Genomic DNA, 56,363 nt, shown 5'->3' with positions numbered 1-56,363 from the left:
TGGCTCACCAACGAGTGGCTCGCGAAATTCAGCATCCTTCTGGTGAACCTGTGGCTCGGGTTCCCCTACATGTTCCTCATCTGCACCGGTGCGCTGCAGTCGATTCCCGACGACGTCCAGGAGGCCGCGAAGGTCGACGGCGCGAGCGCGTGGCAGATCTTCCGCCGCATCAAGCTGCCGCTGCTCTTCGTCGCGGTGGCGCCCCTGCTGATCGCATCGTTCGCGTACAACTTCAACAACTTCACGCTGATCTACATGCTGACCGGCGGCGGCCCCCGCGATGTGACCGCCGACGTGAACGTCGGAGCGACCGACATCCTCATCACGATGGTCTACAAGGTGGCCTTCGTCGGGTCGAAGGCCGACTACGGTCTCGCGAGCGCATTCTCGATCATCATCTTCTTGCTCGTCGCGACGATCTCCGTGATCGCCTTCCGACGCACCAAGGCACTCGAGGAGCTGAACTGATATGAGCCGCAACCAGCAACCCGGAACGAAGTCGACTCTCGTGGAGTTCGGCGAGAGTGTCGGCCGCGCCGAGGCGCTGATGGCAGCCCCAGGCGCCTTCGAGGGATTCGACGCGACCGAGGGCCCGGGCGTCCGCGGCGAAGGGCGCTTGCCGCGGCGCAAGTTCAAGCGCTACTTCCGCGAGACCGGATGGCGTCACCTCGTCGGGATCGTCGTCGCCGTGTTCGCGATCTTCCCGTTGCTGTACATCTTCTCGGCGTCGCTCAATCCCGGTGGCACGCTCCTGACCGCCAACGCGCTGTTCTCGAACGTGAGCCTGGAGAGCTACCTCGGCCTCTTCCAGTCCGAGACGCATCCGTACGGGGCCTGGTTCGTCAACACCCTGGTGATCGGGCTCATCACGGCCGCCGGCACCGTGATCCTGGGGGCGCTGGCGGCGTACTCGTTCTCACGGATGAGGTTCACGGGGCGACGCGTCGGGCTGACGACACTGCTGGTCGTGCAGATGTTCCCGCAGATGCTCGCGATGGTCGCCATCTTCCTGCTCATGGTGCAGATCAGCGACATCTTCCCGGCGATCGGCCTCAACACCCAGATCGGCCTCATCATGGTGTACCTCGGCGGCGCGCTCGGGGTGAACACCTACCTCATGTACGGGTTCTTCAACACGGTCCCCTCCTCGATCGACGAGGCGGCCAAGATCGACGGCGCCGGTCACGCCCGCATCTTCTTCACGATCATCCTGCGCCTGGTGGCGCCGATCCTCGCGGTCGTCGGACTGCTGTCGTTCATCGGCACCTCGAGCGAGTTCGTGCTGGCCAGCATCATCCTCGTCGACCCCGAGAAACAGACGCTGGCGGTCGGGCTGTATAAGTTCGTCTCCGACGAGTTCTCCAAGAACTGGAGCCTGTTCGCCGCCGGCGCGGTGCTGGCCGCCGTGCTGCCGGTGGCGCTGTTCCTGGCGCTCCAGCGGTACATCGTCGGCGGGCTGACCGCCGGCAGTGTGAAATAGCGGATGCCGCGGCACTGAGCACGCGGCATCGGCTCCTGTGCGGGAGCCGACAACTGAACAACAACACAGGGGCTCTGCCATGGCCACGGCCGTGCAACCACGTCGCATCGATATCGCACCCGGCGCCGCCGCGCCGCCTGTCTCTCGAAAGGCATGAGCATGACAACCCCCACCCCGCACCACGACGGCTCACCGCTGTACGTCTCGAACCTCGCCCCGTCCCTGGGTGACGTCGTCACCGTCCGCCTGCGTGTGCCGTCCGGCTATGGTCCGCTCGCCGCCGTGCGCACCCGCTCGAACCCCGACCACGAACCCGAGTGGACGGATGCCGCACACGTCGGCTCCGCCGACGGCTGGGACTGGTGGGAGGCCCCGGTCACCGTACGCAACCCCCGCCACGGCTACCGCTGGCTGCTGGTGCACGAAGCGGGACCCGACGGCTCCCAGGGCAAGGTGGAGTGGCTGAACCAGACCGGGATCCACACCCTCGAGACCCTGGATGCCGAGGACTTCGCGCTCGTCGCCCACCCGGCGCCGCCGGCCTGGCTGGCCGACGCGGTGATGTATCAGGTCTTCCCCGACCGGTTCGCCCGCTCGGCGCAGGCCGACACCCACCCCACCCCGGACTGGGCGATCCCCGCCACCTGGGACACGCCCGTGGACCCGGTGATGCCCGGGCGTTCGCAGCAGTTCTACGGCGGTGACCTCGACGGCATCGTCGAGAAGCTCGACCATCTCGTCTCACTGGGCGTCAACCTGCTCTACCTGACGCCGATCTTCCCGGCCGCGTCCAACCACCGCTACGACGCTTCGAGCTTCGACCGCGTCGATCCGCTGCTCGGCGGCGATGAGGCGTACATCCGGCTGATCGAGGCGGCGCATGCCCGCGGCATCCGCGTCATCGGCGACCTCACGAGCAACCACTCGGGTGATCGGCACGAGTGGTTCCAGGCTGCGCTCGGTCACCCCGGCGCGCCGGAGGAGGCGTTCTACTACTTCACCGACGATGCGAACATCGAGTACGTGTCGTGGCTCGGCACGCCGACACTGCCGAAGTTCAACTGGGCCTCGCGGGAGCTGCGTCGCCGGTTCATCGAAGGCCCCGACTCGGTGGTCGCCAAGTGGCTGAAGCCGCCGTACTCGATCGACGGGTGGCGCATCGACGTCGCGAACATGACCGGGCGCCTGGGCGAGGTCGACCTCAATGCCGAGGTGCGGCAGCTGCTGCGCCGCACGATGATCGAGATCAATCCCGAGACGATCCTGCTCGGCGAATCCACCAATGACGCGGCCAGCGATCTGCAGGGCGACGGCTGGCACGGGGCCATGACGTACCCCTCGTTCACGCGGCCGCTGTGGGGGTGGCTCTCCCAGCCGACCGGTACGCCGTTCATGACCGCGGAAGGCGTCGAGAAGACCGAGCCGTGGTTCTTCGGCCAGCCGATCGGCGGCATCCCGACCTACACCGCGCGGCAGTTCGTCGACGCCGTCGTTCGCTTCACCGGCGGCATCCCGTGGCGGGTGCGCCTGGGCAACATGCAGCCGCTCGACACGCACGACACGGGCCGCTTCGCGACCAACGCCGGGCCCGGCACGATCCCGCTGGCCGTGGGCCTGATGGTGACGCTCCCGGGTCTGCCGGTCGTCTTCGCGGGCGACGAGTTCGGCCTCCTCGGGGCCGAGGGCGAGGACAGCCGCACCCCCATGCCGTGGGGCACCGAGGACGAGCCGGCTGTCGCCGAGCGCCTGGCGCTGTACCGCGAGCTGATCGCGCTGCGCCGTTCGCACCCGACGCTGTCGACCGGCGGGCTCCGGTGGATCCACGTCGACGACGACACCGTGGTGTTCGCGCGCGAGTCGGCGGAAGAGACACTGCTGGTGCTCGCTTCCACGGGGGAGGTGGATGCCGCCATCCCGGCGGTCGCCGTCGCCGGTGCCGCAGCGGCCGAGCCGGTGTTCGGCAGGGCGGCGCTCACCGTCTCGGGCGACTCGGTGCGGTTCTCGGCCCGTGGACCGGTATTCGCCGTCTGGCGGCTGGCGGGTGTCGACGTTCCGGTCGGCGCCGGGGTCGCCCTGGACACGGTCGAGGGCGAGCGGGACATCGCGCGGGCCGACGATCTGACCCCCGCCGAAGTCGTGGAGTCGGTGTGACCAGCGCCGAGCGGTTCGAAGAGCTGAGCGCGGGGCTTGCCGCCGGGGTCCGCGATCGAGAGGGACTCATCGGTCTGGCGCTGCTCGGCTCTGCGTCGGAGGCGGGCCGAGCGCGCCGGGACGAGTGGTCCGATCATGACTTCTTCGCCCTCACCGCACCCGGACGCGGCCCCGAACTGCGGCCGGATCTCTCGTGGCTGCCCGAGCAGGACCGCCTGGTGCTCACCGCACGGGAGGGTGAGATCGGGTTCGCCGCGATCTACGACGACGGGCACGTGTTCGAGTTCGCGTTCTCCGACGCGGCCGAGCTCGCAGACGCGCGGGGCGGTGACGCCACGGTGCTGGTGGATGACGACGCGGGCACCACTGCCGCACTTCTCGCGCAAGCCGGCATCCGGACGGCGGAGGCGGATGAGTTCGATCCCGTCAACGACGTGCGGCTCGTGCTCGTGAAGCTGCTCATCGGCGTGGGCCGCGTGCGGCGCGGGGAGGTGCTGAACGGGAACGGATTCATCCGGCAGTGGGCGGTGCAGCTGCTGGTCCGGGCCATCCGAGGGCGGTTCGCCGCGGCATCCTCGGACCTCCGCGACGCCAACGATCCGCTGCGGCGCTTCGAGCGGGACTTCCCCGCGTGGGGCGCTGAGATCGCGGCGTCGCTGGATCTGCCCATCGAGGAGTCGGCCTACGAGCTGTATCGCCTCACCCGCCGCATCCTCGAGCCGGGCTGGGACGAGTTCCCCACTCGTGCCGCCGATGTGGTCGCCGACCGGCTCGGCTGGTGAGGCGGGCGCTCACATGACGGATGCCTCCGCCTGCCGCCGCGCGCGGGCGGAGGCATCCCGTGCGGGGTGTCCGGCGTCTGGCGGTATCGCCGCCGGTTCGTAGACTGGGCGGGCGAGGAGGTGCCATGCGCCCACTGACCGAAGAAGAGGTGCGTTCGTCGTTCCTGAACGCGTCACCCGACGAGCTGCGGCTCGTCGCTGTGCCGACCGACTTCCTGTTGACCGACTGGGATCATCTCGACTTCCTAGCCTGGCGTGATCCCCGCACCCGTGGGCGGGGCTACGTGGTCGCGGAGATCGACGGCGAGCCCGTGGGCATCGTGCTGCGGGCGGCCGACGGCTCGTCGCATGCCCGTGCGGCGATGTGCAACATCTGTCACACCATGCAGCCCGCCGATCAAGTCGTGATGTACACCGCCCGCAAGGCGGGGGAGGCCGGCGCGCACGGCGACAGCGTCGGCACCTACATCTGCGCCGACCTGTCGTGTCACGAGAACGTGCGACTGGCGGCGCCGCTGGCGCCCAACGAGGTGCGGGCGAGCGTGGATCTCAAGATCGACGGCACCCGTCGACGCATGGAGGCGTTCGTGAGCCGCGTGCTCGAGCCGGCCGGGGTGAGGCGATGACCGCGGTCGTCGTGGGCGACGCGCTCATCGACGAGCTGCGCGACGACCACGGCGTCCGGGAGTTCGTCGGCGGTGCCGCTCTCAACGTCGCGGTGGGTCTCGCCCGTCTCGGTGTGCCCGCCACGCTCATCGCCATGCTCGGCGACGACGAGCCCGCCACGCGCGTACGCCGCTACCTCGAAGACTTCGGGGTGAACCTTGTTGCGACGCCGTCGCTCCTCGGAACTGCACGCGCGGTGAGCACCCGGAGCGGCCAGGGCGAGCCGACCTACGAGTTCAACGAGGCCTCCCGAAAGCGCCGCATCCGCTTCGGCGAGGCCGAGATCGACGCGATGGCCCACGCCGACGCGATCGTCGTGAGCTGCTTCGCGTTCGACGATCCTGAGCAGACGGCCGAGCTGATCGACGCCATCGGCGAAGCGCGTCGACGCGCAGAGAGCGAGGGCCGGGAGGCGGCGGCTGTCGCCGTCGACCCGAACCCCCGCGCCGGCATGATGCGCGACAAGGATGAGTTCGTGCGCGGCTTCGAGCGGATGGCCGCCAGCGCGGCGCTGATCAAGGTGGGGGAGGACGACGCGACACTGCTCTACGGCGGTGACCTCGACGCGCTGCGCACCCGCCTCATCGCGCTCGGCGCCGATGCGGTGCTGGCCACGCAGGGTGCCTCGGGCGCGACGATCGAGGCGCGCGGCGTCGTGGTGACCCGACCGATCTCACCACTGCCCGGCCGCATCGTCGACACGATGGGCGCCGGCGACGCGGCCTTCGCGGCGACCGTCGCGGTGCTGGTCGAGGGCACGCCGACGACAGAGGACGACTGGGCGACAGCACTGCAGTCGGCGATGGATGCCGCGGCCGCGACCTGCCGTTTCGAAGGCGCTCTCCTGCGCACGCCGAGTGCCCTGCAGGGCACCGACATGGACCGCATCGGCACCTGATCTCGCGGCCCCGGTGCGGAGCCCACGCGGGCTCGACGGGTTCGCGAGCGGCGCTCCCGTCTCCACGGTCGCCCGGATTTCTGACCTCGGGGATCTACGCGTAAGATGGTGGATCGCGCCTCCGGTCGACTGTACAAGCCGGGCGGGTGCGCACTCGGCGAGTTACCCAAGCGGCCAAAGGGATCTGACTGTAAATCAGCCGGCATAGCCTTCGGGGGTTCGAATCCCTCACTCGCCACCACATCGGAATGCGCCCCACCCGCGGGGCGCATTCTCGTTTTCCGGCAGCAGCTAGCCTGTGGCCATGACCTGGAACGCCACCGGAACACTGACCGCCGAGGCCGCGACGCGGCATCCTGAGCTTGTGGCCCCGGCCGTAGGACGCGGCTTGGCGCTGCTGCCGCCCGAGGTCGCCGCCACGGTCGGCGTGAGCGCGATCGATCCGGAACTCGCCGACACGGCGGCGTTCTGTGAACGGTACGGCGTGGCGATGAACGCTTCGGCGAACTGCGTCGTGGTGAAGGGCAAACGAGGCGGCGAGGTCAGGTTCGCCGCGTGCATGGTGCTGGCGACGACGCGCGCCGACGTGAACGGCGTGGTGCGCAGGCGCCTCGACGTGCGCAGTGCCTCCTTCGCACCCATGGACGAGGCGGTCGCGCTGACGGGCATGGAGTACGGGGGCATCACGCCGATCGGGCTGCCCGCGGACTGGCCGATCCTCGTGGACGCGGCCGTCGCCGCGGCACCCGAGGTGGTGATCGGCGGGGGAGTGCGCGGCAGCAAGCTGTTCGTTCCCGGCAGCGCGCTCCTCGCCCTTCCCGGTGCCGAGCTCGTCGAGGGGCTCGGACGCGCCGTGGGCTGACGCATCCGGCCGCTCACCCACGCGCAGCGCGGCGATGGGGCGGGCGAGGCGTCGGCACGACGACGGTCCGCATGCCAGGATGGGCCTGCAGGCCCCCGCCCGCGACACGAGAGGAACGCCATGACCGCGCCCGACCCGTATGCGACGCCCGCTCCGCCGACGGAACAGCCACGGACGGATGCCTCCACCTCGCCGCTGCTGCGCGCCGCGATCTGGGTGGCGATCGGCGCGCTCATCGCCGCCGCCATCGTCTGCGTGGTGTGGGTGCTCATCGGCGACCAGAACGACATCGTCGGCCGTGCGTTCCTGACGATCCTCCTGCTCGTGGGATTCGCCGGGGTCGCGATCCTCGATGCGCACCTGGCGCCGGGACGCCCGGCATGGTTCGCGCTGGCCAGCATGGGCAGCTGGATCATCGCGCTGCTGATCGGCGCGGTCCTCATCTGGATGCCCGAGCGCTACCCCTGGCTCGGCTTCTCGCGGTTCATCCAGTTCCTGCTGATCGTCCTCATCCTGCAGCTCGTGCTGCTGCACGTGCGCCTCTACATGAAGGCACTGCACCGGTACGACACCCCGTTCACCCGCGCCGTCGCGATCGTCACGATCGTGCTGGTGGTCGGGCTCGCCGCGCTCCTCATCGTTCCGCTGACGTTCGGGGAGTGGCTCTCGCTGGATTCGCTCTACTGGCGGATCGTGGTGGCCGTCGCCATCCTCGCGGCCGTCGGCACGGCGATCGTCCCGCTAGTGAACGTGCTGTTCGCACCGAAGCGGCCGCGCACGCACGCGTCGCACCCGGGCGTGCCGGCGCCGTACCCCGCCCTGGCCGCGCCTTCCGCCCCCGCTGCGCCGGTGACCCAGGAGCTTCTGCCGTGGCCGTCATATGTGGACGGCGTCACCCCGCTGCCCATGCTGCCCGACGGGTCGCCGGACTGGAACGCGTACTACACCGGCTACCCGTCGCCGGGTGCCCACGTGTTCACCCCCGTCCCGCACGGCGCACCGCAGCCGCACGAGCAGGCTGCCGCCACGCACCCGGGGCCGGCCGCTCCACCCCAGCCCCCGACGGCACCGGGATACGAGGGCTACCCGCCCCCGCCGCCGCTGCCTCCGCGCTCCTGATACGCCGCATCCCGCCCCTCGCATCGGGCGGGATGCGTCGTTTCGGGCGCGCACTCGAGCCGGCAGCGCGCGGCTCGACCGCGTCCGAACAGCGGCCCCGGGTCAGCGGGTGAGCAGCTCGAGGGCCGCCATCGCCGCATTGTGCCTGCCCAGCCCACTCACCGCGCCGCCGCGCCGAGCACCAGAGCCGCACAGCAGCACCCGGGGGTGGTCGGTCGCCACACCCCACCGCTGCGCCGGCGTGTCCAGCGGCTCCCCGTCATCGGCCCACGGCCACGAGAGCGGGCCGTGGAAGATGTCGCCGCCCACCATGACCAGCGAGCGCTCGAGGTCGTCCGTCGTGCGCGCCTCGATGCACAGACCGCCGTCGGGCGCCTCGAAGAGGCAGTCGGCGAGCGGCTCGGCCAGCACCGCATCGAGCGAGCGCTCGGCCGCTGCAAGGAGCTCCGCGCGAGCCACGTCCGGGTCCCGCTCTGCCAGCAGCCGGTGAGGGACCTGGAGGCCGAAGAAGGTCAGCGTCTGCGCCCCGGAGGCTCGCAGCTCGGCGCCGAGGATCGAGGGATCCGTCAGCGAGTGGCAGTAGATCTCGGCGGGGAGCGGGTCGGGGATGCCGCCCGCCGACGCCGTCGCGAAAGCCCGGTCGAGCTGCGACATCGACTCGTTGACGTGGAACGTGCCGGCGAAGGCCGCTTCGGGAGCGACCTCGGGGTCGCGCAGGCGGGGCAGCCGGCGCAGCAGCATGTTGATCTTCACCTGAGCACCTTCGGGCCGAGGCGCCGTCGAAGGGGCGCCCGCGCCGCCCGCGGAGAGCAGGTCGGCGAGCAGCGACGGACCCACACCGCTCAGCACGAGCCGGGCCGGCACGACGGAGCCGTCGGCCAGGGTCACCGCGCCGTCGGGCGACACAGCGGCCACTTCGGCGTGGGTGCGCAGTTCCGCCCCGGCGGCCAGGGCCGCGCGCGTGAGTGCGGCGGTCACCTGCCCCATGCCGCCCACCGGGACGTCCCAGTCGCCGGTGCCGCCGCCGATCACGTGGTAGAGAAAGCAACGGTTCTGACGCAGTGAGGGGTCGTCCGACGAGGCGAACGTTCCGATGAGCCCGTCGGTGAGCGCGATGCCCCGGGCGATGTCGGTGTGCAGCGAGGACCGCAGCAGCTCACCGAGGGGGCGCTCGAACAGGTCGGTCCACAGCCGGTCGTCGCGCAGCTCGCGGCGCACCTCGGCTCGGCGCCGCAGCGGCGCCGTCATCGACGGGAACAGCAGGCGGGCGACAGGTCGAAGGCGGTCCGAGAACGCCGCGAAGCGGGCGGCTTCCGTCCGACCACCGGTGACCCGCGCGAACGAGGCCGCCGTGGCCGCGGCATCCCGCGTGTCGACCAGGATGCCGCGCGACGGGCGTTCGGGATCCGGCGTGTACGACGAGTACCGACGGCGAAGGAGCTGGATGTCCAGCCCCAGCTCCTTCACGACGCTGCGAGGGAGGAGGCTCACCAGGTAGGAGTACCGCGAGAGGCGGGCATCCACTTCTGGCCATGGCTTCTCCGACACCGCCGCGCCGCCGACGTGGGGAAGACGCTCGAGGACGACCACCGACCGTCCCGCGCGGCCGAGGTACGCCGCGGCCACCAGTGCGTTGTGGCCGCCGCCGACGATCGCGACGTCGTAGGTCGCCGTAGCGGCTGCCCTCACCATGTCGCCCAGTATCGACCACACCCGCCGCAAGTGCGCCGACGTGCGCGCCCACGCCGCCCCCTCCCTCCCCGGTGACTTGGCCTATATGTACAGGGGCCACGGCGTGTCGCGTACATATAGGCCAAGTCAACATGGCTGGGGGAGGTGACCCGCGGGAGGACGGGCAGGGGTGAGGGGAGCGCGGGTGGGTAGCGTGGAGGCATGAGCCTGGCGCACGACCTCGAGTCCCTCGCGATCGACATCGCCCGTGAGGCCGGTGAACTCGCGAGGAACCGCCGCGAGGCGGGTGTGGCCATCGCTGCCACCAAGTCCGCGATCGCCGACATCGTGACCGAGGCCGACCGCGAGGTCGAGGCCACCATCCGCGCACGCCTCGCCGCCGCACGGCCGGACGACGGGTTCCTCGGCGAGGAGACCGGCGCCGAGCGCGGCACGAGCGGCATCACCTGGGTGGTCGACCCGATCGACGGCACCGTGAACTATGCGTACGGCATCCCCACCTACTCGGTGAGCATCGCCGCAGTGCGTGGCGAGCCCACGCCTGGGGAGTGGGAAGCGCTCGCCGCGGCCGTCTTCCACCCGGCCGTCGACGAGATGTTCCACGCCGCAGCCGGAGAGGGAGCGTGGCTGGGCGGCCAGCGCCTGGCCGTGAGCGCCGAGATCGGGCCCGCCGGAGCGCTGCTGGCGACCGGCTTCGGCTACGACCCCGAAACGCACGCCGGTGACCTCGAGCGCGTCGGGCGCGTCATGCCGCTCGCGCGCGATCTGCGCCGGGGCGGCTCGGCGGCCCTGGACCTGTCGTACGTCGCCGCGGGTCGGCTGGACGGGTACTTCGAGCGCGGCCTGCAGCCCTGGGATCTCGCCGCCGGTTCGCTGCTGGTCAGCGAGGCGGGCGGCCGGTTCGCCCGCGGCGCGGATGACGGATCCCGCCGTTCGCCACTCGTGGTGGCGGCCGCGCCAGGCCTCTTCGACGAGCTCGCCGCCGCGGCCGGGCTGGGCTGAGGGCTCACCTCATCGGCGCGTCACGAATCGCCGCAGACCGAATTCCGAGCCGTACATGGCATTCCCAGGGCGAGCGGGGTAGTGTTTACCCGATCGTTACTTTCGCCGCCCCCGAACGGCGGGAGTGGTCATAGCCCGTAGCCCGCTCGCCGCGTCCCCAGCGCGGCACGACCCGAGAGCCCTCCGCCGCTTTGCCTTTCGACGCCCCCATGGCTGAGCCAGCGCCCACGCGCCGATCCAGCCGTACCTCCGCCGCGCCCGCTCAGGCCACGCCGGAGGTCGCGAGCACAGCGATGACGGGAGGCGGCGTCACGGCCACGGGCCGGGCGACAGCCCGGCGTCAGGCAGCAAGCACCGCTCCGGAGCGCCCCGCGGTGGTCTGGGGTCGCCCTGCGCAGCCCAAGCGTCCAGTCGAGAGTGGATCGACCGCCTCCTCCGACGCATCGACCGCGACAGCGGTTCCCGAGGTCGCGGCCCCGTCGTCGACCGCCGATACCGGGATGCCTGCGGCGCCTGCCGCCGCAGAGCCTCCCGTCGTCGCGCCCGCGGCCGCCGAGCCGTCGTCCCTGCCTGTGGAGCCGCCGTCGCTCCCCGTCGTCGAGCCCGCCGCACCGCGGCTACGCGCTCGCTCGGCAGCGTCCCTGTCGGCACCCGCCTCATCCGAGGCGCCGGTCAGCCGTCGTGCGCGCCGCGCCATGAGCTCCGCGCAGCCGGTCGCTGCCGAACCGGCCATCGCGGCGGCGGCACCCGTCGAGCCCGAGCCCGTCCCGTCCTTGGCCGACGAGCCGGTGACGTCGACGATCGCCGAGCCTGGAGTGGCCGAGACCGCGACCGCGCGCGAGACCGCGGCCACTTGGAGCAGCGAGTCACTCGCGAAGATCCTCGCGGCGGAGGCCCTCGCCGCTGCAGCGACGACCGCACCGCTCGTGGAGACGACTCCGTCGCAGGCCACGCCGACGCGGGCACCGCACGATTCGCCCCTCGAGTCGGCGCCGGACGTCGAGGAGGAGTCCGGCTCACGCGAGATCGTCGGTGAAGACGCACGTCCCGTCGCCGCGGCGGCACCTGCCGCGCAGCCCGAGCGTCCCCGCACCGAGCGGATCGAGCCGCTGACCGGACCGATCCCCACGCCCGCGGCATCCGACGTCGACGAGTTCGAGGTGGCGTCGCGCCTGTTCTCGTTCACCGCCGAGACCCCGGTGCAGGAGGCGGCCGCAGAACCCGAGCCGGCCGTTCACGAGACCGCCGCAGAACCTTCTTCCCACGCCCGCCCGCACAAGGCCCCCCGCCGGCCCGGCGCGCGGCGCGGCGCCGCGTTCAAGCGGGTCGCCACCGCGTCGTTCTCGGTGGGTGTGTTCGGCATCGTCGGGCTGATGGCCGTCGGCATGACCACACCCGCTGAAGCCGTCGCCGCGGCTTCGGGCACGGACGCGACGCTGTCGGTCATGGCGCCCGCCGAGTCGTCGGTGCCCGTCATCGACGAGGCGGAGATCCAGGCGTACGTGGCCCCCGGTGACGTGCAGAGCGATTCACTCGACCGCACCGAGAACTACTCCACCATCACGACGGCGCAGCTGGCGTCCGAGGCGGGGATCAAGAACTTCTCGAACCTCTTCCACAACAACCCCAACTCGAACATCCAGTGGCCCTTCGCGGTCGGCGTGACGATGTCGTACGGGTTCGGAATGCGCTCGGGTCGCATGCACGAGGGCATCGACTTCACGCCCGGCGCCGGCGCTCCCGTGCAGGCGATCGCCGACGGCACGGTGCGTGTCGCGTCGGAGGCCGGCGGCGCCTACGGGGTGCATGTGATCATCGACCACATCATCGACGGTCAGCTGGTCTCGAGCCACTACGCGCACATGCAGTACGGCTCCCTGGAGGTCACTCCTGGCCAGCACGTCACCGTGGGCACCGTGATCGGCCACACCGGCAACACCGGACGCTCCTACGGCGCGCACACCCACTTCGAGATCCTCAAGAACGGGACGACCGCGATCGACCCGTGGCCGTGGCTCGAGGAGTACACCGACGGCACCCACACCGTCGGCTGACCGGTTCGGAAGGACCGCGAGGACCTGATATCCTCGTCTAGTTGCCTGCGCGCAGGCAGCACGCCCCGATAGCTCAGTGGCAGAGCACTTCCATGGTAAGGAAGGGGTCGTCAGTTCAATCCTGACTCGGGGCTCGCAGCATCCGTCTCTGTGACCGCGGATGCGACGCGGCAGGGTAGCTCAGTTGGTGAGAGCGCACGACTCATAATCGTGAGGTCGCGGGTTCGAGCCCCGCTCCTGCTACGGATGGCCCCGGAATCTCGCCGATTCTCCGGGGCTTTCTCCGTTCGCGGGTACGTCGTCCCGCACAACGGTCGCGGGCCGGATCGCGTCGAGCGTGTGGAACGGGCATCAGCGCGGCGGGTCACAGCCTTAGTCGCGTGGCGTGACGGTGTTCCAGAGCTCGTCGAAGGCGATGCTGTCGAAGAACGCGATCGCGTCGACGACGAGTCCGTCGGCGAGGCGCATCACCCACGCGTAGGTGTTCTCGTAGACCGTGCCGTCGACGGTCGTGCCACGACCCTCCCACAGCACGATGACGGTGTCGGTGTCGTCGTCGACGTACACCCCGCGAATCGCGACCGGACGGAACGGGTCGTCCGTGCCGAAGCGGCGACCGAACGGCGTGAGCACCTCGTCGACGAACTGTCGCGCGCTCGCGTAGCGGCCGGCTGCCGCCGATCGGCCGACGATCTCCCAGGTCATGTCGGGAGCGAAGATGCGGCTCACGTGTCCGCGTCCGGCTGCCCAGTCGTCGAACGCGGTCGTCACGATGTCACGGTTGCTCATGCTGTCTCCTTCTGAGCGTGGGTGATGGTGCCCGGCATCATTCTGGCCTGCGTCGCAGACCGTCGAGGAAGAACCCGAGGGCGCGCCGCCACCAGTCGCCGCCGAGGGCGACCGCCTGGGCGTTGAGCCAGATGAGTCGGTCCAGATCCCCCGCTTCGGCGTCCTCGCGGAGAGTCCCGTCGGCCTGAGCAGCCCGCATCAGCCACTCGCCGTGCGACACTGCGCGGTCGTTGACTGCCCTCAGCGCTGGGGCATTGGGGATCCGACGCGCCACCACCTCGTTGAACGTAGGGTCGGCGGCCTGCGCCTCACCCAGCGCCATCACGTAGGACGTGAACCGCTGCCAGGGCGTGTCACCAGCGATGGCGGCGATCGCGCCGTTGAGTTTCTCGGCGGCGATATCGGCCACCACGGCGTCGATGAGTCCCTCGCGGCTTCCGAACCGGTGGTAGATCGTTCCCGCGCTCACCCCGGCGCGCCGGGCGATGTCGTCGAGGGGAGCGCCCAGGCCGTGCTCAGCGAACGCGGCAGCAGCGGCAGTGCGGATGCGTTCGATGTTGCGCAGAGCGTCGGCTCGCATATTCAGTCCTCCGGGCGGAATATCTTGACGGTCCTTCAAGTTATAGGTGGTCGACAAGTTGACGCTATCTCAAAATACGGAGGAAACGCATGACCGACTACGGTCACGAACCGGTCTTCGGCGTGAGCATCGACCCGACGGTGCACGGCATCGATCAGGCCTTCGCGGTCGCCCGACGCGCCGACGACCTCGGCCTGGACCTGCTGGCCGTGCAGGACCACGCCTACCAGCCGTCTCACCTCGACACCTGGACGTTGCTCACCTATCTGTCCGCGGCGACAGGGCGGATCACGGTCATGCCCGACGTCGCCGACCTGCAGCTGCGACCGCCCGCGATGCTCGCCAAGGCGGCATCCACTCTCTCGATCATGAACGGCGGGCGCGTGCAACTAGGCGTCGGAGGGGGCCCGTTCCCAGACGCGATCGCCGGAATGGGGATGCCGCGGCGCGAACCCGCGGCGATGGTCGCGTACAGTGACGCCGCTGTGGGCATCCTGCGCGCGGCGCTGCGCGGAGGTCACATCGATGCTGGCAACGACGAGCATCGTGTCTCGTATGCCGCGGGCCCTGTCGCCGCGGACCCGCCGCAGGTATGGCTGGGCGCCCAGAAGCCGCGCATGCTGCGGCTGGTCGGACGCAAGGCAGACGGGTGGATCTCGCCGCTGAACATCTACGTGCCGCCCGCAGAGGTGCCCGAGAAGCAGCGAACCATCGACGAGGCCGCACGTTCCGCAGGGCGGGATCCGGCCGAGATCCGACGCATCTACAACGTCATCGGCACCATTACGGGTGCCGGTACGTCGACGCGCCACGATGCGCGGCAGGGTCTGGTCGGCGATGTCACAGCGTGGACCGCTTTCGTGACCGACGCGGTCGTCGCCCTCGGCTTCGACACGTTCGTGTTCTGGCCGACGGGCGATGCCCAGCAACAGACCGAGGTCTTCGCGACCCAAGTGGTGCCCGCGGTACGAGCGAGCGTCACTCGGGCGAGGAGCACGCGATGAAGACGCTGCCCGACTCGCTCAAGACAGTCACCCCGGCCGACGACGGTTACCGGCTCCTGCGGTCCACCTACACGACACATCATTCCCCCGCGCAGATCCTGTTGCCGGGCTCCCCGACCGAGGTGCAGCACGCGATGGCGTACGCGGCCGGCACAGAGCTTCCGGTCTCCATCCGCAGCGGTGGGCACGGACTGGCGGGCACATCGTCGAACGACGGCGGCATCGTCGTCGACCTCAGTCGAATGGACACCGTCACCGTCCTCGATCGTCCGTCCGGGCTTGTCCGGGTCGATGCCGGCGCGCGCTGGGCGCAGGTGGCTTCGGCACTCGCACCTCACGGGCTTGCCGTCAGTTCCGGCGATCATGGCGGTGTCGGGGTCGGAGGACTCGCCACCGCGGGAGGCATCGGCTGGCTGGTACGACAGTACGGTCTGACGATCGACCACGTGCGCGCAGCCACCGTCGTACTGCCGTCAGGCGAGCTGGTCCGCGCCGACGAGGCGAACCCCGACCTGCTGTGGGCGGTCCGGGGCGCCGGCTCCTACGTCGGAGTGGTCACCGACCTCGACATCGAAGCGATGGAGCTCCCGGGCATCCAGGTCGGCCAGGTCGTGATCGAGGTCGACCGCGAAGGCCGCGCGCTCGTGGAGTGGTCACGGTTCCTGCAGGCTGCGCCGCGCGAACTCACCATGAGCGGCGTGCTGGCGACATCCGGCGGCGGGCTGGTGCTCGTCCTGACTGCCGTCTTCGCCGGCACCGATGCACGTCGTGCCCAGGCTGCGCTGGTCCCGCTCCTCGCCCGGCCCAGGGTGCACGCCGGAGGCATGCAGGCCGCTCGGTACACGGATCTCGTACCGGCTGGGCACCTGCACGCCAACCTCGGGCAGCAGCCGTCCGCCACCACGAACGCCCTGCTGGCAGCGTTCACCGCTGACTCTGCGCAAGCACTCATCGAGCTCGTGCGTCACCCGTCGGGCCCGTTCGTGCAGGTCCGGGGCATCGGCGGCGCCGCCGCCGACATCGCGCCGGACGCCACGGCCTTCCCGCACCGCGACGCGGAGGTGCTCGTGACGGCGACCCTCTTCCCGCCCCGCGGCGCCCGCGAACTCGCGGCGGTCACACGGCCGCTGTGGCCCCACGCGGTCGGCGCGTACCGCAACTTCGAGAGTCACCCGTCCGAGGCGACCTTCGCCCGCGCATTCCCTGGCGCGACCGGCGAACGCGTCCACGAGTTGGCACACCGCTACGATCCCGGCGGAGTGCTGCAACGCGTCGCCCTCCGAGGAGCGCGCTAGCATGCGGGACAAGAGGGGGTTGGATCATGGTCGACGCGCAGACCCGGCGCTGGGGCACGGTCGTTCTGACGGGAGCAACCAGCGGCATCGGCCTCGCGACCGCCCGCCACCTGGCCGACACCGCTGAGCACCTCATCCTGCAGGGTCCGGAACCCCGATCAAGAGTGGATGCCGCGCTGGGCGCCATCCGGGACTCGGGGGATGCTGAAGTCACGTATGTCGAGTGCGACTTCACGAGCCTGTCCGCCGTCGCTCGCGCGGCCGATGCGATCATGCAGCTGCGCCTGGTGGACGACCTCGTGAACAACGCCGGCGTACCGGGTGCACCGTCACGACGAACCACGCCGGACGGCCACGAGCGGACGCTGCAGGTGAACTACCTCGCGATGGTGTTGCTGACCGAACGTCTGCGCTCCGGGCTCCGTCGTGGAGCACGGGTCGTCAATGTCGCATCTGCGACCCACGCGATGGCACGGCTGGACCTCGCCGACATCGAGCTGGTCGACGGGTACTCGGCTGTCCGGGCCTACGCCCGCTCGAAACTCGCGATCGTGATGTACACGCGTTGGATGGCTCGTCGAGACGGTTCAGGAGCTACAGCGGTGAGCATTCAGCCCGGTGTGATCGACACCGAGCTGCTCGGCGCGATGTTCGGCTCCATCGGTGGCTCCGTGGAGATCGGCGCCCGGAGCGTCCTGACAGCGCTCAGCGCACCGGCAAGGGGCGGGGAGTACTTCGACGAAGGGCGGTTGATGGCGCCCTCAGCGGAAGCGCGCGACGACGGCCTGGGAGACGAGCTGATGCAGTGGACGTTCTCCGCGCTGCAAGACTTCATCTGACACGTGCCTCATTCAGCGGCATCGTCGTGGCGATAGAGATCCACGCTCACGAACGCCGCGCACGTCTGGAGCCGCCTGGGCGCCGCGGCCAGTGAGAACCGCGCGATCTTGACCTTCACGCAGCGTCAACGCCCACGCTGGGGTGCATGACCGATTCAGCTGAACTGCAGACGGGGATCACCCGCGACATCTACGGCATGCCGGCCTTCGTCTCGCTCGAAGTCGCCGATGTGCGCGCCGCCGCGGCGTGGTTCACGGGGGCGCTGGACTTCATCGAGCTGTTCGCCATGCCGCCGGGCGACGACCCGGTGCTCATCCACCTGCGACGGTGGCGGTACCAGGACATCCTGCTGCGACGCGGCGATGCGACCGCCGAGGTCGGGCGCGGCATCCAGCTCTCGCTGGCAGCGGCCTTCGAAGAGCTCGACGGCCTCGCTGAGCGCGCCCGTGCGTTCGACGGTGCGGTTCAAGGGCCCTTAGACACCCCCTGGAACACTCGCGACCTCGCGCTCACGAGCCCCCAGGGCCTGAGCATCGTGCTGACGGCGCGGCGACCGCAGCCGCTTCGCGACGCGGCGTTCACGGCGGATATGAACCGGTGGTCGCGCGAGCAGTCCGGCCAGGGCGGCTAGAACAGATGCAGAGGATGCCACGACGCGCGGTCGCGGCATCCTCTCTGCGTCAGCGATCGTCGACGTCAGGTGATCCGCAACGAGGCGATGCGATCGCCTGTGACGGTGAACGTCATGGTGCCGGTGCCGTTGAACCGGCCGCTGGACACCGACACCCTCGCCTCGTAGACGCCTGCGGGCTCGAGGGCCCGGCACGAGACGAGATCGATGTGCGCCTGCACCCCGATGTTGTCGGTGCGGTTCCAATCGCGGATGCCGTCCCGCCCGTGGAACGTCCGTCCCCAGTCGTCGAGCACGGCGTCGTTGGTGAAGACGGCGAGGAACGCATCGGTGTCGGCTCGATTCGTCGAGTCGAGGAAATCGCGGATGGCCGCGGGCACGTCGTCTGACATCGAAGTCCTCCTGTTCGTGGACACACTCTCACGGCGGCGCGACGCCGCCAAGAAGCTCACCGGGCTCGTGGCACCGACATCCGATTCTCGCCGGACAAGCGCGTCAGTGATGGGAGTTCACCATCGCGATCGTCTGGTCGTACGCGCCGTTGACCTCGGAGAACCGCAGCGGCTTGACCCGCTCCACGAGGATCTCGGTCGCGTCCGGGTTGGCGGCGAGCAGGTTCATGGCCTCGTCGATGTACTCGTCCAGCGGCAGGAACGCCTCGACCTGCGACTGTCCGGGCATGAGTTCCGTGCGCAGCCCCGGCGGAACGAGCTCGATGATCTGCACCGACGTGCCGGCGAACTGGAGGCGGATGCTTTCGCTGAACATGTGCATGAACGACTTGGATGCGTTGTAAGTGGGTGTGATGCGCAGCGGGGTGTGCGCGAGGCCCGACGTCACCGTCATGATGGTCGCTGCCGGCTGGGCCTGCAGGTGCTCGGTGAACGCCGCGATGAGGCGGAGCGGACCGAGGATGTTCGTCTCGACGGTGCGCCGCGCGGTGTCGAAGAACTCCGGCGTGCGGACGTCTTCTGCGACCATGATCCCCGCCATCGCGATGAGGACGTTGAGATCGGGGTGCGCCGCCAGAACGGCGTCACGGGCCCCCCGTACCGACTCGTCGTCGGTGATGTCGACGGTGACGGTGTCGAAGCCGTGCTCGGCGGCCAACTGCGCCAGGACCTCGGGGCGACGGCCGCCGATCACCACGGTGTTGCCGGCCTCCTGGAAGCGCAGGGCCATCGCCAAGCCGATCCCGGACGTACCGCCCGGGAGGAAGATCGTGTTCCCGGTCATCTTCATGCGGGACTCCTTTCGTGTCGAAGTGTGGAACCACGATGCGGCGGATTTCGTCCCGCGCACGAGAGGACCCGTTGTCGTAGGACCGGCGATCCCTCCCTCCGAGCACTCCCGCCATCGCATGATGGTGGGGTGGACCGTCATCAGCTCTCCGACTTCCTGCGCCAGCGCCGGGAAGCGCTGCGTCCCGAGGACGTCGGCCTCGCGCCGGGGCCGCGACGTCGGGTCGCGGGGCTCCGCCGGGAAGAGGTCGCCGACCTCACCGGCATGTCAGCCGACTACTACACGCGCCTGGAACAGGGGCGCGGTCCCCAGCCGTCCGAGCAGATGCTGGCGGCGATCGCCCGTGCACTCCGGCTGACCGCCGACGAACGCGACCATCTCTACCGCCTCGCCGGGCACAACGCCCCCCGTCGCGCCACCGTGGACGGCTACGTGCCTCCTGCCCTGCAGCGGGTCTTCGACCGGCTGGACGACACCCCGGCCATGGTGATCTCGAGCCTGGACGAGGCGCTGCTGCAGAACCGGCTCGCCGCGGCGCTGCTCGGCGATCGATCGCGTTTCACGGGGCTCGCACGTTCGGCGATCTACCGCTGGTTCACCGACCCGGACGAGCGCCGCATCTATCCCGAGGCCGATCAGCCACGGCAGGGGAGGGCCCACGTGGCGAGCCTGCGACTGGCCTACGGCATCGACGGGCCGACCTCACGCGCGGGCCAGCTCGTCCGGGCACTGCTGAAGGAGAGCCCGGAGTTCGCCGAGCTGTGGGCGCATCACGAGGTGGCCGCGCGGTTCGAAGACCACAAGGTCCTCCTGCATCCGCAGGTCGGTCCCATCGAATTGGATTGCCAGGTGCTCCTGACCGAGGACCAGTCGCAGGCGCTCCTCGTGCTCACGGCCGCACCGCGCTCCGAATCCGCCGAGAAGCTCGCCCTGCTGAACGTCCTCGGGCACGAGCAGTTCGCCGGCTGACCCCGGCGGTTGCGCCGGAGGTGGCTGCCTCCCGCCCGAGCCCGGCCCGGCATCCGTCCGTCGCGCCGCTGTGCCGCGCGGGTCCCGGCATCCGTCGTCCGTCGCGCTGCTGTGCCGCGCGGGTCCCGGCATCCGTCGTCCGTCACGTGGTTGTGCCGCGAGACTTCAGTGGGGCGCCGAGACTTCGGTTCTGGCGTGCAGTCTGGGCGCTCCGTTGAAGTCTCGCGGTCAAGGGCGTGGCGGTGGGGTCGGGGGTCACGGGAGCGGGCGCGGCGCGCCAGGGAGCTGTCCGGATTCGAGGCATTCCTGTCCGGGTCCGAGGGGCGGTGACCCTTGGACGGGGCGGATCGTGGAATGTGCCGGGTCGTCCCGGCCCCACGCCCGACCCGCCACGGAGGAGACGCCATGAGTGAGACGATCGCAGGGATCGCCATCCCCGACACCCGACTGGTCCGCGAGGCGACGGAGCTCGTCCGCCGTTCCGCCGACGACACGCTGTTCCACCATTCCCGCAGGGTGTTCCTGTGGGGGATGCTGAAGTCCGCCGCACGCGGTCTTCAGGTCGACCCCGAGCTCGCCTACGTCGGCGGCATGTTCCACGACCTCGGACTCACGCAGGGCTACCGGGGGTCCGAGCAGCGCTTCGAGATCGACGGCGCCGACGCGGCCTACGGGTTCCTGCGCGATCACGGTCGCAGCGACGAAGAGGCGCGGAACGTCTGGCTCGCCATCGCGCTGCACACCACGCCGGAGGTGCCGCTGCACCTGGCGCCCGAGGTGGCGGTGGTCACGCTCGGCGTCGAGACAGACGTCCTCGGCTTCGAACTCGAGCAGATCACGCCTCAGCAGCGGGCCGACGTGGTCGCCGCGCATCCTCGGCCGGACTTCAAGAACCGCATCCTGCGCGCCTTCAACGACGGCATGGCACATCGACCGCAGACGACCTTCGGCACCATGAACGACGACGTCCTCGCTCACTTCGACCCGACCTTCCAGCGGCAGGACTTCGTGACGATCATCCGCGAGAACGCCTGGCCGGAATAGACAGCGGATGCGGCATCCCGAGGGCGGCGCCGGATGCCGCTGCCGGATGCGGCTGTCCGCGTGCCGCTTCGCCGCGATGTCGGCGCTGCTCGCTACGGTGGGGGACCGGAGGGTGCATGAAGACCAAGCGTTTCGCGCGAACCTCGTCACGGCTGCCGCGACGAGGCAATGTGCTGGTGACCATCACGGTGGTCGACGAGAACGGGTTCACGTCACAGTACGAGACGGTCGAGACCCCCGTGGGCGCGCTCCGCGATGGCGTGGCGGCCATCCACCTCGCTGCCGTCCCGCCCGCCGCGGGCGCGCAGGCCGAGCGTTCCGCCTGATCCTCGGCAACACATTGCGCGAAGCCGCAGCGCGTTCTAGCATCGAACATAGATTCGATGAAGGCGAGGCGCTATGCGACTGTCACTCCGGCAAGATGTTCAGGTCTGGTGTGAGCACGGCCGTCCCGCTCGCCTCGTCGTCGAGGGTGAGCGCTGGCGGGTCATCGACACGCCGACCCGCTCCGACGGGGGCCGGCTCTTCCAGAGTTGGCGGTTCACCGCCCGCAGCGACGTGGATCACCGCACGCGTGTGATGGACGTCGAGGAGGTCGATGACCACTGGATGCTGGTGGCCGCCTGGGATTGAGCCGGCGTCACCGTGCGTGGCCGGCCGGCGCCCGTCGCAGCACGAGCACGGTGGTGATCGCGAGGATGACGATGCCGATGGACTCGACGATCACCGTCTCGGGCACCAGGGTGAAGTCCCACGTCTCGGTGATCCCGAAGAGGCCGACGGTCAGGGCGAGGATCAGGGCGAGCAGAGTCGCGATGAGGAACAGCAGGCTGAGCACGGTCGCCACCTGCAGAAGCCTGCCGTGCAGCACGAGCATCCCCACCGCGAGGACCAGTGCGGCGATCGCGTTGAGCACGAACAGCACGCCGAGGATGCCGCCCACCCCGTTGAACACGAGGAAGAGGTGGATGCCGCCTGCCGCCACCAGCGCCAGAGCGCTGAGGATGCGCATCACCCAGAGCGTGCGCGTGCTGGTGCCGGTGGTGGAGTCGTGCGATGTCCCGGTCATGGTGCTACCTGCTCTCTTCCTGAGGTGAGGACGACGCCTTCTTCAGGGAAACGAGCCGGGCGTCGGCGCGGTTCATCCGGGCGAGCCAGATGACGTCCCGGCCGAACGACTCGACCAGCAGGAGAAGGGCCGCCCCGGCCACGAGCAGGTCCGCCGCCGCGGGCAGCACCTCGGCGGCGACGACGGTGAGCGCGATGCCGCACGCCGCCGTCACGACCTTGCGCCAGTAGCGAGGCGGCAGCGTGCGGCGCATCCATGGCAGCACGGATCCGGCGACGACGAACGCATAGCGCATCAGCCCGATCGACAGCACCCACCAGCCGACGAAGCGCACGTCGTAGAGGCTCAGCATCAGGAGGAGGAAGGCGTCGACCTCCATGTCGAACCGCGCTCCCAGCTCGCTCTGGCTGCCGGTGCGCCGGGCGACGGAGCCGTCCACGCCGTCGAGGATGAGCGCGCATGCCGCCAGTGCGACCAGCAGCAGCGTCGGCGCAGGGGCCCACAGCGATCCCACCACGATCGCCGTCACCAGACCGACGAGCACCGATCGCGTCGCCGTGACCGCGTTCGCGGGGCCGAACCGCGACGAACGGGTCTCGCGCAGCCCGCGCGAGAGCAAACCGGCCGAGATCACCAGATAGCCGGCGCCGGCCACCCACCCCGCCGGCGCCAAGGGCCATACGACGCCCAGCGCCGCCAGCGCCGCGCCTCCCGACGCAGCCCACCACCACGGCATCCACTGAACTTTTCCCATGCGCGCTCCGTGTATTCCTCATGGCGGACACCAGGAACACGACGCAGGTACCCGCGGGGGTTCAGCATGAGGTTCCGGATGCCGCGATCGCCTGGTGGCTGACCGGCCCCGGGCAGGGGGAGTTCCGCGCAGAGCCGCTGCCGTCGCCCGCAGAGGCGGAAGCCACCGTGCGCACGCTGTGGACCGGCGTCAGCAGGGGGACGGAGACGATCGTCGCGCGCGGCGAGGTGCCCGCATCGGAGCGGGACCGCATGCGCGCACCGTTCCAGGGTGGCGACTTCCCCTTCCCCGTGAAATACGGCTATCTCAACGTCGGTGAAGTCGAGGACGGTCCAGAAGGGCTGCGGGGTCGCACGGTCTTCGGCCTGCTGCCGCACCAGTCGCGATCAGTCGTGCCGGCGGCGCTCCTGCAGCCGCTTCCCCCGGATGTGCCCGCGCGGCGCGCGGTGCTCGCCGGCGCCGTGGAGACCGCTGTCAACGTCCTGTGGGACGCGAGGCCGATGATCGGGGACCACGTCGTCGTCATGGGCGCGGGCATGATCGGCTGCGCCATCGGCCGGCTGGCGCAGGGCATGCCCGGTGTCGCGGTCACGGTCGTGGACGTGGACCCGGCGCGGGCGCAGACCGCGGCGACGCTCGGGCTGCAGTTCGCGACGCCGGACGATCCCCTCACGGCAGACGTGGTCATCGAGGCCAGCGGCACCGCTGCCGGGCTGCAGTACGCTCTGCGGTCAGCACCCGCCGACGGCGAGGTGGTGGTCGCCAGCTGGTACGGAAGCCGCGCCGTCCCGCTCGAATTGGGCGCGGATTTCCACGCGCGGCGGCTGACCATCAGGTCAAGTCAGGTCGGTGCGGTCGCCCCGGCCCGCCGAGCGGCGCGCACCACCGCCGAGCGGCTGGCACTCGCGCTGCGCCTGCTCGCGGACCCGGCGTACGACGCGCTGCTGGGTGGCACGTCGTCGTGGCGCGACCTGCCCGAGATCGCCGCGGCCCTCGCCGAGGGTACAGCCGATGTCCTGTGCCACACGATCGACTGGAGTGACGCCGACACGACGCCGCCCGAGCCGAAGGAGACCGCATGACCTTCACGCTGACCGTGCGTGACCACCTCATGATCGCCCACAGCCTGCGCGGGGCGGTGTTCGGGCCGGCACAGAACCTGCACGGCGCGACGTTCGTCGTCGACGCCACCTTCCGGGCCGCGGACCTGGATGCCGACGGTCTCGTCGTCGACATCGGCCGCGCCGGCGACGCCCTTCGCGAGATCGTCGGCGGGCTGTCGTACCGCAACCTCGACGATGAGCCGGACCTGCAGGGGGTGAACACGACCACCGAGCGGCTGTGCCAGATCATCGGCGACCGTCTGGCCGCGCGCGTGCGAGAGGGTGCGCTCGGCGATCCGTCACTCACGGGGATCACGGTGACCCTGCACGAGTCGCACGTCGCTTGGGCGTCGTACGAGGTGACGTTGTGACGAGCGGCCGGTCGGTGCGCTTCCTGCTTCCCGCGGACGTGGACGACCCGCGTCGAGTCAGCGGGGGGAACGTGTACGACCGGCACATCCGCGACGGGCTGCCGGGCCACGGCTGGGTCGTGGTCGCGGCGGGCATCGCCGACGGCGGAGAGGCGTCATCCGTCCTGGACCGACTGCCCGATGACATGCTCGTGCTCATCGACGGACTCGTCGCGGGCTGGGCGCCGGCCGCGGTCGAAGCGGCGGCGAGCCGCATGACTGTCGTGCTGCTCGCTCACATGGTCGCCGCCGCCTTCCCGGACGTGACGGATGCCGCAGCCGAGGCCGAGCGCCGCGCCGTGCGCGCGGCGCACCGCCTCATCGTGACCGGGCGGTGGACCGCCGAGGAGCTGGTCCGGCGTCGCCTGACCGACGCGGATCGCATCACCGTCGCGGCTCCGGGCGTCCACCTCCCGCCGGAACCCGCGGCACCACGGGACCCGAGTGCGCTGCTGTGCGTCGGAGTGGTCGCTCCGCACAAGGGCCAGGACACGCTGCTCGCGGCCCTGGCTGCGCTCGGGGACCAGCCGTGGACGTGCACCATCGTCGGCTCGACCCAGGCGTACCCCGAGTACGCCGCGGCCGTCAGGCACGCGGCCGCGGCGCTGGGCGACCGGGTGAGGTTCGTGGGAGCGCTCGGCGGGGAGGCGCTCGCCGACGCGTATCGGCGCAGCGCCGTGCTCGTCGCGCCGTCGCGCGTGGAGAGCGCCGGCATGGCGATCGCCGAGGCCCGGGCGCACGGGCTCCCGGTGATCGGCGCCGACGTCGGCGGCATCCCGTACGCGCTCGCCGCCGGCGGCGGACGGGTGGTGCCCGCGGGTGATGCGACGGCGCTTGCCGGGGCCCTGCGCGACTGGCTGACGGATCCGGCGCTGCGCGCCCGCCTGCGCGATGAGGCGCTGGCCGCGCGCGAGGAGCTGCCGACGTGGGCGGATGCGGTGCTTCAGGTGGCGCGGACACTGGAGGCGGCATGAGCTCGATCTCGACGGCGACCGCGGGATGGCTGGCGTTGCGGGCACCGGCTGACGATGCGGCGCGGTCGGCCGAGCTGGCGCAGCGGCTGGGGCGGATCCTCCGGCGCTCGCCCGCGCCGATCGTGATGCATGATCTCGGGGCGGGAACAGGCTCGATGACCCGGTGGCTGGCGCCGCGGCTGCCGGGACCTCAGCGTTGGGTGCTGCGCGACGGCGATGCCGGCATCCTCCAGCACGTCGACCTCGCGCCCGCCGTCGACGCGACCGGTGCGCCGATCCTCTCCGAGGTCGTCGTGGAGGACCTCGCCGAGCTGCCCGCCGACGCGTTCCACGGCGCCTCCGCGGTCACGGCATCCGCCCTCCTCGACGTCGTCACCGGCGAGGAGGCGGAGCGCATCGTGCGCGCCTGCCTCTCGGCCGGCGCGCCCGCGCTGTTCTCGCTCTCGGTGACCGGCGAGGTGCGGCTGCGGCCATCCGACGACGAGGTCGTCGAGTCGGCGATCGCCCGCGCCTTCAACGATCATCAGCGGCGCGACGCTGACGGACGACGGATGCTGGGGCCCGATGCCGTGGGCGTCGTCGCAGATCTCTTCCGCGACGCGGGCTGGAACGTCCGCACCGCGGCGACCCCCTGGCGTCTGGGCCGGCAGCACAGCGCGCTCGTCGGGGAATGGCTGGACGGCTGGGTCGACGCGGCCGTGGAGCAGCGCCCAGAGCTCGCCCCGGCAGCCGAGGATTTCCGACGTCGCGGTCGCTCGCAGCTCACCGCCGGCCGCCTCCGGGTGGACGTCGCCCACCAGGACCTGCTGACATGGCCGCGCTGAGCGCCGTGCCTGCGGGCGTGCGCTCCGGCGCACGCGTCATCGCGGCCGTCGTGGTGGTGGGGGCCACGATCGCGGTCGTGGGCGTGGGATCGTTCCTGAACGGACTCAGCGCCGTGTCGCCCGCAGCCGTCGCCGCGGCGCTCGCGCTCACCGCTGCCGCCACGGCGGCCGCCGCCTGGCGGTGGCGGGTGGTCTCGTGCGGGTTCGGGCTGCCGCTGCGGTGGCACGAGGCGTTCGGGGCGTACTACCGCTCGCAGTTCCTCAACGTCGTGCTGCCGGGCGGTGTCGTGGGGGACGTGCATCGCGCCGTCGCGCACGGACGGCGCCAGGACCGCCTCGACATGGCCGCCCGGGCCGTCGCTGCCGAACGCATCGCCGGTCAGCTGGTGCAGCTGGCGCTCACGCTCGCCGTGCTGCTGCCGCTCGGGCTCACCTCACCGCTGGCGCCGCTGGCCGCGGTCACCGCTGTCGCGACCGCGCTCACCGCCCTCGCCGTCGGCGTCGTCGCCGCGTCGCGCCGTGGGCGGGACCTGCTGCGACGGGAGTACCGGATCCTGCGACCCGTGCTCGCCTCGCCGCGGCGGATGGTGGCGATCGCCGTGGCCTCGACGGTCGTCGTGGCGGCCCACGCGGCCACGTTCGTCGTGGCCGGTGTCGCGGCGGGATTGCACACCGACCCCCGAGTCTTGGGCATCGCGGCGCTGATCGTGCTGGCCGCCTCCGCTCTTCCGCTGAACGTGGCAGGGTGGGGGCCGCGCGAGGCCGTCTCCGCATCCGCGTTCGCCCTCATGGGTCTGGGCGCGGCCGCCGGCCTGGCCGTCTCGACAGCGTTCGGAGTGCTGACGCTCGTCGCCGTCGCGCCCGGCGCACTCGTCCTGCTGCGGGAGCGCTTCCGCCGCGTGCCCCCGAGGGGCATGATCGGGAGCAGGAGATCCGGATGAGCCAGCGACCGTACGTCACCCTCAGCTGCGCGATGTCGATCGACGGCTACCTCGACAGCGCCGAGCCGCACCGGCTCGCGATGTCCAACGCGGCCGACCTGGACCGGGTCGATGCGGTCCGCGCCGATCACGACGCGATCATGGTGGGGGCCTCGACCGTGCGCCGCGACAACCCCCGTCTGCTGGTGCGCGACGCGGACCGCCGCGCCCTCCGGCGGGCAGCCGGGCGCGCCGAGTCGCCCATGAAGGTGACAGTCACGGCGAGCGGCGACCTGTCTGCGGATGCAGCGTTCTTCGTGACCGGCGACGGCGCGCGGGTGGTGTACTGCCCTCGGGAGCGTGAGGCGGCGCTTCGAGAGCGGCTGGCCGGGCGTGCCGGCGTCGTCGGACTCGGAGACGACTGCGTCACCATGAGCGCACTGCTGGACCACCTCGGTGAGAACTACGGCGTCCGCAGCCTCATGGTGGAAGGCGGCGGCACGATCCTGACGCAATTCCTGTGCGCCGATCTCGTCGACGAGATGCACCTGGTCGTCGCGCCCTTCTTCGTGGGCGAGACCCGCGCCCCGCGCGTCGTAGGGCCGGGCAACTACCCGTGGACGGCCGCCCGCCGCGCGCATCTCGCGGAGAGCCATCAGATCGGCGACGTCGTGCTGCTGCGCTACGCGCTCTCCGACCGGTTCGGCATGCTCGACACCGATGGGCGCCAGGCCTCGGCACGAGCGGAGGCCGTCACTCCCAGCGGTCGGTGAGCGGCGTGCCCGGTGACCAGCGGCGCGGCCGGTGGCGTCCGCGCGCCGCGGTGGGACTGGCCGTGGCGATCCTGCTCGTGGTGCCGTCCATCCCGGGCGCCCTCGCCTCGGGCTCCGTCGCCGAGCTAGTGCGCCTCCCGGTGGAGTCCCTTGTGATCCTGCTCCTGCTGACACTGACCCCGTGGCGGGTGCCGCGCCTCGTGCTCGCGACGCTCTTCGGCGGCTTCGTCGGCATCGCCATCCTCCTCGCGGGGATCGACCGCGGCTATCAGTCGGCGCTCGGCATCCACTTCGTGCCGCTGGACTGGCTGCAGCTGGGGGACGCCTACGGGGTCGTCGCGGCGGCGATCGGGGCGCTGCCGGCCAGCGGTCTGTTCACCGCCGCGGGCGCAGCCGTGGTCGGCGCCTCGGCGGCCGTCGCGTGGGCGGCGATGCGGGTGGACCGTCTGATCCGCAGCCGTGGGGAATCGGGTCGCCGCGCGCTCGCCGCGGTCACGGCCGCGTGGATCGTCGCGGCCGCCGTCGCGACCCCGCTCGGCGTCGCCGACCCGGTCGCGGCCGCGGCATCCACCAGCTCCGTCGGCTCCGCCGTATCGCGGACCGTGGCGGCACTGCAGACACGAGCGGCCGTCGCCCGCGAGATCGCGGCGGACCGCTTCGCCGGAGTGCCGGCCACGCAGCTGGTCTCGAGGCTGGCGGGCAAGCACATCGTGATCGTCTTCGTCGAAAGCTACGGCCGGGTCGCGCTCGATGAGTCGCGCTTCTCTGCGGGCGTCCGCGAGGTGCTCGCCCGCGGCGACGAGATGCTCGCCGCCGAGGGCTACCGCACCCGGAGCGCATGGCTGACCTCGCCGACGTTCGGCGGGGTGAGCTGGCTCGCGCACGCGACGCTGCAGAGCGGGATCTGGGTCGACTCGCAGGCGGTCTACGACCTGGTCGTCCGCAGCGACAGGCTGACCCTGGCCGCCGCGTTCGGTGAGGCCGGGTGGCGCACGGTCAGCGATGTGCCGTCGAATCGGCGGCCCTGGGACGTCGGCTCGTCGTTCTACCACTACGACACGCTGCTGGACGGCACGAACGTCGGCTACCGCGGGCCCGCGTTCAGCTATGCCCGCGTCCCCGATCAGTACACGCTGAAGCACTTCGCCGACGAGGTGCTCGTCCCATCCGCTTCGCCGGTCATGGCCGAGATCGACCTCGTCTCGTCTCACACGCCGTGGGCGCCGTTGCCGCAACTGGTCCCGTGGGACCAGGCGGGCGACGGGCGGGTGTACGACGGGCAGCCGAAGGCCGGCGAGCCGGCCGCGGAGGTGTGGAAGGACCCGCGCCAGGTTCAGCGCTCCTACGGCCGCTCGATCGAGTACTCGCTGGGCTCGCTCCTGTCCTTCCTGGAGAACGTCGACGATCCCGACCTCGTCGTGATCGCACTCGGCGACCACCAGCCGTCGGCGATCGTCAGCGGAGAAGGCGCCGGCCACGACGTGCCGGTCAGCATCATCGCGAAGGATCCGGCGGTGTTCGATGCGATCGCCGGCTGGCGGTGGCGACCCGGATTGCGCCCCGACCATGTCGCACCGATCTGGCGCATGGATGCCTTCCGCGATCGCTTCTTCGACGCGTTCGGCGCTCCTCGGTGAGGCCTGCCGAGCAAGAGGCGGGTCGCGGCGCGAGGCGAGACGTCAGCCGGCGTACTCGGAGTCGTCGGCCCACGCGGCGATGTCGACGCCGTGGTTGTCGGGTGACGTGAGGGTCCACCAGTGCGGTGCGTGGGAGTCGTCGGCGATGCGCCCGCCCGCCGCGAGTGCGGCCGCCACACGGGCGTCGACCTGGTCGCGAGGAACCGAGATGTCGATGTGGGTGCGCCCGCGGCCGGTCTTCGGCGGGTCGAGGGGGTGAAACCACACGTGCGGACTGCGCCGCAGCGGGTCCAGCGCATCCTCAGCGCCGAGCGGGTCGTAGCCGAGCGCCGCGCTCCAGAACGGGCGGACATGCGCGCCAGGCCCCTCTGCCACGGCGATGCCGACGACCGTGAGCACGGAGGGGTCGGCCTCCAGACCCAGCTCTCGGGCTGCCCGGGAGACCGCTGCCGCGAGTTCGGCGTCGGCCCGGGTGAGTGCTCCGTCGCGACGGCTGAACGTCTTGACGAAGACGCCTTCGGGACGCAGATCCACATCCGGGAAGTGCTCGAGCCCTTCTGCGATCGAGGCGATCTCCGACACGAGGCGAGCGCCCTGGCCGAAGGTCCCGGTGCGGAAGAACGCGTGCGCTCCCCAGTACAGGACGCGCCAGTCCGCCACTCCCTCGGATGCGTGGAAGTCCTTCGCGCTGATCGTCTCGAGCTCGGGCTCCATCGTGCCGTCCCCCAGGGGCGGCTGCGCGAGGATCAGGTCGACCAGCCGTCGCGGTCGCGTCAGCTGCGGCCAATGGCCCGTCGGCAGATCGATGAACGTGACGTCGCTCAGATGCGTGAATTCCTGCACCGGCGCCGCGCCCTCCTCGATCCATCCCTGCAGCTCAGCGACGGTGTACTCGGTGGCCACGGCGGTGACGGGAATGCTGCGGCGCCGCTCGTCGTGCAGACGCTGGATGCCGGTGACCACTCCCGCCGGTGACGGCACCGCGTACGTGCGGAACGCCTTCATGCCCGCTTCGCCCAGATCTCGCAGGTCGGCCTCGTCGAACTGGTCCCACTCGGGCAGCGGGACGTCGCTGCCGACCGGCTCGAAGCCGTGGAGCAGCGGGGCGCCGTCGGGGGTCGGGAACCCGCCGATGAGGATCAGTCGCGCCACCCTTTCAGGTCTCGCGTCGGCAGCGGCATACACGATGCCCGCCCCGGCCGAGTGGCCCACCAGGACGACCTGGTCGCCCGCCGCCGCGTCGATGGCGGCGATCACCGCATCGACCTGGTCGGCGAGCGAGACGGCGGATCTGTCGGCGTCGGCCGACTCCATGCCGGGAAGCGTGAGGGCGACGGGTCGATGACCGGCGCGCTCGAGCGCAGGCGCCACCTCGTACCAGGCCCAGCCGCCCATCCATAGTCCGGCGACGAGGATGATGTCCATTCCCGCTCCTTCGCGTCATCAAGCTCGAGGGCCTCCAGTGTGACCGCACGTACCGACATCGTGACGCGATCACGGGCCAGCGGGAATACCCCTCGTGCATCGCGGATTGTCGTTGATACCCCATGGGGGTATAAACGACAGACAAGCGCGACGAGGAGACCACGTGACCGACCCGCAGACGCACCACGACCACGGCATGCACCAGCATCCGGCTCCGGCGCACGAACCGCACGACGGTCACGACTCCCACGCCGGCCACGCCGGTCACGCTCACGTCTCGCACGCTGCCCACGGCGGGCACGTGGCGCACGCCGGCCACGACGAGCACGCGGGCCACGACGCGCACACCGGCCACGAATCGCACGCCGGCCACGGCGGGCACGCGGGGCACGGGGCCGACCACGTCGCCCTCTTCCGGCGGCTGTTCTGGATCAACCTCGTCCTCGCCGTGCCCGTGGTCGCCTTCTCGGGCATGTTCGCCATGGTGCTCGGGTACCGGCTGCCCGACGCGGCGTGGGCGAGCTGGATCTCGCCGGTGCTCGGCAGCGTCATGTTCTTCTGGGGCGGCCGGCCGTTCCTCAGCGGAGCGATCGCGGAGCTGCGCAGTCGCCGCCCGGGCATGATGCTGCTGATCGGTCTGGCGATCACCGTGGCCTTCGTCGCGTCGTGGGGTGCGAGCCTCGGGCTGCTGCACCACGAACTCGAGTTCTGGTGGGAGCTCGCCCTTCTCATCGTGATCATGCTGCTCGGCCACTGGATCGAGATGCGCTCGCTCGCCCAGACCACTTCGGCGCTCGACTCGCTCGCGGCCCTGCTTCCGGATGAGGCCGAGCGGATCGAGGGTGACCGCCTCGTCACGGTCGCGGTCGCGGACCTGCGGGTGGGCGACGTCGTCCTGATCCGCCCCGGCGGCAGTGTGCCCGCCGACGGCCGCATCGTGGACGGACGCGCCGACCTCGACGAGTCCATGGTCACGGGCGAATCCCGCCCCGTCGCGCGCGGAATCGGGGACCCGGTGACGGCGGGGACCGTCGCGACCGACTCCGGGCTGCGGGTGGAGGTCACGGCGACCGGCGACGACACCACGCTCGCCGGCATCCGGCGTCTCGTCGCCGACGCACAGAACTCCACCTCGCATGCGCAGCGCCTGGCCGACCGCGCGGCGGGCTGGCTCTTCTGGTTCGCGCTCGGTGCGGCGGCGCTCACGGCCGTGGTCTGGACGGCGATCGGGATGCCGGACGAGGCGGTGGTGCGCACGATCACGGTCCTCGTGATCGCGTGCCCCCACGCGCTCGGCCTCGCGATCCCGCTCGTCGTGTCGATCGCCACCGAACGCGCGGCGCGCGGCGGCGTGCTCATCAAGGACCGCCTGGCGCTGGAGAGCATGCGCACGATCGACGCGGTGCTGTTCGACAAGACCGGCACCCTCACCAAGGGCGAGCCCACGGTCGTCGACGTGTCTGCCGTGACCGGGCTCGACGCCGACGAGGTGCTGGCCCTCGCCGCCGCGGCCGAGGCTGACAGCGAGCACCCGCTCGCGCGGGCGATCGTCCGTGCCGCGCAGCAGCGAGGCCTCGCCGTCACGCCCGCACGGGGCTTCACCTCATCGCCCGCCGTCGGAGTCACAGCCGAGGTGGAAGGACGGAGCGTGCGGGTGGGCGGCCCCCGGCTGCTGGACGAGCTCGGCGCCGACGGCGTCGATGCCGCGGACGCCTGGCGGGATCAGGGCTCGATCGTGCTGCACGTGGTGCGCGATGGCGAGATCATCGGCGGCCTGGCCCTCGCCGATGAGATCCGGCCCGAGTCCCGCGAAGCGGTCGACGCCCTCCACGCGCTCGGGATCGAGGTCGTCATGATCACCGGCGACGCGGAGACCGTCGCGAGGGCGGTGGCCGACACCCTCGGCATCCGCCGGGTGTACGCCGGCGTGCGGCCCGAGGACAAGTCGGAGAAGGTGGCGGAGCTGCAGCGCGAGGGGCTGCGCGTGGCGATGGTGGGCGACGGCGTCAACGATGCGCCCGCGCTGGCACGCGCCGACGTCGGCATCGCGATCGGCGCCGGGACGGATGTCGCCATCGCGTCGGCGGGAGTCATCCTCGCCTCGAGCGACCCGCGCTCCGTGCTGTCGGTCATCGAGCTCTCGCGCGCCGGCTACCGCAAGATGGCGCAGAACCTGTGGTGGGCGGCCGGCTACAACCTCGTCTCGGTGCCGTTGGCGGCGGGGGTGCTGGCCCCCTTCGGGTTCGTGCTTCCGATGTCGGTCGGGGCCATCCTGATGTCGCTGTCGACAGTGGTGGTGGCGCTCAACGCCCAGCTTCTGCGTCGTCTCGACCTGCGACCGCAGCGCAGCGCGCGCGCCGTGCTGGGCCGCTGAGGGGGCGGTTGTGGCGGGGCCACGCGGGGATAGGGTTTGAGGATGACGACGACTCCTCCCGGTTGGTACGACGACGGCCACGGCGCGCTGCGCTGGTGGGACGGCGCGCAGTGGACGGAGCACGTCGCCCAGCCCGATCCGGAGGTGTCCGCGGCCCCCACGGAGGCCGAGATCGTGGCGTCGCAGCAGGCGTCCGGCGACCAGCACGCGCCGGGCGTCCCGGACGGGGCGACCCTCGGGGAAGCTGCGTACGCGGCATCTGCGGCGGCTCCCGGCGACACCGCCGCGCCGCACCCGGCGGCGGGGGCCACCGCCTACGCTCCGACATCCGATGCTCAGCCCGGCTACGCCCAGCCCGCGTATCCGCAGCAGGGCTTCCCTCAGCCGGGGTTCCCGCATCAGGGGTACCCGGGAGCGGATTCCGGCGGCGGCGCGTTCACCGCCGCCACCGAGCCGCGTAAGTCGAAGCTGTGGATCGTGTGGGTGGTGCTCGGCGTGGTGCTGCTGGGCATCGTCATCGCCGCCGCCGTGCTGATCCCGCTTCTCATCCTCTCGGTGTCGTCGGGCAACGGCGCCGCCCAATCCGACGACGAGCGCGCGGCCGTGGCCGCCGTCGAGCTCTACGACGACGCGTGGCAGAACGGCGACTGCGACTCCCTCACGGCCGCGACGACGGAGCACTTCCGCACGGCGAGCGGATTCACCGACTGCGCGACGTTCGAGGCCAACGCCGACGGCTTCGACGACAACTTCGACGACTACGAGGTGAGGGTCACCGACGTCGAGACCGTCGGTGACGAGATCACCGTCACCACGAACGAGACCTACACCGCGCTCGTCGACGAGAACGGCGAGCCGACCGATCCCGCGCCGGGAGCGACCGTGTACCACTACACCCTGGTCGCTGCCGACGGCGGGTGGGCCATCGACGACCTCTACAACGAATGAGCGCGGCTCACACCGACCGTCCGCCGCACGACACCCGCTTCTACGTCACCTGCGTGGCGATCGGGCTCCTCGCCGGGTTGCTGTCGGGTCTGTTCGGCGTGGGCGGGGGCACCGTCATCGTCCCCTTCCTGGTCCTGTTCCTGCGCTTCGACCAGCGCCTGGCCGCCGGCACCTCCCTCGCCGCGATCGTGCCCACTGCGACGGTCGGCGTCGTCTCCTACGCCGTGCACGGCTCGGTGGCGTGGATCCCCGCCCTGCTGCTGGCCGCCGGAGCGGTGGTGGGCGCGCAGATCGGCACGTGGCTGCTGCCCCGTCTGTCGCTCACGGTGCTGCGATGGGCGTTCGTGGCGTTCCTCGTCGCGGTCATCGTCAGCCTGTTCGTCGTGATCCCCTCGCGCGAGGCCGAGCTGGCCCTCACTTGGCCGACCGGTATCGCGCTGGTGGTGCTCGGCGTGGTCACCGGCATCCTCTCCGGTCTCATCGGTGTCGGCGGCGGCATCATCGTGGTCCCTGCGCTCATGGTGCTGTTCGGAACGAGCGACCTGGTGGCCAAGGGCACGTCGCTGCTCATGATGATCCCGACCGCCGTGTCGGGCACGATCGGCAACCTGCGCCGGCGCAATGTAGATCTCGTCGCGGCCGTCATCGTCGGCCTCGCGGCGTGCACCACCACCGCACTGGGGGCCTGGGCCGCCGTGCTGCTCGACCCGTTCCTCGCCAACGTGCTCTTCGCGGTGTACCTGGTCTTCATCGCGGTGCAGATGGCGCTGCGCGCGTGGCGCGGCCGTGCCCGCCCAGCCGCCTGACGGCCGCCGACGCCGGAGCCCGGGCCGGAGTTCCCGGGCCGGGCGTCCCGGACCCGCTCGGTAGGATGGGCTGGTGCCAGTGAACCCCGAGCTCGTCGGCCGCGACTTCCCGCCGACGGCCCCCTACCTCGTGGGCCGCGAGAAGGTGCGCGAGTTCGCGCGCGCCGTCTTCGCCGACGACCCCCAGCACACCGACCCCGCCGCCGCGCAGGCTCTGGGCTACGCCGACGTCGTCGCGCCGCCCACCTTCGCGATCGTCGTCACCGACGCGACCCTCCAGCAGCTTCTCGGCGAGCCCGACTCCGGCATCGTGCTGCAGAACGTGCTGCACGCGGAGCAGAAGTTCCGCTACTCCCGGCCGATCGTCGCGGGCGACGAGCTGACGGCGAAGCTGTCGGTCACCGGCATCCGCGCGATGGGCGCCGCCGCGATGGTCACCAGCGAGTCCGAGATCACGGATGCCGCCGGCGGGCATGTCGTCACCACGACGTCCGTCCTGCTCGTGGGGGAGGGTGAGGCGTGAGCGCGCTGGCGAATCTCACCGTCGGCGACGTCGTCGCCGAGCGGACGGTGCATCTGACGCGGGAGTCGCTCGTGCGCTACGCCGGAGCATCCGGCGACTTCAACCCGATCCACTACCGCGACGACGTCGCCGCGGCCGTCGGATTGCCCGGGGTGCTCGCGCACGGGATGCTCACGATGGGCCTGGCTGTCGGCACGATCGAACCGTGGCTCGGCGACACCGGCCGCATCCTGGAATACGGCGTGCGGTTCACCAAGCCGGTCGTGGTCGACGCTGAGCAGGGCGCCGACGTGACGGTGGTGGCCAAGGTGGGTGCGGTCGACGAGGAGTCCGCCCGGATCGACCTGACCGTGTCGTACGAGGGTGCGACCGTGCTGGTCAAAGCGCAGGTGCGCGTGCGGATCGTCTGACGGATGCCCGAAGTCACCCCTATCCCGCTCTCGCGGCTGACCACGCTGCGCACCGGCGGCGCGCCGGAGCGGATGATCGACGCCGGCACGACCGACGAGTTGATCGACGCGCTGCGCGACGTGTGGTCCACCGGCGACGAATGGCTCGTGCTCGGCGGCGGCTCCAACCTCTTCATGGGCGATGAGCCGTTCGGCGGCACCGTCGTTCGCGTGCTCACCAGGGGCATCGAGCGGATGCCCTCGCCGCTGCCTGGGCGCGTGCGCGTCACCGTGCAGGCCGGTCACGACTGGGACGACCTCGTCGCCTACGCGGTGGCGCAGGGCCTCGGCGGGCTGGAGGCCATGTCGGGCATCCCGGGAACGGTGGGCGCGGCACCGGTCCAGAACATCGGCGCGTACGGGCAGGAGATCGTCCAGACGCTGTCGGAGGTGGAGCTGCTCGACGAGTCGACCGGCGAGGTCTCGACGGTCCCCGCGTCCGAGCTCGGCCTCGGGTTCCGCACATCGGTCCTGAAGCACCATTACGGATCGGCGCCGGCGCGTCGTGCGGTCATCCTGTCGGTGACCCTGGACCTTCCCGAGGTCGGTCCTGGTGCACGCCGCATCGCCGGCGACCAGCTGCGCACCGCCCTGCGCCTGGGACCCGACGACGAAGTGACCCTCGCCTGGGTCCGCGACCGGATCCTGCAGACGCGCCGCAGCAAGGGGATGGTGCTCGATCCCGACGATCCCGACACCTACAGCGCGGGGTCGTTCTTCCAGAACGCCGTGGTGTCGGCATCCTTCGCCCGCACGCTTCCCGACGAGTGCCCCCGCTGGCCCGTCCATCCCGACCTCGATCCCGTCCTCGTCATCCCGCTCGACAACTTCGACGGCAACGTACCGGCACCCACCACTGCGGAGTCCGACGTCAAGGTGAGCGCCGGCTGGCTCATCGAGCATGCCGGTGTGCGCAAGGGATTCAAGCTGCCGCGCTCGCGCGCGGGCCTGTCCACGAAGCATGCGCTGGCCCTGACGAACCGTGGCGAGGCCACAGCCGCCGAGATCGCCGAGCTGGCGCGGTTCATCCAGGGCAGGGTGCAGTCCGAGTTCGGGCTGATCCTGCAGCCCGAGCCGGTGCTCGTGAACGTCGAGCTCTAGACCCGTCGTCTCCGCCCGCGCCGTCGCGCGCCCCACGCCCTCGCCTGGCCCGTGAATGGTTTCACTTGCGCTGAACGTACGCGGATCGTGCGCATTCGCGTACATATAGCGCAAGTGAATCGGTTCAGGAGGGCGGGGTGCGGGGGCGCGAGGTTCGCCAGCGCTGCAGCCAGTTCCATCGCGATCGCCAGTCGTCGTCCCATGGGGTGTCCTTTCGTCGTCCTCATGAGGGACGACGAACGGGGGAGCACCGCATCGACAGAGCGAGAACGCGGATGCCTCGGGTCGAGGCATCCGCGTTCTGCGAGGTCTCTTCGGCTACGAGGCGAACAGGCGCTGCAGGCGCTGCACGCCCTCTCGCAGCGCCTCGTCGCCGAGCGCGTACGACAGGCGCAGGTAGCCCGAAGGACCGAACGCTTCGCCGGGAACCACGGCGACCTCGGCCTCTTCGAGGATCAGATCGGCCAGCTCGAGGGTGGTGGTCGGTGTCTTGCCCCGCCACTCGCGGCCCAGCAGTCCCCGCACGTCCGGGTAGGCGTAGAACGCGCCGAGTGGGGTCGGCACCGTGACGCCGTCGATCTTCGACAGTTCGCTCACGATCGTGCGGCGGCGCCGGTCGAACGCCTGGCGCATCTGCTCGGCTTCGTCCTGCGGACCCGACAGTGCAGCGATCGCCGCGCGCTGGGCGATGTTGTTGACGTTCGAGCACAGGTGGGACTGCAGGTTGCCCGCGATCTTGATGGCATCCGCGGGTCCGACCATCCAGCCCAGACGCCATCCGGTCATCGCATACGTCTTGGCCACGCCGTTGACGAGGATCGTCTGGGCCGCGGCATCCGGAACCGCCTCCACGATCGAGACGGCCTTCACGGGCGCGTCCGCACCGTCGGGCGCGTAGACGAGGTTCTGGTAGATCTCGTCGGTGATGATCCAGACGCCGTGTTCGACCGCCCACTCGCCGATCGCGCGGGTCTCCTCCGGCGTGTACACCGCGCCGGTCGGGTTCGAGGGCGAGACGAAGACGACCGCCACGGTGCGATCGGTGCGTGCGGCTTCGAGCTGCTCGACGGTGACCTTGTAGTCCTGGTCCGCTCCGGCGAACACGTCGACGGGGATGCCGTCGGCCAGGCGGATCGCCTCGGGGTACGTGGTCCAGTACGGTGCCGGCAGCAGCACCTCGTCGCCGGGGTTCACGACCGTCTGGAAGGCCTGGTAGACGGCCTGCTTGCCGCCGTTCGTGACGATGATCTGCGACGGGTCGACCTCGAGGCCCGAGTCGCGCAGCGTCTTGGCGGCGATGGCCTCGCGCAGCGCCGGGAGTCCGGCCGCAGGCGTGTAACGGAAGTTCGCAGGATTGCGCAGCGCCTCCGCCGCCGCATCCACGATGAACTGCGGGGTGGGGAAGTCGGGCTCGCCCGCCGCGTAGGAGATGACGGGGCGGCCGGCGGCCTGCAGCGCCTTCGCCTTGGCGTCGACCTTGAGGGTCGCCGACTCGGCGATGGCGGAGAGCTTGCGGGAGAGCGGTGCGCGTTCGGTCACGCCTTCGAGCGTAGTCCGCCCCGCCCCGCGGTTCAGCCGCTCGTCCCCCGCTCGCCCCCGATTCCGCGAGACTTCAGTGGTGCGCCGAAACAGCGGGCCGCAAACGACGTTTCGGCGCTCCACTGAAGTCTCGCGGGACGGGAGCCCGCACCGGGGCCGGCGCGGGTCCGGACAGACGCCCCGACCCGGCGGGGGTGCGCGGGCCGGGGCGTGCGTGGGTCAGCTGAACTGGTTCATCGTGTTGTGCTGGCCTCCGGCCTTGAGGGCCGCGTCGCCGGCGAAGTACTCCTTGTGGTTGTCGCCGATGTCGCTGCCGGCCATGTTCTGGTGCTTGACCGTCGCGATGCCCTCGCGGATCTCGCGCCGCTGGACGCCTCTGACGTAGGCGAGCATGCCCTCATCGCCGAAGTAGCCCTTGGCGAGGTCGTCGGTCGACAGGGCCGCGGTGTGGTACGTCGGGAGCGTGATGAGGTGGTGGAAGATCCCCGCCCGCGCCGACCCGTCGCGTTGGAACGAACGGATCTTCTCGTCGGCCCGTCGCGCCAGCTCGGTGTCGTCGTACTCGGGGCTCATCAGATCACCCCGGTCGTACGCCGAGACGTCTTCTCCCCGCTCGGCCAGCTCGTCGTAGGCCTGCTGACGGAAGTTGAGCGTCCAGTTGAACGAGGGGCTGTTGTTGTAGACCAGCTTCGCGTTCGGGATGGCGTCGCGGATGCGGTCCATCATCCCGGCGATTTGCTCGACGTGCGGCTTCTCGGTCTCGATCCACAGGAGGTCGGCGCCGTTTCGCAGCGCCGTGATGCAATCCAGCACGACGCGGTCCTCGCCCGTGCCCGGCCGGAACTGGTACAGGTTGCTGGCCAGGCGCTTCGGGCGCAGCAGCCGTCCCTCGCGACGGATGATGACGTCGCCGTCGCGCAGCGAGTCCTCGGCGATCTCTTCGACGTCGAGAAAGCCGTTGTACTGGTCGCCGAGGTCGCCGGGCTCGCGGCTGACCGCCAGCTTCTGCGTGAGACCGGCACCGAGCGAGTCGGTGCGGGCGACGATGATGCCGTTGTCGATCCCCAGCTCGAGGAACGCGTAGCGCACGGCGTTGAGCTTCGCGATGAAGTCCTCGTGCGGAACGGTGACCTTGCCGTCCTGGTGGCCGCACTGCTTCTCGTCGGACACCTGGTTCTCGATCTGGATGGCGCAGGCCCCCGCCTCGATCATCTTCTTGGCGAGGAGATACGTCGCCTCGGGGTTGCCGAAGCCCGCGTCGATGTCGGCGATGATCGGCACCACATGGGTCTCGTGGTTGTCGATCTGCGACTGGATGAACTCGGCCGCGGTCTCGTCGCCGGCCGCGCGCGCGTCGTCGAGCTGCGTGAAGAGCAGATCCAGCTCACGCGCGTCGGCCTGGCGGAGGAACGTGTAGAGCTCCTCGATGAGTGCCGGCACCGCCGTCTTCTCATGCATGGACTGGTCGGGAAGGGGGCCGAACTCGGAGCGCAGCGCGGCGACCATCCACCCCGACAGGTACAGGTACCGCTTGTTGGTGCTCTTCAGGTGCTTCTTGATCGAGATGAGCTTCTGCTGCCCGATGAAGCCGTGCCAGACGCCGAGCGACTGGGTGTACAGCGACGAGTCGTCGTCGTACTCCGCCATGTCGCGGCGCATGATGTCGGCGGTGTACTGGGCGATCTCCAGTCCCGTCCGGAATCGGTTCTGCGCCCGCATGCGGGCGACGGACTCGGGGTCGACCGCATCCCATGCGGAGCCGTGCTGCTCTTTCAGAGCCCGGATGGCGTCGATGTCGTCTTGGTAGAGAGTCATGTGAATTCCTTCGAATGGGTGTCGGATGCATCGGGTGACGCGTTTCGTCTCGCTGCGCTCGCTCAACGACCGGGGAGGAGACAACCATCCGGTCGTTGAGCGAGGAGCGAAGCGACGAGACGAAACGCGTCAGTGGGTCACGCGGTCTCGACGAGGTACTTGGCGTACGCCGGCAGTGTGAGGAAGGCAGGGAAGTCCTCGCCCAGCGCGACCTCTCGGAAGATCTCGGCGGCGTCGTCGAAACGGTCGTCGCCGCGACGCTCGACCTCGCCGAGCACCCGGGCGATGAGCTGCTCGATGTACTCGCGCGTGATCTGCGTGCCGTCCTCGGTGGAGCGGTCCTGGTGGATCCACTGCCACACCTGGGAGCGAGAGATCTCGGCGGTCGCGGCATCCTCCATGAGGTTGTCGATCGCGACGGCGCCGAGTCCGCGCAGCCACGCCTCGATGTAGCGGATCGCGACCGACACGTTGCCGTAGACGCCGGCGGCCGTGATCGGGCGTCCGATGTGGACATCGATCAGCTCCGCCGCGGTCACCTCGACCTCCGGCCGCCGGCGATCCAGCTGGTTCGGGCGGTCGCCGAGCACCGCGTCGAACTCGGCGCGCGCCACGGCGATGAGATCGGGATGGGCGACCCAGGTGCCGTCGAATCCGTCGCCAGCTTCCCGCTTCTTGTCGGCGGCGACCTTCTCGAACGCGCGCTCGGTCACCTCGGGGTCGCGTCGATTCGGGATGAAGGCGCTCATCCCGCCGATCGCGAAGGCGCCCCGCCGGTGACAGGTCTGCACGAGCAGCTCGGTGTAGGCCCGCATGAACGGCACGGTCATCGTGACTTCGCTGCGATCCGGCAGCACGAACCGTGCGCCGCGACCGCGGTAGTTCTTGATGATCGAGAAGATGTAGTCCCATCGGCCGGCGTTCAGCCCCGCGCAGTGGTCGCGCAGCTCGAACAGGATCTCCTCCATCTCGAACGCCGCCGGGAGCGTCTCGATGAGCACCGTCGCGCGGATCGTGCCGTGCGGGATGCCGATGTACGCCTCGCTGAAGGTGAACACGTCGTCCCACAGCTTCGCCTCTTCGCTGGACTCGAGCTTCGGGATGTAGAAGTACGGGCCGCGTCCGTTGGCGATGAGCGCCTGCGCGTTGTGGAAGAAGTAGAGACCGAAGTCCACCAGCGAGCCCGACGCGGCCATCGTGCGGCCGGTGCGGTCGGTGAAGCGGAGGTGCTGCTCGGGCAGATGCCAGCCGCGGGGGCGCATCACGATCGTCGGCGTCTGTGCGGCGGTGACCTCGTAGCGCTTGCCCTCGGGGCTCGTGAAGGACAGCTCGCCGCGGATCGCGTCGCGCAGGCTCAGCTGCCCCTCGATCACGTTCTTCCACGTGGGGCTGGTGGCATCCTCCTGGTCGGCCAGCCAGACCTTCGCGCCGGAGTTGAGCGCGTTGATCGTCATCTTCGGGTCCGTCGGACCGGTGATCTCGACGCGGCGGTCCTCCAGCCCCGGACCTGCGCCGGCGACGCGCCAGTCCGGGTCGTTGCGGATGTGCGCCGTGTCACCGCGGAACTGCGGGTCGTGCCCGTTGCCGATCTCGAACCGGCGGCGCAAGCGGTCGGCGAGCCGGTCGTGGCGGCGTGCCCCGAACCGGTGGTGCAGCTGCGTGAGGAACGTGACCGCGTCGGGTGTGAGGATCTCGTCGTAGCGGGGTCCCCGGCGGCCGATGATCTCGATGGCGGGCTCGTGGGTGTGGGTGGGGATGGGCCCGGTGCGCGTGCGCATCGGGGTGGCGGTTGCAGGTGTCATGTTCCTGCCTTCCTGTGAGTGTCTTCCGGGTTTGGGGCGTGGAACGTTCGTTCGGGGCGCATGGGTCGCGCCCCGAGCGGACGGCGTGCGCCCCAAACCCGTGTGGAGTTGTCTGGGGATGCCCGATCCGGCGGTGTGGGCCGATGGAGGCATCCGAGATCCGCGTTCGGCGTCGATCGGAGAAGGTCGTGGAACTACTGTGCGGTGAACTTCGAGGCGAATCCCGGCGAGAGTGGGTGTGAAGTTTCCGGATATTTCTGCTTTCGTGACAGAATCGGCCTATGACGACGATGTCCGCCCGTGAACCGCTGGTCGACGTGCCCGACGATGAAGGGGTGGACGCCCTCACGATCGGTCGGCGCATCCGGCAGCTGCGCACAGACCGCGGCATGACGCTGGAGGAGCTCGCGGCGGCCGTCGACCGGGCACCGAGCCAGCTGTCGATGATCGAGAACGGCCGGCGCGAACCGAAGCTCGCGCTGCTGCAGGCGATCGCCCGCGCGCTCGGGTCCTCGATCGATGCGATCCTCGAGGCCGAACCGCTCGACGAGCGCGCCACCCTCGAGATCGCGCTCGAGCGCGCGATGCGCGGCCAGACCTTCCAGGCCCTCGGCATCCCGCCATTCCGCATCGGCAAGACCGTGCCGACAGAGGCGCTCAAGGCGATGCTGGCGCTGCAGGGCGAGATCGAGCGCCTGCGCGATGAGCGGGCGGCGACCCCGGAGGAGGCGCGGCGCGCGAACGTCGCCCTGCGCCGGCTCATGCGCACGCAGAGCAACTACTTCGAAGAGCTGGAGGCGCAGGCGCGCGGCATCCTCGAAGCCGTCGATCATCCCGGAGGGCCGCTGACCCAGCGCACGGCGTCGGACATCGCGGCGCACCTCGGCTTCACGCTGCACTACGTGGCCGATCTGCCGCAGACGACGCGGTCGGTGGCCGACATCAAGAACGGCAGGCTGTACCTGTCGAGCCGTCTGGCGGCCAAGGGCGACCCGCGGACGGCCGTGCTGCAGGCACTGTCCAGTCGCATCCTCGGGCATCGCGAGCCCACGTCGTACGCGGAGTTCCTTCGTCAGCGCGTGGAGACCAACTACCTCACCGGGGCGCTGCTGATCCCCGAGGCGCATGCGGTGCCGTTCCTGCAGGAGGCGAAGAAGGAGCGGGCGATCTCCATCGAGGATCTGCGCGACGCCTACTCCGTCTCGTACGAGACCGCCGCGCACCGCTTCACGAACCTCGCCACCGTGCACCTGGGGATCCCGGTGCATTTTCTGAAGGTCCACGAGTCGGGCACCATCACGAAGGCGTACGAGAACGACGACGTGAACTTCCCGACCGACCGGCTGGGGTCGATCGAGGGGCAGATGTGCTGCCGCCGCTGGACCTCGCGCGTGGTGTTCGAGGTCGACGACCACTTCAACCCGTACTACCAGTACACCGACACCGGCAACGGCACGTACTGGTGCACGGCCCGGGTGGAGCTGTCGAGCGAGGGGGCGCACTCGGTGTCGGTGGGCGTGCGGTTCGACGACACCAAGTGGTTCCTGGGACGCGACACCTCCAACCGCGGCGTGTCCAAGCACTCGGTCGAGGTGTGCTGCCGCCGCGCGCCGGCCGAGCTCGAGGCCGCTTGGCGCGGGAACTCGTGGCCCAACGTGCGCACGCCCCGGACGCTGCTCGCGACGCTGCCGACCGGGGCGTTCCCCGGCGTGGACACCACCGACGTGTACGAGTTCCTCGAGGCCCACGCCCCGCGCTGACGGCGCCGCTCGCGCACGCAGCGAGCCGGTGGTGGTTTGATCGGACTGTGACACGCCGCCTCATCCCCTCGCCGTCGGTCAGCCCCGAGCCGACGCTGCGCCACGCATTGCGGCACGTGTCCAAGCAGTTCTCCTCGCAGCTGCAGCGGCTGCTTCAGGAGCACGGGGTGAGCCAGGCCGAGTACGTCGCGATGTTCGCGCTCAAGCGTCTCCCCGGGCTCTCCAGTGCCGAGGTCTCCCGGTGGACCGGCGTGACCCCGCAGGCGGGCAACCAGATCGTCAAGGCCCTGCTCGATCGGGAGCTCGTGCAGCGTCGACCGTCGCGTGACCACGGACGAGTGCTGCTCATCGAGCTCACAGACGAGGGGCGCCGGGTGATCGACGCGTGCGAGCGGGACGCGGACGAGCTCGAGAACCGCATGTGCCAGGGCATGACGGGCGATCAGCGCCGGGAGCTCATGGCGCTGCTGCGACTGGCCGCCGCCGGCCTGGGCAGTCCCATCGCCGGCCCGACCTCCTGACGGCGGTATCCGTCCCGCTCCCGGCGGTGCTTCGAATCGTCGTATCGGGCGTATCAGGACGCTTGATTAGTATCTAGTCACTTGATACTGTCGGACGGCAGGGCGCTGACGTCCTGGACCCGTTTGGCAAGGAGGCTGAACCCGTGATCGGGATGTTGGGCAAACGTCTTCTCCTGGTGATCCCGATGGTCGTCGTGGTGTCGCTGGTCATGTTCCTGCTCGCGTCCCTCGTGCCCGGCGACCAGGCGCGCACCATCCTGGGCGAGAACGCGTCACCGGAGGCCGTGGCGGCGCTCCGCGAGCAGCTGGGCCTGGATCTCCCGCCGCTGCAGCAGTACCTGAACTGGGCCCTCGCCGCGGTCAGCGGCGACCTCGGCGCATCGATCTACAGCGGCGAGCCCGTCGTGTCGATCCTCGCCGGCCGTCTTCCGGTGACCCTTTCGCTCATGGTGCTCTCCACGCTCGCCATCGGCGTGGTCGGGATCGCCCTGGGTCTCACGAGCGCGCTGCGCGGCGGGTGGCTGGGGCGCTTCCTCGACGCGGTCTCCCTCGTCGGCTTGGCCGTTCCCAGCTTCGCGATCGCCATCCTGACCGTTTCGCTGTTCGCCGTGACCTTCCGCATCTTCCCCGCGACCGGGTACGTCCCCATCACCGTCAGCGTCGGCGGATGGCTGTGGACGCTCATCCTGCCGGTCTTCGCGCTCAGCCTCACCGGCACCACCCTCGTCGCCAAGCAGGTGCGCGACTCGGCGAAGGACGCTCTCGCGCGGGACTACGTCCGGTTCCTCAGGGCGAACGGTGTCAGTGAGACCTCGATCGTGCTGCGCCACGTGCTGAAGAACGCGTCCATCCCCGCCGTCACGGTTCTCGGCATCGGCGCGATCGCTTCGCTGACCGGCACGATCTTCGTCGAGAACGTCTTCGTCCTCCCCGGGCTCGGGACGATGGCGACGCAGGCGACGCTGAACCACGATCTGCCCGTCCTTCTCGGGATCGGCGTGCTCTTCACGCTGATCACCGTTCTGATCAACCTTGTCGTCGACATCGTGTACGGCGTGCTCAACCCGAAGGTGAGGGCCGCGTGATGGCCGCCCGTCAAAGATCGCCACGAGTCGTGGCAAGCAACCGCCGCAACCTCTTCGTCGACGTCATGCGCCGGCCCCTGGGCGCGGCGGCCGCGATCTACCTCGCGGTGGTCATCCTCGCCTGCGTGTTCGCGCCGCTGCTCGCGCCGCACGATCCGCTCGCCCAGAACCTGAGCGCGGTGCGTCTGGGACCGTCCGCCGAGTACCCGCTCGGCACAGACGCGTTCGGACGCGACATCCTCAGCCGCCTGCTGTACGGCGGACAGGAATCGCTCATGGGAGTCGCGCAGGCGCTCGTCGTGGCCCTCGTCATCGCGATCCCGCTCGGCATCGCGGCGGGCTTCCTCGGCGGATGGTTCGACCGCGTCGTCATGCGCTGCATCGACATCAGCATGGCGATCCCCGGGATCATCGTGACGCTGGCCGTCCTGACCATCTTCAGCAACAGCATGCTGGCGGCGATGGTCGTGTACGGCGTGCTCGTCTCGGCGGCCGCCGCGCGCGTCATCCGCAGTTCCGCGCTCGGCGTCCGCGAGGAGCTCTACATCGACGCCGCCCACACGACCGGGCTCACGCGCGGCCAGACGCTCGTGCGTCACATCTTGCCGCGCACCCTGGGTGTGATCATCGTGCAGGCGGCGATGCTCAGCGCGATCGCGCTGGGCGTCCAGACCGGCCTCGCGTTCCTGGGCTTCGGGCCGCCCCCGCCCGAGCCGACGTGGGGCGGCATGGTGGGCGAGGCCTCGGCGATGCTGCAGCTTCACACCTGGATGATCGTGCCCACGGCCGGCGTGATCACGGTGACCACGCTCGCCTTCGGCCTGCTCGGCGACGCGGTGCGCGATGCCAATGCGGAGGGCATCGAACGGCCGATGCGCTCCGCGCCACGGTCCGCCCGCGCGACGCGGGCCTCTGCGATGACAGCCTCTGCGGAGCCCGCCGTTCCCGCCCCCGCCACCTCCGCGCCGGACCCCGACGCGCTGCTCTCGGTGCGGGGGCTGACCGTCGCGTTCGGAAGCGGTCCGGACGAGACGATCGTGGTGGACGGCGCCGACTTCGACATCCGCCGCGGAGAGACGGTCGGGCTGGTGGGGGAGTCGGGCTCGGGCAAGACCGTCACCGCGATGGCGGTCCTCGGGCTGCTGGCGCAGGGCGGACGCGTCGTCTCGGGTCGCATCTGGTTCGACGGCGCCGACATCTCCGGCTACTCGCGCGCGCAGTACCGCGCGCTGCGCGGCACGCGGATGGCACTGATCTCGCAGGAGCCGATGGTGGCGCTGGACCCGGCGTTCCGGATCGGATTCCAGGTGGCCGAGGTCGTCCGCTCCCACCACAAGATGAGCCGACGTGCGGCGCGCGCACGCGCGGTCGAGCTGCTCGCGGCGGTGCGGCTCGCCGACCCCGAGCACGTCGCCACGCTGTACCCGCATCAGGTCTCCGGTGGGATGGCTCAGCGCGTGGCCATCGCGATGGCGCTCGCGGGCCGCCCTGAGCTGCTCGTGGCCGATGAGCCCACCACCGCACTGGATGTCACCGTGCAGGCCGAGATCCTGGATCTGCTCCGCGCGCTTCAAGACCGGCTCGGCATGGCGGTGCTGTTCGTGACCCACGACTGGGGCGTCGTCGCCGACATCTGCGACCGGGCCGTCGTGATGTACGCCGGCCAGGTGGTGGAGCGAGCCTCGGTCCGTGAGATCTTCCACGACCCGCTGCACCCGTACACGCAGGCGCTGCAGGCATCCGATCCGCACAACTCCGTCAAGGGTGTGCCGCTGCGCACCATCGGCGGCGTCGTCCCGCCGCCCGGACGGTGGCCGGAGGGCTGTCACTTCGCCGACAGGTGCGCCTTCGCCACCGACCAGTGCCGGGCCGGTCGCATTCCGTCCCTCCCGCAGGGGGACGCTCGCGAAGCCCGCTGCATCCGCATCGACGTCGCGCGCGCCGCACGCGCAGAGGCGGACGTCGCGCGCGCCGCCCACGCCGAGGTAGAGGAGGCCGTTCGATGAACGCGTCCGCGCAGCCCATCCTCGAGGTGGAGAACCTCTCGGTCGAGTATCGCCGTGGCCGGCGCACCAACCTCGCCGTCGACGATGTGACGCTGCACATCGCTCCGCGCGAGACGCTCGGCCTCGTGGGGGAGTCCGGCTCGGGCAAATCCACGATCGGCAAGGCCGTCCTCGGCCTCGTGCGACCTACGGGCGGGACCATCCGCTACGACGGGCAGGACCTTCTCACGGCGTCCTCCGCGCAGCGGCGCGCCCTGGCCCGCGAACTGCAGGTCATCTACCAGGACCCGCACACGTCCCTCGACCCGACGAAGCCGATCGGGTACTCCATCGCCGAGCCGGTCCAGATCCACGAGCCGGCGAGCAAGGCCGTCGTGCGCGAGCGCGTCTTCTCCATGCTGCGACGGGTCGGACTGGGCGAGGATGCCGCCCGGAGGTTCCCCGCGCAGTTCTCCGGAGGCCAGAAGCAGCGCATCGCGATCGCCCGCGCGCTGATCCTGTCGCCGCGTCTGGTGGTGTGCGACGAGCCGGTGAGCGCGCTCGATCTCTCGATCCAGGCCGAGGTGATCAACCTCATGGCGGAACTGCAACAGGAGACGGGCGCGAGCTACCTCTTCATCTCGCACGACCTGTCGATCGTGCACTACCTGTCGGACCGCATCGCGGTGCTCCGCAAAGGACGCATCGTCGAGTACGGCGACGCGGGGCGCATCTACGAGGATCCGCAGCGCGATTACACGCGCCGCCTCCTCGCCGCTGCTCCGGTGCCCGATCCGGAGCTGCAGGCCCGACGCAATGCCGCGCGCGAGAAGGACGGGCTCGACGCGCGCACCGACGCCATCGTCAGCGCGATCCGCTGATCCCGACCCACTCACCGAGGAGGAGCATGCCCCTGCAGAAGATCGATGACGCCGAGCTCTGGTACGAGGAATACGGACCCGACGACGCACCCGAGACGATCCTGTCGTGCGCGATGGGGTTCTCGGGCACCGGGTATCCCGAGATCCTGGCCGAGTCGCCCACGCGGTACAAGGTGTACACCATCGTCGCCCGCGGCTTCGGCCGGTCGACGCACCCCCAGGAGCCGCCCGCAGAAGGGTGGCTGACCCGCTGGGCGGACGACGTGGTGGCCTTCGCGGATGCGAAGGGCATCGACCGCTTCGTCTACACCGGTGCATCCCACTCCGCCGGAGTCGGCTGGTACATCGCGGTACGCCACCCCGCGCGGCTGAAGGCGTTCGTCTCCGTCGTGGGCACCCCGCACGACCGCTTCGGGGTGACCGACTCGTCGGAGGGCCGCCGAGAGGTCATCCGTGCGCGCCTCGCGGGCGACACCGGAGCCGTGCGCGCGCAGCTCGAGAAGCTGGGCGGCTGGCTGCACGACGACGAGACGGACCGTCGGCGCGAGCGCGACCAGCTCATCGACGCGGCGGTCGCCACCACGATGACGCGCGACGAGGACGAGTCGCGCATCAATCAGGGGATGCCCTTCCCCGAGGCCAAGACGAACGACGCACTGGCGGAGATCCTGCGCACCGTGCGCGTTCCGACGCTCATGCTCGCCGGAATGCGCGACGGCATCGTGTCGCCCGAATCGGCGCTGCGGGGCGTCATGAACGTTCGGGACTCGAAGGCGGTGCTCTTCGAGAGCGAAGGGCACTTCATGGCGCAGGAGATCCCGGAGCGCCTCGCTCGCGAGGTGCGCCTGTTCCTGGAGGAGATCAACGGCACCGCCGACCCGCGGCCGCGCCATTCGCACGACAACCAGAAAGTGGGGACGATATGACAACACCACCGAACCTCTCCCGGCGCAGGGCGATGCGTCGCTTCGGCGCGATCGCCGCCGCAGCGGCGCTCATCACCTCTCTCGCGGCCTGCGCACCCGCCGCGGACGAAGCGGATGCCGGCGGCACGACCGCGGGTGGGCGCGGCGAGGAGCTCGTCGTGCAGTTCCGCGGCGCGCCGATCAGCCTCGACCCGGCGCTGCAGGGCACCGCGAGCGGCTCCATCTTCACCGTTCTCGCATATGACTCGCTCGTCTACCAGGCGCCCGACGGGAGTCTGCAGCCCGGGCTCGCGACCGAGTGGGAATTCACCGACGACGAGCACACCGTGTTTGAATTCACGCTGCGCGAGGGCGTCGAGTTCGCCAGCGGAGAGCCGCTGACGCCGGAGGCCGTCGTCGCCTCGATGGAGTACTTCCTCACCAAGAGCGGCCCGAACATGTCGGCCGTCGGCCCGGTCGAGACGATCGAGGCCGTCGATGACGACACCGTGCGGATCGTCTACGGCGCCCCGTTCGCGGACGCACCGATGTCGCTCACGCAGACCTACATGTTCGGGAACGTGATCGGGCCCGACGGTGTCGCCGATCCCGCGTCACTGCTGCAGACGATGGACGGAGCGGGACAGTACGTCTACTCGCCCGAGGCATCCGTTCCCGACTCCGAGTACGTGTATGAGCGGAACCCGAACTACTGGAATCCGGACGCCCAGATGTGGGATCGGGTGAAGGTGGAGATCATCGCGGACCCGAACGCCGTGCTGAACGCTGCATCGACGGGTCAGATCGACTTCGGTCTCGGGTCGTCGCTGCTGGCGGCGTCGGCGGAGGCGGCCGGTCTGGAGATCGTCGCGGCGCCGTTCTACAACTGGGGCCTGCGACTGCACGACGTCGGCGGTGAGATCAACCCCGCGCTCGCCGACGAGCGGGTGCGCCGGGCCATCGGCCTGGCGATCGACCGCGAATCCATCGTGAACGCCCTGGGCGGGGAGTACATGGCCCCGAGCGATCAGATCGTGGTGGAGGGCGAAGAGGGCTACAACCCCGACATCGGCTGGGAGTACGACCTCGACGAGGCGCGTGAGCTCATGGCGGATGCCGGATACCAGGACGGCTTCACGATGACGATCCTCGACAGCAGCCTTCAGGATCAGCAGTCGCAGATCGCCCAGGCCGTCGCGAGTGCGCTCGAGGCGATCGGCATCGAGGTCAAGCTCGAAGTGGATTCCACCAGCATCCCGTCCTTCATCGAGAAGGCGGAGTCCAAGAAGTTCGAGGCATCCCTGTGGGCGACCAACGGCACGTTGGGCAACGCGTACGGTGACCTGCGAGGCGTCGGCTCGATGGGCAACCCGTTCGGGTTCGTCGACGAGGAGATGGAGGCCCTGTACGCCGAGAGCCTCGGTCTGGACGGCTCGGAGCGACAGGCGATCTACGAGCGGATGGGCGAGCGCTGGGAGGAGCTGGCCGTCACGATCCCGGTGTTGACCCAGTACTTCGTCAACTACGTGGGACCGAAGGTGACCAACGTCCAGGCGTCGGCGCAGAACCCGGTGATGCTGCCCGTGGGTCCGCAGCCGGAGTACAACTGGCAGCCGGCGGGCTGAGCACAGACAGACGAAACGGCAGGCTCCGAGCGGAGCCTGCCGTTTCGCTCTGGTCGCGTCAGGAGATCCGCACCACGTCGCCGTCCCACGAGAAGGTCGTCTCGAGACCGGCTCGGCGCGAGATGTCCTCGATGTAGGCGGCTACCGAATCGCGCTCGCCTTCCGCCAGCGGCACGGGGCAGGCGTCGTCGTCGATCCAGCACGGGATGAAGCCTGCGCGGATGCCGTCGGCGTCGACGTCGAGCACCGCGATGGCGGTGTTGCGGCTCTCGGGGTGGAACGGGTACCCCGGCATGGCGGGATCGGGCGAGAACCCGTACATCTCGACCCGGCGCTGCGCCCATGCCTTCAGCTCTTCGGAGTCACTGTCCGGATCGGGGGTGAGCGCGTCGGTCACACAGACGAAGTTGCCCAGACCGTGGAAGATCGGCTTGCCACGGTACAGCTCGATCCCGCGCATGATGTGCGAATGGTGGCCGATCACGGCATCCGCCCCCGCGTCCACCGCGGCGCGAGACACTTCGAACTCGTAGTCGTCGATGCGCGCCGGCGTGTGTCCGTAGCCCTTGTGCAGCGCGACCACCACGACGTCCACGTCGCGGCGGAGCGCCTCGATCGCCTGCGTCATCTGCTCGAGCGAACGGCGGTCGCAGAACGTGTAGATCTGCGGCGGGTTGCCGGGATTCAGGTCGTCGAGGTCATAGTGCGTGATGACCTTCACGAAGGCGCAACCGGCCTTCTTGCTCGTCGCCCATGACTCGCGCGGCCCCACACAGTTGAAGCTCAGCACCCCGACGCGCACGCCGCCGCGCTCGAGGATCGCGGGCACCATCGCGGCTGCGAGATTCGCACCGGTGCCCGTCGTCTCCATCCCCGCGCCCCGGGCCGCCGCGATGGTGTCGAGGACCCCGCGCGTGCCGAGGTCGAACGAGTGGTTTCCCGCGATCGTGCCGATGTCGTAGCCCGCCGCCGCCATGACCTGCAGGTAGGAGGGTTCGGCGGGCGGCGACGGCACCGTCAGCGCGCTGATCGCGGTCTCGGTGGTGTGTGGCACCTCGATGTGGCCGATGGCGACATCGCTCGCGCGGGTGATCGGCGCGCTCGGCGCGAAGTAGCGCTCGGGGTCGCCGTACTGCATGACGATGTCGCCGACGGCGGTGATGCGGATGCTCATTGATCTCCTTAATCAAGTTACTTGATACTATTGTCACGATCAGCGGGGGCTGATGGCAACGCCGCAGCTACCCGTTCCTCAGACCGCAACGGGGTGAACATGAGCCGACCGCTCGAAGGCAAGACAGTGATCGACCTGACCTCGGCGTTGGCCGGTCCGTACGCGACGCTGCTGCTGGCAGGCCTGGGTGCGCGCGTCATCAAGGTCGAGAACCCGCAGCGAGGCGGGGACTCGTCGCGGAACAACTCGCCGTACGTCGGGGCCGACGGCCTGAGCGTGCGGCGACGCTCTCCCGACGACATGTCGGTCTCGATGATGCTCCGCGGCCGGGGCAAGGAGAGCATCGTGCTCGACCTGAAGCGTCCCGAGGGTCGCGAGGTGCTGCGTGATCTCGCGCGCAACGCCGATGTGCTCGTCGAGAACTACAGTTCCGGCGTGACCGGGCGGCTGGGAATCGACTTCACGGCGCTGCGCGAGGTCAACCCGCGCCTCGTCTACACCTCGATCAGCGGCTTCGGAGCGACGGGCGACCACGGCGACCGCAAGGCGATGGACACCATCATCCAGGCGCTCAGCGGAGTGATGCTGACGGCGGGGGAGCCGGACGACCCTCCTGTGCGCTTCGGGCTGCCCGTCGGCGACCTCGTCGCCCCGCTGTTCGCAGTGATCGGCACGCTCGCGGCCGTGCTGGAGGCGGAGCGGACGGGCCTCGGGCAGCACGTCGACGTGTCGATGCTCGGCGCGCTGACATCGCTCGTGGCGTGCGAGCCGTTCGACGCCCTCGAGTCGGTCGGCTTCCCGCTGCGGACCGGCGCCTACGTGCCGCGTCTGGCGCCCTTCGGCACCTTCCGCACGAAGGATGGATGGTTCGCCATCTGCGCCCCGACCGACCAGTTCGCCGCCGGCGTGCTGACGGCGATCGGTCGCCCCGACCTGCTCGGGTCGGAGGATTTCGGAACCCGAGACGCGCGGGTCGCGAACGCCGATCGCCTGCACGCCCTCATCGCGGGGTGGGCCGCGGAGACCACGCAGGCGGAGGCGCTCGCCACGCTCGAGGCGAACGGCGCCCCTGCGGCGGCCGTCCGCACGACGGCAGAGGCCGTGCGGGATCCGCAGGTGGTCGCGCGCGGTGAGGTGGTGCCACTCGTCCATCCGCGATTCGGGCACTTCGAGGGCCTGTACGGCTCCGGGCTGCCCGTCGTGTTCTCGCGCAGCACGACGGACCTCTCCACGCCCGCGCCCGGCCTCGGCGAGCACACGGAGGTGGTCCTGCGCGACCTGCTCGGCTACGAGTCCGAACGGATCACCGCACTGGAGGAGGCAGGCGTCGTCAAGCGTCACGACCGCAGCGACCTCGCCGCACCGCTGGCGAGGTGACCGCGGGAGGCCCCTTCCGCCGCCGGACGCACCCGTTTCGGGGATGAGGATGCCGCAGCAGGGGTTCGTGAGAACACCGTGAGATTCGCGCGCCACCTCTTCGTCTAATACCTTTCGCGTGTAAGGTTTTCAGGACCGACGGTTCCGTCCGACGGAGCCGCTTTCGACGAGGAGAGCGCGATGAAGCGATGGGTGAGCAGCCTCGCACTGGCGGGGCTGATCGTGACGACGGTGGCGCTGTCGGCGCCCGCGACGGCGACCGCCGGCGGGAGGCCCGGCGACGAACTGCTCCAGCGGTGGGCGCACGACACGTGGGTCTCGCTGGACGCGATGACCGACGAGTCGACAGGGCTTCCCTCCGACAACATCAGCGGGGATCTGAGCTCTCCGGGTGCGTACACCTCTCCCACCAACATCGGCGGATACCTCTGGTCCACCGTCACGGCACGCGACCTCGGCATCATCACGGCCGCTGAGGCTCATGAGCGCCTGAGCACGACGATCTCGACGCTCGGCACGCTCGAGCGCAACGACGCCAGCGGCATGTTCTACAACTGGTATGACCCTGCCACGGGCGCAACGCTCACGACGTGGCCCGACTCGGGCGATCCGGTCTACCCGTTCCTCAGCACCGTCGACAACGGCTGGCTCGCCGCCGCCCTCCGGATCGTGCGCGAGGCCGATCCGGCGCTGGCCGACCAAGCCGACGCGCTGTACGACAGCATGGACTTCTCGGCCTTCTTCAATCCCGAGGGCGCGCAGGGGCTGCCTGCCGGCACCAACCGCGGCGGGTTCTGGGAGACGCCGCCGCCGGATTGCAGCGTGGCAGCGCCGATGTACAACGGGTCGGGCGCCACGGCGTACTACACGTGCCACCACTACGACACCACGGTGAGCGAGAGCCGTATCGCGACCTACCTCGGCATCGCCAACGGGCAGATCCCGCCCGCCGCGCTGTACGGCACGCATCGAACGATGCCGCCGGGCTGTGACTGGGACTGGCAGGAGCAGCTGCCCACCGGTCGGTACCGGTCCTACGACGGCTTCGAGGTGTGGGAGGGCGTCTACTCCTACGGGGGCATGTCGTTCGTCCCCGCCTGGGGCGGCAGCATGTTCGAGGCCCTCATGCCCGATCTGCTGGTGCCCGAGACGCAGTGGGGTCCCCGGTCCTGGCGCCTCAACCACCCGATCACCGTCGCGGTGCAGGAGCATCACGGCCTCGACGATGCCGGCTACGGCTACTGGGGCTTCTCCCCGGCGAGCAATCCGTTCGGCGGGTACTCGGAGTACGGCGTCGACATCGCCGGCATGCGGGCGGACGGCTACTTCTCGGATGCCGAGCACACCGACATCGACGTCGACCACCCTGGCTGCAGCACGGGGACGAATCCAGATCCCGAATATGGCGACGGTGTCGTGACGCCGCACGCCGCATTCCTCGCGCTGCCGTACGACCGCGAGGGAGCGATCGGCAACCTCAGCCGCATCGAGTCCGAGTTGGGCGCGTATGGCCCGGGCGGGTTCTACGACGCGGTGGCCGTGCGCAGCGGAACGATCGCCGAGCGCTACCTGTCGCTCGATCAGTCGATGATCATGGCGGCGATCGGCAACGCCCTCACCGGAGATACGCTGAAGGACTACTTCGTGGATCGCCAGATGGAGCAGCTGCTGCGTCCTGCGATGCGCCAGCAGGTCTTCGAGTCGTCCTGGAAGGACTGAGGGCGGCACAGCTCGGCCCGGCGCCGGTGAAGACGAGCGGGAGGGACCGTGAACGAAACGGAGCACGCGGAGCCCGTCGCGGGGCGAGGACCCCGCGGCAGCTATGCCAAGGGGCAGGCGCGTCGTCAGGCGATCGTGGATGAGGCGCTCGCGGTGTTCTCGCGCACCGGCTTCCACAGCGGTTCCCTGCGCGAGATCGCCAAACGGGTCGGCCTCACGCCGGCGGGCCTGATGCACCATTTCGCGGGCAAGGAGGAACTGTTCGCCGAGGTGCTCCGGCAGCGTGATGAGAAGGTGCGTGCGGCCGCGGGCGACCCGGCCGAGCACACCCTGGTCGAGCAGGCCGAGAAGGTCGTCGCCTACAACCAGTCCTCTCGAGGTCTCACCTCCCTCTACGCGATCGTGTCCGCCGAAGCGACCGACCCCGAGCATCCGTCCCATGCCGACTTCTCTGTTCGGTACCGCGCAAGCGCCGACAACGGCGAAGAGCTCCTGCGGGCCGGGCAGGAGGCGGGGGAGGTGCGCGCCGACATCGATCCGGCGCTCGCCGCCCGGCTCATCAGTGCCGTGATGGACGGCATCCAGCTGCAATGGCTGCTCGACGAGTCCGTCGACATGGTGCCGCTGTTCGAAGAGTTCGTACGGGGCTACCTGCGGCCGCCCACCCCGGGTGACTGATCTCGGGGCGGGGGACCATGCCTGCTCCAGCGCCGGACGTCTAACGGCGCATTGCGACGCCCCGCACGAAATCGGCGATGAGCGGGGCCGCCTGCTCCGCGTGAGTCTCGAGAAGCAGGTGCCCGCCGTCCAGGATGTGGGCCTGCATCCTCGGGAGATCCTCCATCCACGACAGCGTCTCCGCGATGTCGAAGAATGCGTCGTGCCGGCCCCAGACCATCACCGCGGGAGGCTGCCACTCCCGGAGATAGGCGCCGATCGCGTCGAGCCGTTGCGCGTAACGCCCGTAGTCGGCGATCAGCGCGCG

At 70.3% G+C, this 56,363-nt stretch carries 54 protein-coding genes and 3 tRNA genes (2 of these 57 cut by a window edge); 44 read left to right on the top strand and 13 right to left on the bottom strand.

Annotated elements, in window-relative coordinates:
• The 9 genes from C9992_RS06625 to C9992_RS06585 all read left to right on the top strand — a co-directional run.
• Positions 1-468, top strand: the end of a protein-coding gene (locus C9992_RS06625) for an ABC transporter permease subunit (RefSeq protein ID WP_235008075.1). The gene continues 1,152 nt to the left of window position 1, outside the view; only the last 468 of its 1,620 coding nucleotides appear in the window; its start codon lies off the left edge, out of view; its stop codon occupies positions 466-468.
• 1 nt (position 469) lies between these two features.
• Positions 470-1,480 carry a sugar ABC transporter permease gene (locus tag C9992_RS06620; protein WP_235008073.1) on the top strand — a complete coding sequence of 337 codons (1,011 nt, stop codon included), beginning with the start codon at positions 470-472 and terminating at the stop codon, positions 1,478-1,480.
• A 159-nt stretch (positions 1,481-1,639) separates the two neighbouring features.
• Positions 1,640-3,631: a glycoside hydrolase family 13 protein gene (locus tag C9992_RS06615; RefSeq protein ID WP_106814810.1), complete on the top strand. Its 1,992-nt coding sequence runs from the start codon at positions 1,640-1,642 to the stop codon at positions 3,629-3,631.
• Positions 3,628-4,413: a hypothetical protein gene (locus tag C9992_RS06610; protein WP_106814809.1), complete on the top strand. Its 786-nt coding sequence runs from the start codon at positions 3,628-3,630 to the stop codon at positions 4,411-4,413. Before C9992_RS06615 ends, C9992_RS06610 begins: the two co-directional genes overlap by 4 nt.
• 125 nt (positions 4,414-4,538) lie before the next feature.
• Positions 4,539-5,039: an FBP domain-containing protein gene (locus C9992_RS06605; protein WP_106814808.1), complete on the top strand. Its 501-nt coding sequence runs from the start codon at positions 4,539-4,541 to the stop codon at positions 5,037-5,039.
• Positions 5,036-5,977, top strand: a complete 942-nt coding sequence (locus tag C9992_RS06600; protein ID WP_106814807.1) for a PfkB family carbohydrate kinase — start codon at positions 5,036-5,038, stop codon at positions 5,975-5,977. The genes C9992_RS06605 and C9992_RS06600 overlap by 4 nt, the downstream gene beginning before the upstream one ends.
• Before the next feature lie 156 nt (positions 5,978-6,133).
• A tRNA-Tyr gene (locus tag C9992_RS06595) sits at positions 6,134-6,218 on the top strand.
• Positions 6,219-6,281: 63 nt separating this feature from the next.
• Positions 6,282-6,839 (top strand): YbaK/EbsC family protein, encoded by a 558-nt coding sequence (locus tag C9992_RS06590; protein WP_106814806.1) that lies wholly within the window; start codon positions 6,282-6,284, stop codon positions 6,837-6,839.
• Between the two features lie 120 nt (positions 6,840-6,959).
• The gene (locus C9992_RS06585; protein ID WP_106814805.1) at positions 6,960-7,958 is read left to right on the top strand and encodes a hypothetical protein; all 999 of its coding nucleotides are present in this window, start codon (positions 6,960-6,962) and stop codon (positions 7,956-7,958) included.
• Positions 7,959-8,060: 102 nt separating this feature from the next.
• Here the strand turns inward: C9992_RS06585 and C9992_RS06580 are convergent, their stop codons facing one another.
• On the bottom strand, positions 8,061-9,650 hold the full coding sequence (locus tag C9992_RS06580; RefSeq protein ID WP_106814804.1) for a phytoene desaturase family protein: 1,590 nt from the start codon (positions 9,648-9,650) through the stop codon (positions 8,061-8,063).
• Between the two features lie 201 nt (positions 9,651-9,851).
• Here C9992_RS06580 and C9992_RS06575 point away from each other — a divergent pair, with 201 nt between their 5' ends.
• The 4 genes from C9992_RS06575 to C9992_RS06560 all read left to right on the top strand — a co-directional run bounded on the left by C9992_RS06575 (position 9,852) and on the right by C9992_RS06560 (position 12,949).
• Positions 9,852-10,652, top strand: a complete 801-nt coding sequence (locus C9992_RS06575) for an inositol monophosphatase family protein (protein WP_106814803.1) — start codon at positions 9,852-9,854, stop codon at positions 10,650-10,652.
• Between the two features lie 695 nt (positions 10,653-11,347).
• A complete protein-coding gene (locus tag C9992_RS06570) occupies positions 11,348-12,706 on the top strand; it encodes a M23 family metallopeptidase (protein WP_235008070.1) in 1,359 nt (452 codons plus the stop codon).
• A gap of 62 nt (positions 12,707-12,768) precedes the next feature.
• A tRNA-Thr gene (locus C9992_RS06565) sits at positions 12,769-12,840 on the top strand.
• A gap of 35 nt (positions 12,841-12,875) precedes the next feature.
• Positions 12,876-12,949, top strand: a tRNA-Met gene (locus C9992_RS06560).
• A gap of 129 nt (positions 12,950-13,078) precedes the next feature.
• Here the strand turns inward: C9992_RS06560 and C9992_RS06555 are convergent.
• Together C9992_RS06555 and C9992_RS06550 are read right to left on the bottom strand one after the other, a co-directional pair.
• Entirely contained in the window at positions 13,079-13,495 is a 417-nt protein-coding gene (locus C9992_RS06555) for a nuclear transport factor 2 family protein (RefSeq protein ID WP_106814802.1), read from the bottom strand.
• Between the two features lie 37 nt (positions 13,496-13,532).
• Complete coding sequence (locus C9992_RS06550; RefSeq protein WP_106814801.1) at positions 13,533-14,075, bottom strand: TetR/AcrR family transcriptional regulator; 543 nt, start codon at positions 14,073-14,075, stop codon at positions 13,533-13,535.
• A gap of 89 nt (positions 14,076-14,164) precedes the next feature.
• Between C9992_RS06550 and C9992_RS06545 the strand changes: the two genes are divergently transcribed.
• From C9992_RS06545 to C9992_RS06530, 4 genes are all read left to right on the top strand, one after another.
• Complete coding sequence (locus C9992_RS06545) at positions 14,165-15,079, top strand: LLM class flavin-dependent oxidoreductase (RefSeq protein ID WP_106814800.1); 915 nt, start codon at positions 14,165-14,167, stop codon at positions 15,077-15,079.
• Complete coding sequence (locus C9992_RS06540) at positions 15,076-16,374, top strand: FAD-binding oxidoreductase (RefSeq protein ID WP_106814799.1); 1,299 nt, start codon at positions 15,076-15,078, stop codon at positions 16,372-16,374. The genes C9992_RS06545 and C9992_RS06540 overlap by 4 nt, the downstream gene beginning before the upstream one ends.
• Positions 16,375-16,400: 26 nt before the next feature.
• Positions 16,401-17,213, top strand: a complete 813-nt coding sequence (locus C9992_RS06535; protein WP_106814798.1) for an SDR family NAD(P)-dependent oxidoreductase — start codon at positions 16,401-16,403, stop codon at positions 17,211-17,213.
• A gap of 146 nt (positions 17,214-17,359) precedes the next feature.
• Entirely contained in the window at positions 17,360-17,845 is a 486-nt protein-coding gene (locus tag C9992_RS06530) for a VOC family protein (RefSeq protein ID WP_106814797.1), read from the top strand.
• A 65-nt stretch (positions 17,846-17,910) separates the two neighbouring features.
• Here the strand turns inward: C9992_RS06530 and C9992_RS06525 are convergent, their stop codons facing one another.
• Positions 17,911-18,237: a nuclear transport factor 2 family protein gene (locus C9992_RS06525; protein ID WP_106814796.1), complete on the bottom strand. Its 327-nt coding sequence runs from the start codon at positions 18,235-18,237 to the stop codon at positions 17,911-17,913.
• 103 nt (positions 18,238-18,340) lie between these two features.
• Entirely contained in the window at positions 18,341-19,087 is a 747-nt protein-coding gene (locus C9992_RS06520) for an SDR family oxidoreductase (protein ID WP_106814795.1), read from the bottom strand.
• A 129-nt stretch (positions 19,088-19,216) separates the two neighbouring features.
• Here C9992_RS06520 and C9992_RS06515 point away from each other — a divergent pair, with 129 nt between their 5' ends.
• The 4 genes from C9992_RS06515 (at position 19,217) to C9992_RS06500 (ending at position 21,733) form a co-directional block, all read left to right on the top strand.
• Positions 19,217-20,056 (top strand): helix-turn-helix transcriptional regulator, encoded by an 840-nt coding sequence (locus tag C9992_RS06515; protein ID WP_106814794.1) that lies wholly within the window; start codon positions 19,217-19,219, stop codon positions 20,054-20,056.
• Positions 20,057-20,461: 405 nt separating this feature from the next.
• Positions 20,462-21,100 carry an HD domain-containing protein gene (locus C9992_RS06510; protein ID WP_106814793.1) on the top strand — a complete coding sequence of 213 codons (639 nt, stop codon included), beginning with the start codon at positions 20,462-20,464 and terminating at the stop codon, positions 21,098-21,100.
• Between the two features lie 116 nt (positions 21,101-21,216).
• Complete coding sequence (locus C9992_RS06505) at positions 21,217-21,426, top strand: hypothetical protein (RefSeq protein WP_106814792.1); 210 nt, start codon at positions 21,217-21,219, stop codon at positions 21,424-21,426.
• A gap of 73 nt (positions 21,427-21,499) precedes the next feature.
• A complete protein-coding gene (locus C9992_RS06500) occupies positions 21,500-21,733 on the top strand; it encodes a hypothetical protein (protein WP_106814791.1) in 234 nt (77 codons plus the stop codon).
• A 7-nt stretch (positions 21,734-21,740) separates the two neighbouring features.
• On the opposite strand, the gene C9992_RS06495 is transcribed toward C9992_RS06500, so the two are convergent.
• A complete protein-coding gene (locus C9992_RS06495) occupies positions 21,741-22,169 on the bottom strand; it encodes a hypothetical protein (protein WP_106814790.1) in 429 nt (142 codons plus the stop codon).
• 4 nt (positions 22,170-22,173) lie between these two features.
• The gene (locus C9992_RS06490) at positions 22,174-22,923 is read right to left on the bottom strand and encodes a CDP-alcohol phosphatidyltransferase family protein (RefSeq protein ID WP_106814789.1); all 750 of its coding nucleotides are present in this window, start codon (positions 22,921-22,923) and stop codon (positions 22,174-22,176) included.
• A 20-nt stretch (positions 22,924-22,943) separates the two neighbouring features.
• Here C9992_RS06490 and C9992_RS06485 point away from each other — a divergent pair, with 20 nt between their 5' ends.
• The 7 genes from C9992_RS06485 to C9992_RS06460 are packed head-to-tail and all read left to right on the top strand — an operon-like array spanning position 22,944 to position 29,564.
• Positions 22,944-24,005, top strand: a complete 1,062-nt coding sequence (locus C9992_RS06485) for a zinc-dependent alcohol dehydrogenase (RefSeq protein ID WP_106814788.1) — start codon at positions 22,944-22,946, stop codon at positions 24,003-24,005.
• Positions 24,002-24,397, top strand: a complete 396-nt coding sequence (locus tag C9992_RS06480) for a 6-pyruvoyl trahydropterin synthase family protein (protein WP_106814787.1) — start codon at positions 24,002-24,004, stop codon at positions 24,395-24,397. The genes C9992_RS06485 and C9992_RS06480 overlap by 4 nt, the downstream gene beginning before the upstream one ends.
• Positions 24,394-25,410, top strand: coding sequence for a glycosyltransferase family 4 protein (locus tag C9992_RS06475; protein WP_106814786.1), 1,017 nt, complete (start codon positions 24,394-24,396; stop codon positions 25,408-25,410). Before C9992_RS06480 ends, C9992_RS06475 begins: the two co-directional genes overlap by 4 nt.
• Positions 25,407-26,234, top strand: coding sequence for an SAM-dependent methyltransferase (locus tag C9992_RS17940; protein WP_146145303.1), 828 nt, complete (start codon positions 25,407-25,409; stop codon positions 26,232-26,234). Before C9992_RS06475 ends, C9992_RS17940 begins: the two co-directional genes overlap by 4 nt.
• Positions 26,222-27,175 carry a lysylphosphatidylglycerol synthase transmembrane domain-containing protein gene (locus C9992_RS06470; protein WP_146145302.1) on the top strand — a complete coding sequence of 318 codons (954 nt, stop codon included), beginning with the start codon at positions 26,222-26,224 and terminating at the stop codon, positions 27,173-27,175. Before C9992_RS17940 ends, C9992_RS06470 begins: the two co-directional genes overlap by 13 nt.
• Positions 27,172-27,927, top strand: a complete 756-nt coding sequence (locus tag C9992_RS06465) for a RibD family protein (RefSeq protein WP_106814784.1) — start codon at positions 27,172-27,174, stop codon at positions 27,925-27,927. The genes C9992_RS06470 and C9992_RS06465 overlap by 4 nt, the downstream gene beginning before the upstream one ends.
• Positions 27,924-29,564, top strand: a complete 1,641-nt coding sequence (locus C9992_RS06460; protein WP_106814783.1) for an alkaline phosphatase family protein — start codon at positions 27,924-27,926, stop codon at positions 29,562-29,564. Before C9992_RS06465 ends, C9992_RS06460 begins: the two co-directional genes overlap by 4 nt.
• A 42-nt stretch (positions 29,565-29,606) precedes the next feature.
• Here the strand turns inward: C9992_RS06460 and C9992_RS18335 are convergent, their stop codons facing one another.
• The gene (locus C9992_RS18335; RefSeq protein ID WP_235008068.1) at positions 29,607-30,989 is read right to left on the bottom strand and encodes an alpha/beta fold hydrolase; all 1,383 of its coding nucleotides are present in this window, start codon (positions 30,987-30,989) and stop codon (positions 29,607-29,609) included.
• Positions 30,990-31,185: 196 nt separating this feature from the next.
• Here C9992_RS18335 and C9992_RS06445 point away from each other — a divergent pair, with 196 nt between their 5' ends.
• The 6 genes from C9992_RS06445 to C9992_RS06420 all read left to right on the top strand — a co-directional run bounded on the left by C9992_RS06445 (position 31,186) and on the right by C9992_RS06420 (position 37,190).
• The gene (locus C9992_RS06445; protein ID WP_106815292.1) at positions 31,186-33,363 is read left to right on the top strand and encodes a heavy metal translocating P-type ATPase; all 2,178 of its coding nucleotides are present in this window, start codon (positions 31,186-31,188) and stop codon (positions 33,361-33,363) included.
• 42 nt (positions 33,364-33,405) lie between these two features.
• The gene (locus C9992_RS06440) at positions 33,406-34,311 is read left to right on the top strand and encodes a DUF2510 domain-containing protein (protein ID WP_106814782.1); all 906 of its coding nucleotides are present in this window, start codon (positions 33,406-33,408) and stop codon (positions 34,309-34,311) included.
• Positions 34,308-35,117: a sulfite exporter TauE/SafE family protein gene (locus tag C9992_RS06435; RefSeq protein WP_106814781.1), complete on the top strand. Its 810-nt coding sequence runs from the start codon at positions 34,308-34,310 to the stop codon at positions 35,115-35,117. The genes C9992_RS06440 and C9992_RS06435 overlap by 4 nt, the downstream gene beginning before the upstream one ends.
• A 73-nt stretch (positions 35,118-35,190) precedes the next feature.
• Positions 35,191-35,640 (top strand): FAS1-like dehydratase domain-containing protein, encoded by a 450-nt coding sequence (locus C9992_RS06430; protein WP_106814780.1) that lies wholly within the window; start codon positions 35,191-35,193, stop codon positions 35,638-35,640.
• A 5-nt stretch (positions 35,641-35,645) separates the two neighbouring features.
• Positions 35,646-36,050: a MaoC/PaaZ C-terminal domain-containing protein gene (locus C9992_RS06425; RefSeq protein ID WP_106815291.1), complete on the top strand. Its 405-nt coding sequence runs from the start codon at positions 35,646-35,648 to the stop codon at positions 36,048-36,050.
• A 3-nt stretch (positions 36,051-36,053) separates the two neighbouring features.
• Positions 36,054-37,190: a UDP-N-acetylmuramate dehydrogenase gene (locus tag C9992_RS06420; RefSeq protein ID WP_106814779.1), complete on the top strand. Its 1,137-nt coding sequence runs from the start codon at positions 36,054-36,056 to the stop codon at positions 37,188-37,190.
• 318 nt (positions 37,191-37,508) lie between these two features.
• Here C9992_RS06420 and C9992_RS06415 read toward each other — a convergent pair whose 3' ends face one another.
• The 3 genes from C9992_RS06415 to aceB all read right to left on the bottom strand — a co-directional run bounded on the left by C9992_RS06415 (position 37,509) and on the right by aceB (position 42,346).
• Positions 37,509-38,729 (bottom strand): pyridoxal phosphate-dependent aminotransferase, encoded by a 1,221-nt coding sequence (locus C9992_RS06415; RefSeq protein ID WP_200826244.1) that lies wholly within the window; start codon positions 38,727-38,729, stop codon positions 37,509-37,511.
• 219 nt (positions 38,730-38,948) lie between these two features.
• Positions 38,949-40,544 (bottom strand): isocitrate lyase, encoded by a 1,596-nt coding sequence (locus tag C9992_RS06410; RefSeq protein ID WP_106814778.1) that lies wholly within the window; start codon positions 40,542-40,544, stop codon positions 38,949-38,951.
• A gap of 137 nt (positions 40,545-40,681) precedes the next feature.
• A complete protein-coding gene (aceB, locus tag C9992_RS06405; RefSeq protein ID WP_407662222.1) occupies positions 40,682-42,346 on the bottom strand; it encodes a malate synthase A in 1,665 nt (554 codons plus the stop codon).
• A 281-nt stretch (positions 42,347-42,627) separates the two neighbouring features.
• On the opposite strand from aceB, the gene C9992_RS06400 reads away from it, so the two are divergent.
• The 7 genes from C9992_RS06400 to C9992_RS06370 all read left to right on the top strand — a co-directional run bounded on the left by C9992_RS06400 (position 42,628) and on the right by C9992_RS06370 (position 51,108).
• Entirely contained in the window at positions 42,628-44,106 is a 1,479-nt protein-coding gene (locus tag C9992_RS06400) for a helix-turn-helix domain-containing protein (RefSeq protein ID WP_407662221.1), read from the top strand.
• Between the two features lie 47 nt (positions 44,107-44,153).
• The gene (locus C9992_RS06395) at positions 44,154-44,627 is read left to right on the top strand and encodes a MarR family winged helix-turn-helix transcriptional regulator (RefSeq protein ID WP_106814776.1); all 474 of its coding nucleotides are present in this window, start codon (positions 44,154-44,156) and stop codon (positions 44,625-44,627) included.
• Positions 44,628-44,779: 152 nt separating this feature from the next.
• Complete coding sequence (locus C9992_RS06390; RefSeq protein WP_235008152.1) at positions 44,780-45,712, top strand: ABC transporter permease; 933 nt, start codon at positions 44,780-44,782, stop codon at positions 45,710-45,712.
• 29 nt (positions 45,713-45,741) lie between these two features.
• Entirely contained in the window at positions 45,742-47,718 is a 1,977-nt protein-coding gene (locus tag C9992_RS06385; protein ID WP_160150835.1) for a dipeptide/oligopeptide/nickel ABC transporter permease/ATP-binding protein, read from the top strand.
• Complete coding sequence (locus tag C9992_RS06380; RefSeq protein WP_106814773.1) at positions 47,715-48,578, top strand: ATP-binding cassette domain-containing protein; 864 nt, start codon at positions 47,715-47,717, stop codon at positions 48,576-48,578. The genes C9992_RS06385 and C9992_RS06380 overlap by 4 nt, the downstream gene beginning before the upstream one ends.
• Before the next feature lie 26 nt (positions 48,579-48,604).
• Complete coding sequence (locus C9992_RS06375; protein WP_106814772.1) at positions 48,605-49,504, top strand: alpha/beta fold hydrolase; 900 nt, start codon at positions 48,605-48,607, stop codon at positions 49,502-49,504.
• Entirely contained in the window at positions 49,501-51,108 is a 1,608-nt protein-coding gene (locus C9992_RS06370) for an ABC transporter substrate-binding protein (RefSeq protein WP_106814771.1), read from the top strand. The genes C9992_RS06375 and C9992_RS06370 overlap by 4 nt, the downstream gene beginning before the upstream one ends.
• Positions 51,109-51,166: 58 nt before the next feature.
• Here the strand turns inward: C9992_RS06370 and C9992_RS06365 are convergent, their stop codons facing one another.
• Positions 51,167-52,282: a CapA family protein gene (locus C9992_RS06365; RefSeq protein WP_106814770.1), complete on the bottom strand. Its 1,116-nt coding sequence runs from the start codon at positions 52,280-52,282 to the stop codon at positions 51,167-51,169.
• A 99-nt stretch (positions 52,283-52,381) separates the two neighbouring features.
• Here C9992_RS06365 and C9992_RS06360 point away from each other — a divergent pair, with 99 nt between their 5' ends.
• The 3 genes from C9992_RS06360 to C9992_RS06350 all read left to right on the top strand — a co-directional run bounded on the left by C9992_RS06360 (position 52,382) and on the right by C9992_RS06350 (position 56,056).
• The gene (locus C9992_RS06360; RefSeq protein WP_106814769.1) at positions 52,382-53,659 is read left to right on the top strand and encodes a CaiB/BaiF CoA transferase family protein; all 1,278 of its coding nucleotides are present in this window, start codon (positions 52,382-52,384) and stop codon (positions 53,657-53,659) included.
• 180 nt (positions 53,660-53,839) lie between these two features.
• A complete protein-coding gene (locus C9992_RS06355) occupies positions 53,840-55,378 on the top strand; it encodes a glucoamylase family protein (protein ID WP_106814768.1) in 1,539 nt (512 codons plus the stop codon).
• A gap of 48 nt (positions 55,379-55,426) precedes the next feature.
• On the top strand, positions 55,427-56,056 hold the full coding sequence (locus tag C9992_RS06350; protein ID WP_106814767.1) for a TetR/AcrR family transcriptional regulator: 630 nt from the start codon (positions 55,427-55,429) through the stop codon (positions 56,054-56,056).
• A gap of 40 nt (positions 56,057-56,096) precedes the next feature.
• Here C9992_RS06350 and C9992_RS06345 read toward each other — a convergent pair whose 3' ends face one another.
• Positions 56,097-56,363 carry the 3' end of an alpha/beta fold hydrolase gene (locus C9992_RS06345; RefSeq protein WP_106814766.1) on the bottom strand. It continues 618 nt past the right edge of the window, so the window shows 267 of its 885 coding nt (coding positions 619-885); its start codon lies off the right edge, out of view — the gene reads right to left on this strand; its stop codon occupies positions 56,097-56,099.

Source organism: Microbacterium timonense (assembly GCF_900292075.1).
GTDB classification, from domain to species: domain Bacteria; phylum Actinomycetota; class Actinomycetes; order Actinomycetales; family Microbacteriaceae; genus Microbacterium; species Microbacterium timonense.
Note: the sequence above shows the minus strand (reverse complement) of the source record. Positions and strands in the feature narration are given on the sequence as shown.

Bases quoted from the DNA above. Each gene is read 5' to 3' on its own strand.
- C9992_RS06620 (WP_235008073.1), top strand. From the start codon at position 470: ATGAGCCGCAACCAGCAACCCGGAACGAAGTCGACTCTCGTGGAGTTC.
- C9992_RS06615 (WP_106814810.1), top strand. From the start codon at position 1,640: ATGACAACCCCCACCCCGCACCACGACGGCTCACCGCTGTACGTCTCG.
- C9992_RS06605 (WP_106814808.1), top strand. From the start codon at position 4,539: ATGCGCCCACTGACCGAAGAAGAGGTGCGTTCGTCGTTCCTGAACGCG.
- C9992_RS06600 (WP_106814807.1), top strand. From the start codon at position 5,036: ATGACCGCGGTCGTCGTGGGCGACGCGCTCATCGACGAGCTGCGCGAC.
- C9992_RS06590 (WP_106814806.1), top strand. From the start codon at position 6,282: ATGACCTGGAACGCCACCGGAACACTGACCGCCGAGGCCGCGACGCGG.
- C9992_RS06585 (WP_106814805.1), top strand. From the start codon at position 6,960: ATGACCGCGCCCGACCCGTATGCGACGCCCGCTCCGCCGACGGAACAG.
- C9992_RS06580 (WP_106814804.1), bottom strand. From the start codon at position 9,650: ATGGTGAGGGCAGCCGCTACGGCGACCTACGACGTCGCGATCGTCGGC.
- C9992_RS06575 (WP_106814803.1), top strand. From the start codon at position 9,852: ATGAGCCTGGCGCACGACCTCGAGTCCCTCGCGATCGACATCGCCCGT.
- C9992_RS06570 (WP_235008070.1), top strand. From the start codon at position 11,348: ATGAGCTCCGCGCAGCCGGTCGCTGCCGAACCGGCCATCGCGGCGGCG.
- C9992_RS06555 (WP_106814802.1), bottom strand. From the start codon at position 13,495: ATGAGCAACCGTGACATCGTGACGACCGCGTTCGACGACTGGGCAGCC.
- C9992_RS06550 (WP_106814801.1), bottom strand. From the start codon at position 14,075: ATGCGAGCCGACGCTCTGCGCAACATCGAACGCATCCGCACTGCCGCT.
- C9992_RS06545 (WP_106814800.1), top strand. From the start codon at position 14,165: ATGACCGACTACGGTCACGAACCGGTCTTCGGCGTGAGCATCGACCCG.
- C9992_RS06540 (WP_106814799.1), top strand. From the start codon at position 15,076: ATGAAGACGCTGCCCGACTCGCTCAAGACAGTCACCCCGGCCGACGAC.
- C9992_RS06535 (WP_106814798.1), top strand. From the start codon at position 16,401: ATGGTCGACGCGCAGACCCGGCGCTGGGGCACGGTCGTTCTGACGGGA.
- C9992_RS06530 (WP_106814797.1), top strand. From the start codon at position 17,360: ATGACCGATTCAGCTGAACTGCAGACGGGGATCACCCGCGACATCTAC.
- C9992_RS06525 (WP_106814796.1), bottom strand. From the start codon at position 18,237: ATGTCAGACGACGTGCCCGCGGCCATCCGCGATTTCCTCGACTCGACG.
- C9992_RS06520 (WP_106814795.1), bottom strand. From the start codon at position 19,087: ATGAAGATGACCGGGAACACGATCTTCCTCCCGGGCGGTACGTCCGGG.
- C9992_RS06510 (WP_106814793.1), top strand. From the start codon at position 20,462: ATGAGTGAGACGATCGCAGGGATCGCCATCCCCGACACCCGACTGGTC.
- C9992_RS06505 (WP_106814792.1), top strand. From the start codon at position 21,217: ATGAAGACCAAGCGTTTCGCGCGAACCTCGTCACGGCTGCCGCGACGA.
- C9992_RS06500 (WP_106814791.1), top strand. From the start codon at position 21,500: ATGCGACTGTCACTCCGGCAAGATGTTCAGGTCTGGTGTGAGCACGGC.
- C9992_RS06495 (WP_106814790.1), bottom strand. From the start codon at position 22,169: ATGACCGGGACATCGCACGACTCCACCACCGGCACCAGCACGCGCACG.
- C9992_RS06490 (WP_106814789.1), bottom strand. From the start codon at position 22,923: ATGGGAAAAGTTCAGTGGATGCCGTGGTGGTGGGCTGCGTCGGGAGGC.
- C9992_RS06485 (WP_106814788.1), top strand. From the start codon at position 22,944: ATGGCGGACACCAGGAACACGACGCAGGTACCCGCGGGGGTTCAGCAT.
- C9992_RS06480 (WP_106814787.1), top strand. From the start codon at position 24,002: ATGACCTTCACGCTGACCGTGCGTGACCACCTCATGATCGCCCACAGC.
- C9992_RS17940 (WP_146145303.1), top strand. From the start codon at position 25,407: ATGAGCTCGATCTCGACGGCGACCGCGGGATGGCTGGCGTTGCGGGCA.
- C9992_RS06470 (WP_146145302.1), top strand. From the start codon at position 26,222: ATGGCCGCGCTGAGCGCCGTGCCTGCGGGCGTGCGCTCCGGCGCACGC.
- C9992_RS06465 (WP_106814784.1), top strand. From the start codon at position 27,172: ATGAGCCAGCGACCGTACGTCACCCTCAGCTGCGCGATGTCGATCGAC.
- C9992_RS18335 (WP_235008068.1), bottom strand. From the start codon at position 30,989: ATGGACATCATCCTCGTCGCCGGACTATGGATGGGCGGCTGGGCCTGG.
- C9992_RS06445 (WP_106815292.1), top strand. From the start codon at position 31,186: ATGCACCAGCATCCGGCTCCGGCGCACGAACCGCACGACGGTCACGAC.
- C9992_RS06440 (WP_106814782.1), top strand. From the start codon at position 33,406: ATGACGACGACTCCTCCCGGTTGGTACGACGACGGCCACGGCGCGCTG.
- C9992_RS06435 (WP_106814781.1), top strand. From the start codon at position 34,308: ATGAGCGCGGCTCACACCGACCGTCCGCCGCACGACACCCGCTTCTAC.
- C9992_RS06420 (WP_106814779.1), top strand. From the start codon at position 36,054: ATGCCCGAAGTCACCCCTATCCCGCTCTCGCGGCTGACCACGCTGCGC.
- C9992_RS06410 (WP_106814778.1), bottom strand. From the start codon at position 40,544: ATGACTCTCTACCAAGACGACATCGACGCCATCCGGGCTCTGAAAGAG.
- aceB (WP_407662222.1), bottom strand. From the start codon at position 42,346: ATGACACCTGCAACCGCCACCCCGATGCGCACGCGCACCGGGCCCATC.
- C9992_RS06400 (WP_407662221.1), top strand. From the start codon at position 42,628: ATGACGACGATGTCCGCCCGTGAACCGCTGGTCGACGTGCCCGACGAT.
- C9992_RS06390 (WP_235008152.1), top strand. From the start codon at position 44,780: ATGTTGGGCAAACGTCTTCTCCTGGTGATCCCGATGGTCGTCGTGGTG.
- C9992_RS06380 (WP_106814773.1), top strand. From the start codon at position 47,715: ATGAACGCGTCCGCGCAGCCCATCCTCGAGGTGGAGAACCTCTCGGTC.
- C9992_RS06375 (WP_106814772.1), top strand. From the start codon at position 48,605: ATGCCCCTGCAGAAGATCGATGACGCCGAGCTCTGGTACGAGGAATAC.
- C9992_RS06370 (WP_106814771.1), top strand. From the start codon at position 49,501: ATGACAACACCACCGAACCTCTCCCGGCGCAGGGCGATGCGTCGCTTC.
- C9992_RS06365 (WP_106814770.1), bottom strand. From the start codon at position 52,282: ATGAGCATCCGCATCACCGCCGTCGGCGACATCGTCATGCAGTACGGC.
- C9992_RS06360 (WP_106814769.1), top strand. From the start codon at position 52,382: ATGAGCCGACCGCTCGAAGGCAAGACAGTGATCGACCTGACCTCGGCG.
- C9992_RS06355 (WP_106814768.1), top strand. From the start codon at position 53,840: ATGAAGCGATGGGTGAGCAGCCTCGCACTGGCGGGGCTGATCGTGACG.